Raw genomic sequence first — 54,998 nt, 5'->3', positions numbered from 1 at the left:
GAGGCGCTGGCCAATTTCTCGCCCACGGCCTATGCCACGCAATACGAACCGGTGGTGCTGCAGTCCGGCCCGAACTTCCGTGAGGACAACACGGTCAAGTACACCGGCAAGTTCGGCCCGGTCACGGCGCTGGCGCATTGGTCGTTCGGCACTGGCCTGGCCTTGCCGGCAACCGTAGGCGTGGCAACGCCGATCGGTGGCAACGGCGAAGTCCCGGGCCAGTTCCGCCGCGACACGGCCTATGGCGCCGCGGTGGCATACCAGGGCGGGCCGTTTGGCGTGACCGTTGGCTACGACCAGTGGAACCCGACCATCGGCACCAGCAACGGCACCAACAAGAAGGCCGTGGTGGGTGCGAGCTACAGCATCGGGCCGGCCAAGATCATGGGCGGCTACCGCTGGGGCCAGAACAAGAACGCGGCGGATGTCGTGATCCAGCGCGATGACTTCTACTGGATCGGCGCCAACTACCAGGTCACGCCGGCCATCGGCCTGACGCTGGAATACAACTACGACAACGTCAGAAGCCTGTTCGGCAATACCAACGTCGCCAATCCCTGGCAGGTCGCTTTCGTGGCCAACTATGCGTTCTCCAAGCGCACCGACGTCTACCTGACCACCGCCTATGCGAAGAACGCCGGGCTGATGCTCGAGTCGCTGGCAACGGTCTTCGCCAACAGCCTGTCGCTGGGCAACAGCTACACGCTGGCCAACGGCCAGAGCAATATGTTCGGCGCGGCCGTCGGCATTCGCCACAAGTTCTGACCAGACGCTCCAGTCATCGGATCGACACCGGGCAGCTTGCTCGTTGGCGGCCGCCCGGGGATTTTCCCGAGCGGCCGTTTTTTTTTGGTTTTTCACCGACGGCCCCGGCACAACCCTGGCGCTTCTGCCGAAAAGGTCATATAAACCATACGGAAGGTTACCCGCCTGCCCGCGCGGGTTTCGCACCGCCTTCAAGTTGACTCGCGCACGGACTGGCGCCTGGTTCAGGTATTCGATTATCCAGGCACGAGGGAGGCATGCTATGCGGCAACCCAAGATCGCCATCGTCGGCGCAGGACTGGTTGGCGGGTCGGCGGCCCTGTTTGCAACGGTGGCCATCCCGAGCGCAGAGATCGTCATCATCGATGTGGCGCGAGTGCGGGCCGAAGGTCAGGCGCTGGACCTAGCCCACGCTGCAGCATTCTGGGGACATAACCGCTGTCATGCCGGGGATTACGAGAACGCGCGCGACGCCGACATCATCGTGATCACCGCCGGCGTCGGTGTGAAGCCAGGGCAGACTCGTCTGGACCTGGCCAAAATCAATGCAGGCATCGCGGCGGAAATTGTGGATAGCATTGCTCCCCTGGCCCCGGATGCGATCTACGTCATCGCGGGCAACCCGTGCGATGTGTTGGCCGCCGTCGTTTTTGACCGCTTACGCTGCGCGCGGGAGCGCGTCATCAGCACCGGCACCTCGCTCGACACTGGGCGACTGCGATCGCTGCTCTCCGAGCGGCTGGGCGTCGTGGCGCCGGGGATTCACGCCTACGTCCTTGGCGAACACGGCGAATCCGCGGTGATCGCGTGGTCCGGCGCGACGGTCTCAGGCATGCCCCTCGAAACGTTCCTGACAAGAACCGGCAAGGAGCTGGGGCCTGCCAGCCGCGATCTGATCCTGCGCTCCGTGCACGAGGCTGCCAAGCTCATCAAGGAAGGCAAGGGCGCCACCCACTATGGGATCGCCAGTGCGATTGGGCGAATTTGCCAGGCCATCGTGCACAACACCGACTCCATTCTCACGGTCGGCATTGTGCATGCCGAAGTCGAAGGCGTACCAGAAGTGTGTTTGTCGCTGCCGATGGTGGTCAATGGCGGCGGAGCGCAGCTACTGGCTTATCCGGAACTAGACCCCATCGAGCGCGAGGCCCTGCGGCGCAGTGCGCGCATCGTCAAGGAGGCAACCGACAGCGTGCTCCAGGCCCAATAGGGACTTGCGACGCTCCGGACAAACGAACAACGCCGCCGCCAGGAGGTCAATCATGCCTGTATCACCTGCCAAGGCTCCACCGCCCACAAGCGCATCCGCGACAAAACAGGCGCCACCAGTTGGGCATCTCGGAACCCTCTGGAAATTTCTCGTCCCCGTCGGTATCGGCGTCATCCTTTGGTTCCTGCCCGCGCCGGCCGGCCTCGAGGTAAAGGCCTGGCATATGTTCGCCGTATTTGTCGCCACTATCGCCGGCATCATGACCGCCCCTCTTCCGATGGCGGCGGTGGCCATTATCGGCGCGACCGTGGGCGTGCTCGTTGGCGTCGTGTCTTTTGCCGACGTCACCAAATCTACGGGCACGGACCTTGTTTGGCTGGTGATGCTCGCCTTCTTCATCTCCCGAGGCGTGATCAAGACCGGCCTGGGTCGCCGCATCGCACTCTTGTTCATGCGGCTGCTGGGTAAGCGCACCTTGGGACTGGGTTATGGTCTGGTAATAACCGAACTCATTATTTCGCCCGCCATGCCCAGCATCACGGCCCGCGCCGGCGGGGTGATGCTGCCGATTACCCGAGCAATAGCGGAAGTGCTTGGCAGCCATGCCGACGACCCGGAATCCCGCGGCAAGGTGGGAAGCTATCTGATCCTATGCGCCTTCCACGCTAACATCATCACAGCAGCCATGTTCATCACGGCGATGGCGGGTAATCCCCTGGCGGTCAAGCTGGCCGCAGACCAAGGTGTCTCAATCAGTTGGCTCGACTGGGCGGTGGCAGCGTCTGTCCCCGGTTTGCTGTGTCTGGCCATCATTCCATTCGCCATGCTGTGGATCGCCCCACCGCAGATTCGCGAAACACCTGATGCGACAGCCCTGGCCCAGAGGGAACTCGTTGCCATGGGACCCATCTCCGCCAGGGAAATCATCATGGCGGTAATCTTCATTGGCCTGCTGGTGCTCTGGATTTTCGGTGAGGACCTGGCCATCGGCGCAACGCTGGCGGCGGCCCTCGGCGTTTCGTTGCTGTTCATCACCGGCGTGCTGACCTGGCAGGATGCCCTTGACGAGAAATCCGCCTGGGACACTATGATCTGGATCGGCCTGCTGATCATGCTGGCCTCCAAGCTCAATGATTACGGCATGGTGTCCTGGTTCGGCAAGGAGTTCGGGGCACACTTGGAGGGCTTCCACAGGTTGGCCGTCTATATGATGGTGGCGGCGATCTACTGCTACATCCACTACTTCTTCGCTAGCGCCACGGCACATATCAGTGCTCTCTTCCCCCTCTCCATGGCGCTTATGGTCGCTGCCGGGATCCCGCCATTCACCGCAGCAGTCGCACTCGGCATCCTGAGCAGCGTCAACGGTTGCCTGACCCAATACGGCATCGGCTCCGGACCGGTCATGTTCGGCGCCGGCTACGTCACCCAGGGCGAATGGTGGAAGGCTGGCTTTCTGATGAGCCTCATCTACATGGTTGTCTGGCTGGTCGTCGGCCCGCTTTGGTGGCAGTTCCTTGGGCATGTCTGAGATGGCCTGGCCGAGGTTCGCAGCCAGCCTCGTGCGGCTGAAATGGTCCAGACTTCAGACGTTCACACATTCTCTATGAACAGCCGAGAAGGTCGACAAGAGACCTTCGTTCACCCCGGAAATCGGTGAGGAACCTTCTTTTGCGAGGAGTAAAAGGAAAAAAAGCCGCGGGCTCGCCGCGGCTGAGGAAGGGTCTAGCGGCGCAGGAAGGCGCCGATGACGTGCGCGGCGTTCTCCGCGCCGGTCACGAGGAAGAGATGCCCGTCGTCGAGCACGTGCAGGTCCGAATTGGGAATGCGGGCCGCGAGGATCCTGGCATTGACCAGCGGCACGATGGGATCGTCCGCGCCGTGCATCACCAGCGTGGGTTGCTCCACTGCTCCCAGCCAGGGGAGGCTGCTCCAGCCCCAGGCTGCCAGCAGCTGGTAGAGGTAGCCGCGCCCGCGTGGTGGCTGCATGTGGCGGCCATGTTCGTCGAGCAGCGCAGGATCGTCGCGGAAGGCGCCGCCGTAGAGGTCGGCGCCGACGCATCGCAGGTACTCGGGATCGGTATAGCGGCGCACGCCGATCATCTTCGACAGCACCGACAGCCTGCCCGGCACCATGATCACGCCGGGAGAGGTCGCCGCCAGCACCAGGCGGCGGCAACGCTGCGGATAGAGCCGCGCGAATTCCTGGGCGAGCGCGCCGCCCCACGACACGCCGAGCGTATCGACCTGGCCCACATAGCCGAGGTGCGACAGCAGCCTGTCGGCAAGGACGCAAAGGTTGGAGAAGCGGTAAGGCATCAGCGGCGCGGGGGAACCGCCGGCGCCGGGGACGTCGAAGATGATCACTTCCACGCCCGCCAGCGCAGCGACGAGGGGCTCGAGCAGTTCGAGGTTGGCGCCGATGCCGTTGAAGATAAGCAGCGGCGGACCCGCGTCGCTGCCGGGCCGGATACCGACCCTGAGTTGTTGCCCGTCCAGATCTACCGTCTGGACATGCATGTGGCCGGCCTTGATGCCGGCATCGCTTATTGTCATCAAGTTGTCCTGGAGTCGTTGGCGCGAAGGCACGGCCGGGGGCGGCCGTGCCCCCTGGTGCTTACTGCCGGGGACGCAGGATGCCCTTCACTTCCTCAACGTTTTCCGCAATGCGGCGGCCGACTGCGGCAATGCTGTCAGCCTGCGTCTTGTACACGGTGTCGGTCAGCCCGCGCAGGCCGTTCACGGCCTTGTGCAGCGAGCGCGGCAGCACTTCGGAGACCTTGGCCGCCTGGCCATCCGAATCCTTGCCGCCGCGGGCGAGCGCCTGCAAGTCGGCAGCGGTATCGCACAGGTATTCGCCCTGCTGGCGCACCAGCGACTGCAGGCCGGCCAGCAGCGCGATATTCAGGCCTGCCAGGGCCTCGATGTCCTTGCGGCGCGATTCGAGGATAGCGGCCGGGTCCAGGCGGTTCTGCTTGACGAAGTCAAACAGCTTCTTGTGCGGGGCCGAGGTGTGCGAGGCCGATTGGCCCGTGGTGTTGGTCGATTCCATCTTCATTTCTCCTGACGGGTTGTGTTACAGAAAACGATGGCCCCGCGGGGCCAGGGAACTACGCTTCAGTCACGTAGACGCCGGGGGCTTCGCCGCATGGCGTGTATTGCAGGCTGCCAGGGCTGGCCGGTGCATTGCGCTTCGGCCCGGACCGCTTCTTCAGCCACTGGCTCCAATGCTCCCACCAGGAGTCCTGGGTCGCCGTCGCGCCTTCCAGCCAGGTCTCCGGATCCGCAGCCGCCGCGTCGTTGCGGAAGAACCTGGCCTTGGGGTTGCCGGGCGGGTTGATCAGGCTCTGGACATGCCCGCTGGAACTGAGCACGAACTCCGTGCTTCCGCCAAAGGCGCGCACCGAGCGGTACACCGCCTTCCACGGCGTGATGTGGTCGGTCATGCCGGCCAGCACGTACTTGTCGCACTGGACTTCGGACAGGTCGATGGCGTGGCCCAGCACGCGCAGCGTGCGCGGCGTTGCCAGCTGGTTCAGCGTGAGCATGTCCAGGAACTGGCCATGCAGCCCGGCCGGCAGCCGCGTGGTGTCGTTGTTCCAGTAGAGGACATCGAACGCCGGCGGCGCATTGCCCAGCAGGTAGTTGTTGACCCAGTAGTTCCACACCAGGTCATTCGGACGCAGCCACGCAAAGACCCGCCCCAGCTCCGCGCCGTCGAGCACGCCGCGTGCCTGGCTGCCCTGGCGGGCGGCCGTGATGGCTTCCGGCGTGCTGAACAGCCCAAGCTGCGACTGCGCATCGAGCCCGAACACCGACACCATCAGCGTGGCCGCATGCACCAGCTGCTCGCCGCTCGCGGCGCAGTAGCCCATCAGCGCCGACATCGTCATCGCGCCGGAGCAGGCGCCGTGCAGGTTGACATCAGGGCTGCCGGTGATGTCGCGGATGGCGTGGATGGCCTCGATCAGCGCGCCGACATAGGTATCCATGTCCCAGTCGCGGTGCGCCGCGGTGGGGTTGCGCCAGCTCACGATAAATACCTGCATCTCCTTGCCCAGCAGGTACTCCACCATGCTCTTTCCCTGCGCCAGGTCGAACACGTAGAACTTGTTGACCTGCGGCGGCACGATCAGCTGCGGCCGGGCATGCACCTTCGCGGTGGTCGGGGTGTACTGGATCAGCTCCAGCACGTCGTTGCGGAACACCACCGCGCCGGGCGTGGTGGCCAGGTTCTTGCCAACGCTGAACGCCTCCTTGTCCACCTGGGCAGGCATGCCGCGGTTAGTCAGGGTATCGGTGACCAGGTTGGTCAGCCCGCTGATCAGGTTCATGCCGCAAGACTCCACGGTCTTCTTGAGTGCCGCCGGGTTGCCCAGCAGCGTGTTGGTCGGTGCCAGCGCATCGGCCACCAGCGAAGTGAAGTACTCTGCGCGATGCTTGCTGCGCTCGTCCATCACCGAGCGCTGTACAAAGCCGCTCACTGCCTTGCGCCAGGCCTCATAGCCCTGCAGCGACATGCGGTACAGCGGGTTGTCCTGCCAGGTGGGGTCGCCAAAGCGGCGGTCGCGCGCCGACGGCAACGGTGCCGAGCCGGCCATCACGCTGACCAGGTCCTGCGCCAGTTGTGCCTGCTGCTCCAGCACCAGCACCGGCTCCTGCATGCATTGCGCGCCGATCTGCTGCGCGGTGCTGACCAGGTCTTCCGGGCGCAGCCCCACGAAGGGGTTGGGGCCGGCCATCAGGTCCGGCGCAAGTTCAATGGACTCCACCGCTGTCGCCGCGATCACGGCTGCAGCCTTACCGGCCTTGCCGGCGTGCTCTCTCGCACTGTTGACCCTTGTCATCTCACTTCTCCTGCCTTATTCCTTGCTTCTGTCTTGCTCGTGCTTCAGGCGACCAGCAGCGCCAGGGCTTCCGCCACCAGTGCCGGCTTGGACTCGCCTTCGATCTCGATCGTGTTTTCCGTGCGCAGCAGCACGCGGCCTTCGCCCTTGTTGTCGGCGGCCAGCAGGCTGACGCGATTGCGCACGCGCGAGCCCGCCTTTACCGGCGCCAGGAAGCGCGTCTTTTCCAGTCCGTAGTTGACCGCGGCGCTGGCATCGGCCGGGATCACGCCCATGTCGAGCAACTGGCCTGCCACCAGCGACAGCGTCAGGTAGCCGTGGGCGATGGTGCCGCCGAACGGGCTTTCCTTGCTGGCGCGGTCCACGTCCACGTGGATCCACTGGTTGTCGTTGGTGCATTGCGCGAACGCATCGATGCGCGCCTGGTCCACTTCCACCCACTCGGACACGCCGAGCTCCTTGCCGACGAACGCGCCGAGCGTCGCCATGCGGTAGTTTTCGATTGCCATACCGCCTCCTCCATTGATTGATCTATTTGGCGGCTTCCGCTTCAGAACCGGGATTCGTCCAGGGTCAGGAAGCCGTCCGTGCCCGACGCGCCGGTAATGGCCGCCTCCAACGCCGAAGCGCGCGGCAGAATGTGCTTGGCGAAAAATTCGCAGGTGGCGATCTTGGCGGCGTAGAACGCTTCGTCCTCGCTACGCTTTTGCGTCGCCACGATCAGCGCGCACGCCATCTGCCAGCCCGTCAGCACGATGCCGGCAAGCTTCAGGTACGCCACGCTGGCACCGAACACGGCGTTGGGATCCTTGGCGGTGTTTTCCAGCACGTAATCGACGGCCCGGCCCAGCGCCAAGCGCGCGTAGCCGAGCTGCAGGAACATGGCGCTGCACGCGGCATCCGCGCCGTTGCCGGCGCAGTCTTTGAGCGCATCGATGGTCTTGTCGACTTCGGCCAGGATGGCCCGGGCGGCCAGGCCGCCGTCGCGCACGGTCTTGCGGCCCACCAGGTCGTTGGCCTGGATCGCGGTGGTGCCTTCGTAGATCGGCAGGATGCGTGCGTCGCGGAAGTGCTGCGCGGCACCGGTTTCCTCGATAAAGCCCATGCCGCCGTGCACCTGCACGCCCAGGCTGGTCACGTCCAGCGACATTTCGGTGCTCCAGCCCTTGATCACCGGCACCAGGAATTCATAGGCTGACTTGAACTGCGCACGGGTGTCGGCGTCCGGCGCATGGTGGGCGACGTCCGAGTAGGCGGCTGCCACCAGCGCCAGCGCACGCGCGCCTTCGGTCAGGGCGCGCATTTCAGTCAGCATGCGGCGCACGTCGGGATGATGGATGATCGTCACCGCTTCGCGGGCCGAGCCATCGACCGGGCGGCTTTGCACGCGGTCCTTCGCATAAGCCACGGCCTGCTGGTACGCGCGGTCGGAGATGGCGATACCCTGCACGCCCACGCCAAAGCGTGCGGCGTTCATCATCACGAACATGTATTCCAGGCCGCGGTTCTCCTCGCCGACCAGGTAGCCGATGGCACCGCCATGGTCGCCAAACTGCAGCACCGCGGTCGGGCTCGCCTTGATGCCGAGCTTGTGTTCGATCGACACGCACTGCACGTCGTTGCGCGCACCCAGCGAGCCGTCGTCGTTGACCAGGAACTTCGGCACCACGAACAGCGAGATGCCCTTGATCCCTTCGGGCGCGCCCGGCGTGCGCGCCAGCACCAGGTGGACGATGTTGTCCGCCATGTCGTGCTCGCCGTAGGTGATGAAGATCTTGGTGCCGAACACCTTGTAGCTGCCGTCAGCCTGCGGCTCGGCGCGGGTGCGCAGCAGCGCAAGGTCGGAACCGGCCTGCGGCTCGGTCAGGTTCATGGTGCCGGTCCACTCGCCGGCGATCAGGCGCGGCAGGAAGCGTTGCTTCAGCTCGTCGGAGCCTGCGGTCAGCAGCGCTTCGATCGCGCCGTCGGTCAGCATCGCGCACAGCGCGAACGACAGGTTCGCCGCGTTCATCATTTCCATGCACGGCGCGCCGACCAGCTTGGGCAGCCCCTGGCCGCCAAACTCGACCGGGTGCACGATGCCCTGCCAGCCGCCTTCGCCAAACTGGCGAAAGGCTTCCGGGAAGCCGGCGGTCGTCCTGACTTCACCGTCGTGCCAGCTGCTGGGTTGCTTGTCGCCGGCAACGTTGAGGGGGGCGATCACCTCGCCGTGGAACTTCGCGGCCTCGCCGATCACCGCTTCGACGGTGTCGGGGGTGGCGTCTTCATAGCCTGGCAGGCTGGCAATCTTTGTCAGTCCGGCCAGTTCACGGATGACGAACAGGATGTCTTTGGTAGGTGCGGTGTAGCTCATTTTCGGCCTCTGTGCGATGTTCACAGCGCCGGCATCCGATTCACTAACCGGTGGCACTGCAACGTTATGTGCCGATCCTAGTGGCGGCGGGCACAAAGGCGGATACCCAAACTTGCCCATTCATTGACAAATCCTGCCGCTTTACGCGGCGGCGGCCTGGCGCGCGCGCCGTGCGCCGCAAGAGGCTGGTGTTCTGGCAGGATTTGTCAGTCGGCGGCCAGCTTTGCCAGCCGCGCCGGCGGGCTTACAGCGCGCGGCGGTAGGCGTTGGGCGTGCTGCCGGTCCAGTGGCGGAAGGCGCGATGGAAGGCGGTGGGATTGTCGAAGCCCACGTCGAAGGCAATGGCCGCGATGGGGTCCTCCGAGCGCGTCAGCCGCTGGATGGCGATATCGCGCCGCACGTCGTCCTTGATCGCCTGGAAGGCAGTCCCCTCCGCGGACAGCCGGCGGCACAGCGTGCGCACCGAACAGTGCAACGCATGGGCCACCGCCTCGATGGTGAGCGACACCGGCAGGCAGTCGGCCACGTATTGCCTGACCCGGTGGGAGGTCATCTGCTCGGCGAAGGAAACGAAGATCCAGTCCTCGGGCGCGCGCGACAGGAACTTCTCCAGGTCGGGCTTGCGCTGGCGCACCGGCATGTCCAGGTAAGCCGCATCGAAGCCGATGCGGGTATGGCCGCAACCGAAGTGCGCCGGGCCCGGAAACAGGTAGAGATGGTCGCCCGCCAGCGGCGACCGCGGAAACTGGAACTCCACTGCCTGCAGCGGGATCTTCTGGCGGATCAGCCACGACGCCACGCCATGCACGAGCTTCAGCATCAGTTCCCGCCCCAGCACGCTGACTGCGGGGCCGGCCGGGTTGTCTACCAGCTCCACATAGCCTGACGCACCGTCGCGCCGCGACTCGATGCGGAAGTCATCGAGGATCAGGTGGAAGAACTGGCCGAAGCGATGCAGCGCCACTTCCAGCCTTGGCGCATCCAGCAGGCTCAGGCACAGGTACTTGAGCGTGCCATTGCGCAGCGGCCGGCTGAAGATGCCCGGCATTTCATCGTCGGCCTCCTTGGCGAGCAGGCGGTACAGCGTCGAGAACTGTTCCTGCGTGACGCGCGCCGCCGGCTCGGACAGCAGCTCGCTGGCAATGCCCGAGCACTCGGCCAGCCGTGCGATCGCCATGGGATCGGCGCCGGACAGGAAGCCGTTGACGACAGAGATCGGGACGGTAGCGGACAGGCCGTTCACGCGGGGCGCAGGCAGTACATGCCGGAGGGAAGATGACGGCGCATTCTGTCACAGCGTGTGCGCGATGGAAATGCGGAAGGACGCCTAGAGCAGTCCTTGCGCGGGCTGCGCAGCGTCCGGGACGCGCTCCTGCCCCTGCTGCTGCGTGCGCCACTTCGACACGCTGCAGCCGAACTGCCCGCTGAACCAGCGTGAAAACGCGCTCAGCGAAGAAAACCCCAGCAGCGTCGCCACTTCCGAAAGCGGCCGCTCGAGGTTTTCGATATAGCCGATCACCAGCCCGGCGCGCGCTTCATTGAGGATCTCTGAATACGTGGTGTCCTCCTGCAGCAGGCGCCGGTGCACCGTACGGCGATCGATGCCAAGGTGCTGCGCCACGCGATCGACCGAGCACATGCCGGTTGGCAGCAGCACGTAGACCAGCTTGCGTACCTTGTCCGGCATGGTGGCGTTGGCCTGTGCGAGCAAGGTGCCGAGGTAGCGCTTCACCTGCCCGGCCATCACCGGATCATAGGAAGGCAGCGGCGCATCCAGGTCGGACGCCACGCAGACGATGCCGTCAAAGTCCTGGTTGAACAGCGCCGGCATGCCGAATACGCGCGTAAAGGTGGCCATGCTGGACGGTGCGGCATGTGTGAAGCAGATCCCGCGCGGCCGCCATGTCGACCCGAGAAACAGGCTGAGCATGCGGTACATCACCCCGACGGCCAGGTCGGTGGCCTGGCGCAGCGTGCCGGGCTGCTCGCTCAGGAGCTGCAGGCGGATCATCACCAGGCCTTCGCCCTCTTCCATGCGCATCGCGAGCGCCTCATTCTGCAGGCCCATGTAAAGCACCATGGACTCCAGCGCCCGGCGCAGCGTCGGTTGCTCGCGCACCACGAAGGCCAGCGGCCCGAGGTTGGAGAACTGGCGCAGCTCGGCCATGCGCAGGCCGAAGTCGTCCACCTGCGACGCGTGCGCCGAGGCATCCAGCAAGCGGCCGACAAGCCCCGCAGGAATGCGGATGTCGGGGTCTAGCAGCACATCGCGGCTGATCTTGACCGCACGCAGTTGCTGGTGTGGATCGAGGCCCACCGCGCGGGCGACTTCCACGAAATTGGTAAGGCTGGCGCTGCGAAGGTAGTAGGACATCGCGTTTTCCCTGACTGTCCCGAAATGTAAATCGATCGTCCCGGATCGTCAAATCGCTGCGCGCCGTTACACGATACTTCAGCCACCGAACTTGATACCGCGAACGCGCCTGTCCGGCGCCGCCATACAGGCGGTACCCAGGGCGATTCGCAACAACATACCAGGAGCAAGAACATGCAATTCCTCGACGATTCCCTGCACCCCGAGAACCAGGACAAGGTAGTCATCACCGTGGCGCCCTACGGCCCCGAGTGGATGCCGGCGGACTTCCCGGAAGACATTCCGGTGACGATGGAAGAACAGGTCCAGAAGGCCGTCGATTGCTACAACGCCGGCGCCACCGTGCTGCACCTGCACGTGCGCGAACTGGACGGCAAGGGCTCCAAGCGCCTGTCCAAGTTCAACGAGCTGATCGCGGGCGTGCGCGCCGCGGTGCCCGACATGATCATCCAGGTCGGCGGCTCGATCTCCTTCGCGCCGGAAGACGACGGCCAGGCAGCCAAGTGGCTGTCGGACGACACCCGCCACATGCTGGCTGAGCTCGATCCGAAGCCGGACCAGGTGACCGTGGCGATCAACACCACGCAGATGAACATCATGGAGCTGCTGTACCCCGAATACCTCAAGGGTACGTCGCTCGAGCACCCCGCCTACCAGCAGGCCTACCGCGAAATGACCGTGCCGGCCGGCCCGGGCTGGGTGGAGGAACACCTGCGCCGCCTGCAGGCCTCCGGCATCCAGCCGCACTTCCAGCTGACCGGCATCCACGCCATGGAAACGCTGGAGCGCATGGTGCGCGGCGGCATCTACAAGGGCCCGCTGAACCTGACCTGGATCGGCATCGGCGGCGGCTTCGACGGCCCCAACCCGTTCAACTTCTTCAACTTCGTCCACCGCGCGCCGGACGGTTGCACGCTGACCGCGGAATCGCTGCTGAAGAACGTGCTGCCGTTCAACATGATGGCGATGTCGATGGGCCTGCACCCGCGCTGCGGCATCGAGGACACCATCATCGACCAGCACGGCAACCGCATGACCTCCGTGCAGCAGATCGAGCAGTGCGTGCGCGTGGCCAAGGAACTGGGCCGCGAGATCGCCTCGGGCAAGGAAGCCCGCGAGATCTACCGCATCGGCACCTGGTACGACAGCGCCGAGGAAACGCTGGCCGCGCACGGCATGGCGCCGAACCGCCAGGCCGGCCAGAAGAACCTGCCCCTGCGCGCGGCCTGACGCAACAGATCCGGCCGCGGGCGAGAAAACCTGCGGCCGGGCTGTCACCCCGCCAAGTTTTGTTGAAAGCCATGAACCCATCCCCCTCCGTCGCCAATCCGTGCCTGAACATCTGCCGCATGGACCACGCTGGCAAGTATTGCCAGGGCTGCGGCAGGACGCCGGTCGAGATCGGCTGCTGGGCGCAGATGACCGACGCCGAGCGCGCCGAGGTCATGGCATCGCTGCCGGCGCGCCAGTCGTGGCGCAGCCGCGCGGCGCCGGCGCCCACCCTCTGATCCTCCACAGCCTGCTGCGGCCTGCGCCGGGCTCGCCGGCTGGCGTCTTGAAGCTGCTCCCATGAATCATCCGTCCACGCTCTCGGTCGAGGCTTATTTCGACCTGATCTGTCCCTGGTGCCTGATCGGCAAGAAGCACCTGGAAACCGCCATTGCCTTGCTGGCGCGGGAGCGCCCGGACGTTGCCGTGCAGGTGGAATGGCGCTCGTATCCGCTGATCCCCACCACGCCTCCCGCCGGCCTGCCCTACCGGGATTTCTACGTGGCGCGTCTAGGCAGCCCCCAGGCGGTGGCGGTACGCCAGGCGCAGGTCTGTGGCGCGGCGCGGGAAGCCGGCCTGACGCTTGCACTGGATCGCATCGAAACCTTCCCGAACACCCTGCTGGCACATCGCCTGGTACGCCTTGCGCGACAGCAGGCAGGCGCCGATACCGCTGCTGCGCTGATCGACGACCTGTTCACGCGCTACTTCCTGCGCGGCGAGAACATCGGTGATCCGCTCGTGCTGCGGCAGGCCGCGACGGCATGCGGCATCGCGATCCCGGATCAGGGCGATGCTGTCGGGGACCGTGACCTGGACTGGCTGCCGTCACTTGGCGGCCCGGACGAAGCGCCCTTGCGGACCGGCCTCGGCGTGCCGCATTTTGTCTTCAACGGCACGCTCAGCGTGTCCGGCTCGCGGCCTCCGGCTGCGCTGCTGGAAGCCATGCTGCGCGCGCTGGCGCGCGCGAAACAGCGCGCCACGCGGGCTGCCGCCTGAACGAACACCCTGGCGACGGCGGCATTGCGCCGACGCCTCGATTTTTCTGCAGTATCCCGTGTACCGCCCCCGACAAGAAGGCTGGCATGGGCCCTACATACCCTAGACTTTCAACGGAGACACAGATGCCTCAACGCCCTGCCCTCTTTCGCGTTCGCCACGCCGCCTTAGCCGCCGTAACCGCCGTCATGGCCCTGTCCATGCCGGCCGCGATGGCGTGGACCAACAAGCCCGTGCGCATGCTGGTGCCCGCCCCCGCCGGCGGCACCATGGACGTGATCGCCCGCCTGCTGGCCGACCAGCTTTCGCAAGACCTGGGCCAGCCCGTCGTGGTCGACAACAAACCGGGTGCCGGCGGCGGCATCGCCATCAGCGCCATGCTGGCCGCGCCGCCCGACGGCCAGACCATCATGGTGACGGCCACCAATGTGCTGACCGAAGTGCCGCACGTGCTCAAGACACCGTACAACACGATGAAGGACATCCGGCCCGTGGCCGCGGTGGCACGCTCGCGCCTGCTGCTGGTCGGCGCGCCGACCCTGCCGGCCAAGGACCTCAAGAGCCTGGTCAGCTACGTGCATGCCAACCCCGGCAAGCTGAGCTTTGCCTCCTACAGCGCCGGCACCGCATCGCACTATGCCGGCGTGATCATGAACCAGAAGGCCGGCCTAGACCTGGCGCACGTCCCCTTTGCCGGCTCCGCACCGGCGCTGACCCAGGTGATGGGCGGCCAGATCGCGGTGATGTACGACGGCATGGTGACCTCGCTGCCGATGATCAAGGCCGGCAAGCTGCAGGCTTATGCAGTGGCCTCGAAGAACCGCTCGCCGCTGCTGCCGCAGGTGCCGACCTTCGCGGAACTGGGTTATCCAGAAGTGGAGTTCAGCAACTGGGTGGGCGTGATTGCCTCGTCCCGCGTGCCGGCAGAGCTGGCGCAGAAGATCCAGGTTGCCACCTACAAGGCGGCGGCCACGCCCAAGGTGCAGGAACGCATGCAGACGCTGAGCTATGAGCCGATGCGTGAACAAACGCTGACGGAACTCAGCCAGTCGTTGAATGCGGAGTTCGAGCGCAACGCGGGCATCGTCAAGACCTTCAATATCCAGCCCTGATCCCGGCTTCGCGCCGGCAGCCTGTGCGCCTCCTTCGGGAGGCGTTTTGCTTATTTCATGCCGCGCTGACAAGAAAAATGCTTCACCCGATTTCCGGGGAAGCAGTCTCTCCGCCACCCGTTTGGCATAAGTGGTTATTGCAGCGACTCCAGCTTCAGAATGAAGGGCGATTCACTGTGCTCGTCGGGGTCGAACTGGGAGCGCTGGGTGAAATTAACGTGCTTCCCATACACGTGAAGTGACAGCGTGACCTGATCGGATTCATTCCGTACGCTGTGGATCGTGCCGGCAGGCATCGCGAGCACGTCGCCGGGACGGAATACCTTTTCCCCACTCTGGCGCAGCTCCGCGTAGCCTGGACTCGAGCGGTCGTCCGTCCGCTGCCAGAACACATTCTTCTCCGGTCCGTCCACGCCCACAACGATCGCCCAGGTGCCATGATCGTGCGGCGGTATGCCACGCCCGGGAAGCCAGCTCACGGTGAACACCGCGAGCGTATGGTCCGGCTCCTCGTGAAGCAGGTGCACGCCGTAACCCTGGCCGCTATCCGCCTGGTAGTGGCGCGGATCGCGCCAGGAGCCGGAAAGCGCAAACCGTTGCGCGAGCGGCCGCAGCGTCGCAAGAATCCCATGCTCATCACGCCCTTCATGCGCGGTGCGCCGCAGGTCAGTGACGAACTGGTCAAGAGAGTACGCATTCTCTTTCATCATTCCTCCTTCGCCTCGCGGAGGTTGTGGCTGCCGATCCTGGCATGACCGATGTCAACACTAAAGGCCTGCTAAACTATTCTTCGGCACCGCAGAACGTAACCGCATTTCAGCCCCGACCGCCATTTACCCACCTTTTGCGGGCATCCCCAACCGACTGACAGCTTCAGTCTGTGCCCGGAGCGGGCGAACTACAAATGAATTCCGTGCGAAGAAATATTAGCCACACTTAACTTTCGTGCGCACCCTTGACCTGGAGCTTCTCCGTACCTTTGTCGCGGTCGCCGACGGCGGGAGCTTTGCCTTTGCGGCCGAGCAAGTGCACCGCACACAATCCGCCGTCACGCAGCAGATGGCCCGCCTCGAAGCGCAACTCGGCGTGGCGCTGTTCCAGAAGGTCGGCCGCTCGAAGCGGCTGACCGAGCCCGGCGTGCGACTCCTGGACTATGCGCGCCAACTGCTCGCGTTGAACGAAGAAGCGCTGGAATCTCTGGCGGCCCCGGACCTGCGCGGGCCACTGCGCATCGGAAGTCCTTACGACGCCGCAGAGTTCTTGCTGCCGCCCTTGCTCGCGCGCTTTTCGGCGCTCTATCCACATGTGCAGATCGAGGTGCATCCCGCCCGCGCGGCCCACCTGCTGCAGGCGCTGAAGCGGGGGGAAATCGAGATCAGCCTCATTGCAATGCCGGAAGGCATGGTGGATTCCGCGCACCCCCACGTGCGCTTGCGAACCTCGCCGATGGTATGGATGGCCGCCGCCGAATACGTGCACGATCCGTCGCAGCCCGTGCCCCTGGTCTTGCCCAACGAGCCTAGCAACTACCGCGCGACGGCGCTTGCCGCGCTGGATGCGCACCATATCCCCTGGCGCATTCGACACGTATCCACTTCGCTCGCGTTCGGCGGCTTGCGTGCTGCCCTGCGCGCGGGTCTGGGGGTGACAGTAAGGGCGATCGAAATGCTTGCCCCCGAACTACGGGTCCTGGGGGAAGCCGAAGGGCTGCCACGCCTTCCCGACCTTTGTTTTGATCTCTATCTGCGTGACTGGCGAGTAAGTCCGCCCGCAAAGCAGTTGTTTGAGGCGGTGGGTGGCAGCGGAGTCCGGCAGACTATCCAGTCGCGACGGACCCGTGCCAGGTGGCATGTCACTTAGGGGCCAACCGCCCCTTATTCCCCACTGGTCCACTCGACCTGCACGCCGAGGCTGCGCAGGTTCTCGACGAAGCGCGGGTGCGCGCGGCGGATCGGCGCGGCGTTGCGGATCTCGGAGCGGCCATCGATGCTGGCCGCGACCATGAACAGCGCGATCGCGACCCGGATGATGTACGGGCTCTCGACCACCGCCGGCGTCAGCGGATTGCCGCCGAAGGTGATCAGCCGGTGCGGGTCCGACGAGAACACGTGCGCGCCGAACTTCGACAGCTCGCCGGTCCAGCCGAGCGCGCCGTCGTAGACCTTGTTCCAGAACATCGCATTGCCCTGCGCGCGCACGCCCAGCGCGATGAAGATCGGCAGCAGGTCGACCGGGAAGTACGGCCACGGCGCCGCCTCGACCTTGGTCAGCACATTGCTGGTGAAGGGCGTCTGCACCTTGAGCGGACCCGGCCGTAGCGCGCGCGACCAGCCGTCCTCGTGCACCACCTGTACGCCGAACTTGGCGAATGTGCGGTCGATCAGCGGAAAGTTGCCGGGCGTGCTGTTGCGCACCACCACGTCACCGCCGGTAATTGCGCCGAGCGCGAGGAAGGTGGTGATCTCGTGGAAGTCCTCCTCGAAGGTGAACTCGCCGCCGCGCAGCCGGGCCCCGCCGCGCACCGTCAGCCGCGAGGTGCCGATGCCGTCGATGTCGGCGCCCATCATCGCCATGAAGCGGCAGAACTCCTGCACATGCGGCTCCGAGGCGGCGTTGGTCAGCGTCGATTCGCCTTCCGCAGCGGCCGCGCACAGCACGAAATTTTCGGTAGTGGTCACCGACGCATAGTCGAGCCAGTGGTGGGTCGGCTTCAGCGGGCCGCCGCTGCGCACCAGCAGCGAGCCGCTGGCGCGCTCCACCTCGCCGCCGAACGAGCGGAAGATGTCGACGTGCGGATCGATCTCGCGCACGCCCAGCGTGCAGCCCTTGACGTTGTCTTCGAGCCGCGCCACGCCGAAGCGGGCGAGCAGTGGCGGCACCAGCATGATCGACGAGCGCATTTCCTCGGGCAGCCGGTGCGTGGCGGCGTCGAATGTGGTGTCGCGATGGTGCAGGTCCAGCGTGCCGGTCGCGTCATCCAGGTGAACTACACTGCCCAGCGTGCGGAAAATATCGAGGATCTTGCGGACATCCGTGATGTCCGGAACGCCATGCAGCCGCAGAGGCTGGTCGGTCAGAAGCGTAGCGCACAGCACCGGCAGCACCGCGTTCTTGTTGGCCGAGGGAATGATGCGGCCGCGCAGGGGCGTGCCACCGTGGACGATGAGGTTGGACATGGGTGAGGCGGGCAAGTGACGGGAACGGCAAATCGGGGAAACGCGTCCGGCATTGTACTGTTCTCGCGCAACGGCCCCCCCGATCTGTCGTGAGCCATCCTGAGCAAAAAAAAAAGCGCCAGTCCCCGAGGACTGGCGCAAATTCCCTTTCCTACCCTTCAGGCCGCTTCTTCGCGCAGCTGCTTCTTGTTGATCTTGCCCACGCTGGTCTTGGGAATCGCTTCGACGAAGGCGATGCGCTCAGCCTCAGGCACCGCGTACTTGCTGATTCGGCGTGAATCCACATGCGCCATCAGCTGATCGCGGATCTGCTCGGGCTTGACCTCGGCACCCGCCTTGCGCACCACAAAGGCCATCGGCCGCTCCCCCCACTTCGCATCCGGCACGCCGATCACCGCGCATTCCTGCACGCCGGGCACTTCCGTGATCAGGTTCTCCACCTCGATCGAAGACACCCACTCGCCGCCGGTCTTGATGACGTCCTTGATACGGTCCACGATCTGCACGAAGCCGTCCTCGCCCATCACCGCAACGTCCTGGGTATGCAGGAAGCCGCCCGACCACAGGTCTTCCGACGCTTGCGGCTTGCCAAAGTAGCCCTTGGTCAGGAACGGCGCGCGCAGCACGATCTCGCCGCGGCTCTTGCCGTCGCGCGGCAGGTCGCGCATGTCTTCGCTGACAATGCGGTAATCCACCATCGTCACCGGACGGCCGGTCGAGCAGCGCATGCGGACTTCCTCGGCGCGGTCCTTGGGCGTACAACCCGGCGGAATCTGGGCCAGCGACACGATCGGGCCGGTCTCCGACATGCCGTAGCCGGCGAAGATATCGATGCCGCGCGCCAGCGCCGCCTCGCACAGTGCGGGCGGCAGCGCCGAGCCACCGATGATGATCTTCCAGCCCGACAGGTCCGTGGCGCCGTCCTGCGCCGACTGTAGCAGCATTTGAAGAATGGTCGGCACGCAGTGCGAGAACGTGACCTTCTCGGTCTCGCGCAGCCTGAGCAGCGCGTCCGGCGCGTAGCGACCCGGCAGCACGGTACGCAGGCCCAGCATCATGGCGATGTACGGGATGCCCCATGCCAGCACATGGAACATTGGTGTGATCGGCATATAGACATCTTCACGGTGCATGCGCTGGCCCTCGCGGGGCGAGCACAGGCTCGTGGCCGATGCCAGCGTGTGCAGCACGATGTCGCGGTGGCTGTAGCAGACGCCCTTGGGGTCGCCGGTGGTGCCGGTGGTGTAGAAGGTGGCGGCCTTGGTGTTCTCGTCGAAGTCCGTGAAGACGAAATCGGGCGAGGCGGCTTCCACTAGCGCCTCATACTCGCCCGCCAGCGGCAGCGTCAGCGCCGGTGCGTCCTGGCCGTCAGCCATCAGCACGAAGCGCGGGTTGCAGGTCAGCTCGCCGCGGATCTGCTCGAGCACCGGCGCGAAATCCGGATGGAACAGCACGATGTCCGCGCCGGCGTCGTTCAGCGTGTACAGGATCTGCTGGGGCGACAGACGCACGTTCACCGTGAACAGCGTCGCGCCCATCATGGGGACGCCGAAGTAGCATTCCAGGTAGCGATGGCTGTCCCAGTCCATCACCGCCACGGTGGTGCCGTGCCCGGCGCCGAGCGAAGTGAGCGCCGAAGCCAGCTTGCCGATGCGGCCGCGGAAATCGCGGAAGGTGTAGCGCATCTGGCCGCGGTAGCTGATTTCCTGGTCGCCGTAGAGGCTGACGGAGTTGATCAGGAGCTGCTTGACCAGCAGCGGGTAAGCGTAGGCCGACTGTGCGGCCGTAATCAGGTTGTCTTGCATTGCTGTGTTGTCTTGCGTTGCCGTGGCCGGGGAATCAGTACGTCTTGCTGCCGATAATGCCCGCGCGCTCCATCTTGCGGTGGCATGGCGGATAGTCCATCACGGCGTAGTGCTGGGTAGCGGTGTTGTCCCAGATCGCCACGCAGTTGGGTTCCCAGCGCCAGCGCACCTGATACTCGGGGATATACGCCTGGCTGACCAGGTAGCGCAGCAGGTCGCCCGCGCCCGGATTGGCGTCCTGGCCGGAACGCACGCGGTCAGGCGTGTGGTAGTTGGTGAAATGCGTGGTGAAGGCGTTCACATAAAGAACCTTCTCGCCGGTATCGGGGTGCGTGCGCACGACAGGGTGTTCCGCATCCGGATACTGGGCCTTCAGCGCCAGGCGCTTCTCGATCGGCATCGCCGCGCCGAAGGAGGCCTCGATGCTGTGGCGCGCGCGCAGGTCGGCAATCTGCTCCTTGATGTGCGCAGGCAGCCGTTCATAGGCAAGCGCCATGTTTGCCCACATGGTGTCGCCGCCTACCGGCGGGCATTCCACGCAGCGCAGCACGGCGCCGAACTGCGGGGCTTCGCGCCACGTGGTATCGGAGTGCCAGGCGTTCTCGTAGCGGTCGTTGGGCTGGTCGGGGGTCTTGTAGATGCGGACCAGGCCCGGGTGCTCGGGATCGCTGCCGGCGACGGGATGGTCTTCCAGTTCGCCAAAGCGCTGCGCAAAGGCGACATGCTCGGCACGGCTGAACTGCTGGTTGCGCAGGAACAGCACGCGGTGCTTCAGCAGCAAGGCTCGGATCTCGGCAAACAGGCCGTCGTCGCGGATCGCATCGGCCAGCTCGACGCCGGTCAGCTCGGCGCCAAGCGCGCAGGTGATTTGTTGGACTTGCATGGCGTTGCCTCAGATAACGAAAATCGACGAGCCCGTGGTCTTGCGCGACTCCAGGTCCTGGTGTGCCTGCACCGCATCCTGCAGGGCATAGCGCTGGTTGATCTCGATGCGGATACGGCCCGCGCCCACGTGATCAAACAGTTCCCCGGCCAGATCGGCCTTCTCTGCGGGATCGGCGATGTAGTCGGCCAGGGCCGGCCGGGTCAGGAACAGGGAGCCTTTCATGGCCAGCAGCACTGGATCGAACGGGGGAATCGGGCCCGAGGCGGTGCCTACGCACACCATCGTGCCGCGCCGCTTGAGCGAATCCAGCGACGCCATGAAGGTCGACTTGCCCACGCTGTCGAACACCACCGACACGCCGACACCATCGGTCAGCGCGCGCACCCGCTCGGCCACGTCTTCATGGCTGTAGTTGATGATATGGTCGCAGCCGTGCGCGCGCGCCACCTCGCCCTTGGCTTCGGAGGAAACCGTGCCGATCACGGTGAGGCCCAGCAGCTTGGCCCACTGCGAAACGATCAGGCCCACGCCGCCGGCAGCGGCATGCAGCAGGATGCTGTCGCCTTCCTTGAAGGCATGGATGCGGCGCATCAGGTAAGCCGAGGTCAGCCCGCGCATGGTCATCGCGGCCGCCGTCTCGAAGCTGATCGTTTCCGGCAGGCGGATCAGCGGTGCAGCGGGCACCAGGCGGGCGGTACTGTACGCGCCAAGCGTATTGAGGAACCCGGTGTAGGTCACGCGATCGCCGACGGCAACATTGGTGACGTCCGGGCCGATCGCCTGCACCACGCCAGCCGCTTCCACGCCCATGCCCGAGGGCAGCGGCACGCGGTAAGTCCCGTTGCGGAAATACGTATCGGCATAGTTCAGGCCGACCGCCACGTGGCGGATGCGTACCTGGCCGGGGCCGGGGTCGCCTACTTCAGTGCCTTCATAGCGCAGTACTTCCGGCCCGCCGATCTCGTACATCCGGACAATTTTTTCCACAGCGTTGGTCTCCTTGGTCAGGCGCGGCACAAGGTGCGCCGCGTATGGAAGCCAATGTAGAACCGGGAGCGAAGCGGTGCTTTGCAATAGCTTCCATCCACTTTGCATTTCATGCCAGGCGGGCCTATCATCCGCTGCGAGACAACGCTGGCGCACCTTTGCGGGCAGCCGGGACAAGAACAAGGAGACAGGTTTGGAGACGCTGGTGCGTGCGGCTGCACTGACCAACTTCTTTGAAGTGGCTGCAGAAATCGGCCTCGACCCACAGCCGCTGCTGCGCGCGGCCAAACTGAGCCGCGCCCTGCTGGCCGACCCGGACCAGCGCATTCCGGTCAATGCCTGTGCCAAGCTGCTGGAAGCCGCCTCCGAGGCGACCGCCTGCCCGACCTTCGGGCTGCGCATGGCCGAATCGCGGCAGCTCTCCGACTTTGGCGTGATGAGCCTGCTGATCAGCCAGCAAGCCACGCTGCGCGACGCGCTGGCCACCATCATCCGCTACCGGCACCTGGTCAACGAATCGGTCGCCATCCTGCTGGAAGAGGCCGGAAAGGCCGTCACCATCCGGCAGGAAGTCGTGCTGGATGCACCCTCGCGGCAGGGCACCGAGCTCGCCATCGGGGTAGTGTTCCGGCTCTGCCGGGCACTGCTGGGCCCCCAGTGGCAGCCGCTCAGCGTCAACTTCACGCACTCGGCGCCCGCCGACCTGCGCGTCCACCGCAGGCTGTTCGGCTGCCCGCTGGCGTTCGACAGCGAGTTCAACGGCATCGTCTGCCTGGCGGCGGACCTGGACGCGCCGAATCCGACCGGGGATCCGGCCATGGCACGCTATGCGCAGCGCTTTGTCGACACCTTGCCGCGCGTGAACGAGCCGTCCATTGGCCGTGACGTGCGCAATGCGGTCTACCTGATGCTGCCGATGGGCCGCGCCACCTCTGAAGCCGTGGCCCAGGGACTTGGCCTGAGCCTGCGTACCATGCAGCGCCAGCTCGATGAAGCCGGCGAGACCTTCACGGACATCCTCAATGAAGTCCGCCGCGAGCTGGCGCGGCGCTATGTGGAGAACCCGCAATACTCATTGCTGAACGTGTCCGAGTTGCTGGGCTATGGCTCGGCAAGTTCCTTCACGCGATGGTTCTCCGCCCAGTTCGGTGCGTCGCCGGTGGCGTGGCGGCGCAAGCATGTGGCGAATGTGCCGGCGTCCAGGCAGGGTGAAGGTTGAGGCGACCTAACGCGCCTCCGCCGCCGCGAGTTTGCCGTCCAGCGCCGTCAGGATCTGGTACGCGGCCTTGATACGGGCGGCCACCGGGAAGTTCTTGTTCGCCAGCATGACGATGCCGATTCTCTGCGCGGGAACAAAGACCACATAGGCCCCAAACCCGTTGGTCGACCCGGTCTTGTTGACCAGCACATCGGCCTTCGCCGTCCGCGGCGGATCCAGCCTGTTCACCTTGTTCGCCGCGAAAACGACCTGCGTGGAACTCCCGGCAAGCAGGCTATCGACCCTCGTCGGATAGTCATACATCTCCCATCCCAGCCCCTGCATCATGTCGCCAACCTTGAAATACCCGGTATGCGTGCCGGCGATCGCACGTTGCAGGGTGTCGTCCAGCCCTGCGCCGTTCATATTGGCCTCGACAAAGCGGATCATGTCGGCCGCGGTGGTCTTTACGCCGTAGGCTTCTGAATCCAGTACGCCGGGCGAAACCCGGGTCGGCTTGTCGTCCTTGGTGTAGCCAGTGGCGTAGTCGGCCATCCTGGCCTGCGGCACCCTGATATAGGTGTGCTTCAGGCCCAGCCCCGGAAACAGGGTTTTCTCCATCAGGTCATCGAACGGCTGGCCCATGCTTTGGGCAGCCAGGTAACCAAACAGGCCGATGCTGGGATTCGAATAACGCCGATGGGTACCGGGGGCGTAGCTCGGGCGCCAGTCCTTGAAATAGGCGACCATTTTCGCCTGGTCGGTGACGGCCTCCGGGAATTGCAGCGGCAAGCCGCCGGCCGCATACGTGCCCAGGTCGAGCAGGCTGATCGCGTCGAAGCTGCTGCCGGCAAGCGCAGGCAGGTATTTGCTGGCCTTGTCGGACAGCGACAGGCTGCCGCGCACTTGTGCGTAGGAGGCCAGCGTCGCCGTAAACGTCTTGCTGATCGAGCCGATCTCGAAAATCGTGTTCTCGGTGACTTTCTTGCCGCCGGACTTGGAGGCGACGCCATAGCTGTAGAAATAGTGCTTGCCGCCGACCGTGACGGCGACCGCCATGCCGGGAACGTTGTTGGCCTGCATGACGGGGCGGATGGTGGCGTTCACGGTGCGCCCGATCTGGCTTTGCGCGCTGCTGTCGGCAGCGTGGGCGCTGGCCTCGCAAAGAGTGGTGGCGAGGACGGCAATGCTTGCGGTGAGAATTTTTTTCATATCAGGCACTTGGACCTTGGGTTCAGGCTGGTCCCGGCGGGGGCCGGCGGCGACTGGGAAACGACGAACGGGGGCGAGCAAATATAACGAGGACTGTACATCTTCCGCAAACAACAAAATCTTGCGCAAGCTCTCAGACGAAGAATTTGGGAATTGGCAGGGACCGCGCCGGCCATCCGCGCCGCCTGTCCCCCGCCGCGAGGCATCCCGGTACCGCGGGCTCCCGATGCCGGATCGTCGCCTCAGCCCAGCTTCACAAGGTTCAACCCGGGCAGCGGCCCGCCAGGAAACTGGACGAGCCGCCCTCCCACCTCCAGCTTGCCAAGGTCGATGCCGAAGAACCCGAGCCGCTCGACCAGTGCCGCCACCTCGGCCTTGGCGCCGTCGTCGTCGCCGGAATAGAACAGCACTCGCTGCCCGCCATCCTCGCGCGGATCGCCCGTCAGGAATTCGGGCCGCAAGTGGTTGAACGCCTTCACCACGCGCGCACCCGGCACCAGCCCGGCAACGATCTCGCTGGACAGCCGCCCGTGCAGTTCAGCGGGACGGAACAGCGGCGCTTCGATCGGGTTGTTGGCATCAATGACGATGCGTCCGCCAAAGTCTGGCAGCCCCGCCAGCGCCTGCGGCAGCCGCGACCAGTTCACCGCGACCAGCACGATGTCCTGCGCCGCGGCTTGCTCGCGCGTGCCGGCGCGCACGGACGGGCCGATCTCCTGTACCAGGTCCTGCAGTGTTTCAGGGCCGCGGCTGTTGGCAATCACCGCCTTGATGCTGTGGCGCGCCAGTGTACGCGCGAAAGCCGTGCCGATGGCGCCGGCGCCGATGATGCCGATGGTCTTGTCGCTCATGATGATTCTCCGGTGCAGGTCTGGGAGCCGTTCAGGCCGTGAAGCCGCCGTCGGCGACGATGTCCGCGCCGGTCACGAAGGACGCCTCCGGGCCGGCCAGGAAGGCGACCACATTGGCGATCTCGTCCGGCTGGCCATAGCGGCCGATGGCGATGCCGGGGCCGACGATCTTGCTGACCGGGCCGCCATCGGGGTTCATCTCCGTATCGGTCGGGCCGGGATGGACGGTATTGACGGTGATGCCGCGGGGTCCGAGGTCGCGCACCAGGCTGCGGTTGAAGCCGGTGATCGCGCCCTTGGTCAGTGTGTACAGCGACGCCGTCGGAAAGGCCGCGTAGCGCGTCATCGACGAGCCGATGTGGATCACGCGCCCGCCCGCCTTCATACGGCGCACGGCCTCCTGCGTGGCCACGAAGACGCCGGTCACGTTGACGGCGATCATGCGTTCATAGGTGTCGAAGGCGATGTCCTCGATGGCGCCACCGAGGCCCAGCCCGGCGTTGTTGACCAGGATGTCGAGGCCGCCAAAGGCCTCTGCCGTGGCGGCCACGGCGGCGCGCACTGCCGCGGGGTTGCCGGCATCGGCTTCGATCGCGATGGCGCGGCCGCCCGCTGCCTCGATCTCGCGGACCACGGCGCTGGCCTTGTCGGCCGAGGCGCTGTAGGTCACAGCCACGGCGGCACCGTCGGCGGCCAGCCGGCGGGCGATGGCGGCGCCGATCGAGCGCGAGCCGCCGGTAACGAGGGCGGTCTTTCCGGCCAGCGGGAGGTTGTGGTTTGCAGTCATTGTTCGAACTCCGTTGTGTGAAGGGGTGAACGGAGTATGGGCGGCGGATTGCGGCTTGATTAGTGAGGAATGGCTGGAATGATTTTCAAGTGATGGTGTAATCTGGTTGGCATGGAAACCCTGGCCAACCTTGAATCCTTCGTTCGCAGCGCGGAAACCGGCAGCTTCTCCGCGGCCGGCCGGCGGCTGGCGCTGACGCCCGCAGCGGTCAGCCGCAATGTGGCCATGCTGGAGCGCAACCTGGGCGTGCGCCTGTTCCAGCGCTCGACGCGCAAGCTGACGCTGACGGAGGCCGGCGAGCGCTTCCTCGCGGCGATCGGCGGCAATCTTGATGCGCTGCAAGCGGCAATCGCGGGCGCCTCCGGTGACCAGGGCGAACCCGCCGGCGTGCTCAAGGTCAGCCTGGCCCCGACCTTCGGCGTGACTCACGTGATGCCGCTGCTGCCGGCGTTCCTGGCCCGCTATCCTGCCATCCGGCCCGAATGGCATTTCGAGAACCGCGCCGCCGACCTGATCGCCGAGGGCTATGACGCCGCCATCGGCGGCGGCTTCGAGCTTGCGCCCGGGCTGGTCTCGCGCACGCTGGCGCCCGCGCATATCGTCGCCGTGGCTTCTCCCAACTACCTGCGCGGGCGCACCTTGCCGACCAACCCCGCCGGCCTCGCGCAATTCGACGGCATCGTGATGCGCTCCACGCGCACCGGACGCGCGCGGCACTGGGCCATGCGCGATGCGGCCGGAACGGAAGCCGCCACGGCACTGCCCGAGCGGATCGTCGTCAACGACCCGGCCGCCATGCGTGAAGCCGCGCTGCTAGGCCTTGGCGTAACACTGCTCGCCGTGCCTGACGCACTGCCATGGCTGGAGCGTGGCGAGCTGGTGCGCCTGCTGCCGCACTGGTATGCCGATGCAGGCGCGATCTCGCTCTACTACCCGACGCGCACGCTGCTGCCGGCCAAGACGCGCGTCTTTATCGACTACGTGGTCGAGGCCTTCCGCCGCGAACGGCTGGCCGAGCGCTTTGCCGGCAGCCTGGGCTAGAACATTTTTGTCTGACGCCAGCGTCATCGTTCTGTCATCCATCCCGGCCAGAATGCGCAGGTCATTCAAGCCAGGGAGTCGACATGACGCACGCAATCGAAGTCCTCGGGCTTTCCAAATCGTTCCGCGCGGACCGCAAGGCGCTTGACGATGTCACGTTGCACATCGCGCCAGGCGAGATGGTCGCCCTGCTGGGTGCATCGGGATCGGGCAAGTCCACACTGTTGCGCCACGTAGCCGGCTTTGTCGCAGGCGGCGCTGGCGAGATCCTCGTCAACGGCCGCCACGTGCAGCGCAATGGCCGGCTGGCCGGCAATGTGCGCAAGGTACGCGGCGAGATCGGCTTTGTGTTCCAGCAGTTCAACCTGGTGGGCCGCCTTCCGGTCATCACCAACGTGCTGGTCGGCATGCTGACCCGTATCCCCAAATGGCGCAGCCTGCTGCGCATCTTCAGGGCCGATGAAATGCAGGCCGGACTCGATGCCCTTGCGCAAGTTGGTATAGACGACTATGCGTTTCAGCGTGCCTCGACGCTCTCCGGCGGCCAGCAGCAACGCGCGGCTATCGCCCGCACGCTGGTGCAGAACGCTCGCGTGATCCTGGCCGACGAGCCGATCGCTTCGCTCGATCCGGAATCGTCGCGCCGCGTGATGTCGCTGCTGACGCAGATCAATCGCACCCGCAAGGTGGCGGTGCTGGTGTCGCTGCACCAGGTGGATGTGGCGATGCGCTACTGCCCCCGCGTGGTGGCACTGCGCCACGGCAAGGTGGTCTACGACGGCCCCTCCGCGGCGCTGACGCCGGCCATGCTGCGCGATCTCTATGGCACCGAGGCCGACGAACTGCTGCACGATTCCGTGCCCGAAGCGAATGAAGCCGCCGCGGCCATGCCGGCGCCGGCGATGGTCACGATGAACCTGGCGGCGGCGTGAGCAGCCACTGAGCGGCCACTGAGCACCCACCCGACCGCAGCCTTACCCCCAAGCCTTTCCCAACCGGAGTTGTCCATGCTTCGCAGAACCTTTATCGCCGTCGTGGCATCGGGCGTGGTCGCCCTGCCCGCCTTTGCGCAAGACGCCAAGAGCCTGAGCATCGGCTTTATCTCGACGGAATCGTCGTCGAACCTGAAGAGCGCCTGGCAGCCGCTGATCGACGATCTCAGCAAGACGCTGGGCGTGCCGGTCAAGCCGTTCTTCGCGTCCGACTACGCCGGCATCATCGAGGGCATGCGCTTTAACAAGGTGCAGATCGCCTGGTTCGGCAACAAGTCGGCGATGGAAGCGGTGGACCGCGCCAACGGCGAGGTCTTTGCCTCGGTGATCGACAAGGACGGCAACCCGGGCTACTGGTCGCTGCTGATCGTCAACAAGGATAGCGACCTGAAGAGCGTCGAAGACGTGATCAAGCGCGGCAAGGACCTGAGCTACGGCGCCGGCGATCCCAACTCCACCTCGGGCACCGCCGTGCCGGGCTACTACCTGTGGACGGCAAACAAGGTCGAGCCCAAGACGCTGTTCAAGGCCGTGCGCATCGGCAACCACGAAACCAACCTGCTGTCGGTGCTGAACAAGCAGGTCGACGTGGCGGTGAACAACACCGAGAACCTGGAGCGCTACCGCATCAACACGGGCAAGAATGCCTATGACCAGGTGCGCGTGCTGTGGAAGTCGCCACTGATCCCGGCCGATCCGATGGTCTATCGCAAGGACCTGTCGCCCGAGCTGAAGAAGAAGATCCAGACCTTCTTCGTCAACTACGGCAAGGGCGTCGACGCCGCGCGTGAAAAGCAGGTGCTGGCCACGCTGACCTACCAGGGCTTCCGCGCCTCGGGCGACGCGCAACTGGTGCCGATCCGCCAGATCGAACTGGCCCGCGAGAAGGCCAAGATCGAAACGGACACCACCCTGGCCGCCCCCGACAAGGAAAAGCGCCTGGCCGATGTCAGCCGCCGCCTGGCCGAGCTGGACAAGGCCGCCGCCACCAGCGCGCAATAAGCCTCACCCCGCAGGGGCCCGGCGCGTTGCCGGCCCCGCGTCGTCTTTTTATGTTGCCTGATTCGGATTGCCCATGACTGTCACCGCCACGCCCGGCCTCCCGCCCTCGCCGCAAAGCAACGTCCGGCCGCCGCGCACGTCCCTTGCCGTGTTGCTGACCTGGGCGGTCGTGCTGGCCTTGCTCGCCATGTCCTGGCAAGGCGCCGACATGCGCCCGCTGGACCTGCTGCGCGATTCCAACAACATGGCGAAATTTGCCGCCGATTTCTTCCCGCCAGACTTCCGCGACTGGCGGCACTACCTGGACGAAATGCTGGTCACCGTCCAGATCGCGCTGTGGGGCACGGCCATGGCCGTGGCGATGGCGGTACCGCTGGGCCTGCTGTGCTCCGCCAATATCGTTCCCGCGTGGGTCTACCAGCCGGCGCGCCGCGTCATGGACGCCTGCCGCGCCATCAATGAGATGGTCTTTGCGATGCTGTTTATCGTGGCCGTCGGACTGGGCCCGTTCGCGGGCGTGCTGGCGATCTGGATCCACACCACCGGCGTGCTGGCCAAGCTGTTTGCCGAAGCCGTGGAAGCCATCGATCCGCGCCCGGTCGAAGGCGTGCGCGCCACCGGCGCCGGCCCGATCGAGGAGATCGTCTACGGCGTGATTCCGCAGGTGCTGCCGCTGTGGCTGTCCTTTGCGCTGTACCGCTTCGAGTCGAACGTGCGTTCGGCCTCGGTGGTCGGCATTGTCGGCGCCGGCGGCATCGGCACCGTGCTGTGGGAGATCATCCGCAGCTTCCAGTACGGGCAGACCTGTGCCGTGATGATCATCATCATCCTGTTTGTCTCGGCCATCGACATCCTCTCCGCGCAGATCCGCAAGGTACTCGTCTGACCCCATGCTCACGCTCTCCCGCATCGAAACCCTGTTCGCCAGCCACGGCACCGCCTGGTACGGCGGCGAGGCCATCAGCCAGACGGTCCACGCGCTGCAGTGCGCGCAGTTGGCCGAGCAGGCGCGCGAGCCCGAGCCGCTGATCGTCGCGGCGCTGCTCCACGACGTCGGCCACCTGCTGCTGGCGGAAAGCACCGACACCGACATGCGCCACCAGGAGGTCGCCGCCGACGCGCTGGCGGAGCTCTTCGGCGACGAAGTCACCGAGCCCATACGCCTGCACGTGGCGGCCAAGCGCTTCCTGTGCGCGGTCGATCCCGACTACTTCGGCACGCTGTCGCCGGCCTCGGTGCAGAGCCTGGCGCTGCAGGGCGGTCCATACAACGAGGGGCAGGCGAATGCCTTCGCAGCCAACCCCCATGCCGATGCCGCGGTGCGCCTGCGCCGTTACGACGACCTGGCCAAGGTGGTCGACCTTGCCACGCCGCCACTGGCGCACTACCTTGAAATGGCTGCGCGTTGCGCGCGCCTTGCCGTGTAAGTGGCGTAAACGGCATGAACGGATTGCACGAAATGACCGAAGCCGTCCTGGCCCTGCGCGAGGTGCGCGGCTCCGATGCGGAGCTGCGGCACCTGTCGGCGCTGCTCGCCGCGATGGATGACGAGCCGCCGTTGCCGCTGGCCACGATGCGCGAGCGCTACGCAACGATGCGCCGCTACCCGGACTATCGCTGCTACCTGATGGTGGACGAGAACGGGGTGCCGCTCGGCACCTTCAGCCTGCTGGTATTTCCCGTGCTGGTCCACGACGGCCGCCCGGAGGCGATTGTCGAGGCCGTGGTGGTGGCGCCGTCGGCGCGCGGCATGGGCGTCGGCAAGGCCATGATGCGCGAGGCGATGCGCCTGGCGCGGGAAGCCGGCGCGGCCAAGCTGGCGTTGTCGTCGAACGCACGCCGGTTGCAGGCGCACCAGTTCTATCGCCGGCTCGGGTTCACCGAGCACGGCATCAGCTTCAGTATCGAGCTCTGAGAGTCAGGCCAGCGCGGAGGTGGCGCCCACCAGTTGTGCAAAGGCGTCGGCGGATGCCTGCAGCGCGCCGCTGTTGTCGATCTCGACCAGCCTGCACCCTGCCGGCACGTCGAAAGCCTGCCCCGCGCGGGCCAGCCGCCTGGCAATCGCCTCTTCCGACTCGCGGCCACGCTGGCGCAGGCGCGCGGCCAGCACTTCCGGTTTCACCCGCACGTGTACGGCGCACAGCTTCGGGTAGCGTGCCACGGCTTGCGGCAGGTATTCGCGCGAACCGTTGACGATCACCGTCAGGCCCTTTGCGAGCCACTGCTCGATCTCGACGCCGATGCCGTAGTGCAGGCCGTGGCTATGCCAGTTCAGCGCCAGGCAGCCGAGGGCCTTGCGGCGCTGGAACTCATCGGGGGTAAGGGCGACCGAGGCCTCGTTGGCGTCGGCGTCGCGCGTGATATAGCGATGCGCGACCACGATGGGGTCGTCCGGGCCCAGGCGCTCGCGCAGCGCGCGCAGCAGCGAATCCTTGCCGCTGCCCGAAGGCCCCATGACGTAGAACAGGCCGCGCCCGTCAGTGGCGGTGCGGGCGCTCATGCTTCGAGGTACGCCACGCCGGCGCCATCCGTGGTGCTGCCATTGAAGCCGTAGTGGCGCGCGGCAATGAAGTCATCGCCTGGCCGCGGCTGCACGAACACACTGATTCCGTCCACATGGAGCGGCGTTTCCAGCAGCTTGCCGCTGGCGGCGGACAGGCGCGCCAGCGCGGCGGCTTCGCCGGCGGCGTCGAGCATGCCGGTCAGCGTGATGTGGAAGATGAAAGTCTCGAATACGTACGGGTAGCCCCATGCATCCAGCATGCGGCGCTCGTCGGGCGTGAGCCGATCCGGCTTGCGTTTGGCGAGTTCCTCAGCACTGGCCGGTGCGCGGAAGCGCTCGAACGCCATCACGCAGGCATCGGCGAGCGCATGCATAGCGCGCGAGCCACCATCGTCCAGGCACCAGGCGATAAAGCCTCGCAGCGCGCGCAGCGCCAGCGCCGCGTCGAACGCCTCGCGCCCATGCGCAAAGCCGCGGGCGGCGGCGTCGAGCATCGAACCATCGGTGCCGTCCGCGAGCCGGAACGGCGGCTTCAGCGTGGCATGCAGGCCGTAGTGCGCCGGGGCCTTGACCCACTCGTCGGGCGGCGGCGCCATGCCTTGCGGCATGGGCAGCGCCGCCCCTGTATCGGCATCGCGGCTCAGCCACTGGCTGCCGAAGGATCGGAACGGTTCGGCCGGAGAAAGATAAATGGCGTAGCGGTGTGCTTGCATGCTCATGCGGCCAGGGTCCCGGCTTCGGCGAGATCGACCTGCGGCAGGAACGCCGCCGCATGCTTCAGTTCGCCATTGACGATGGTGGCGCAGACGCGCGGCAGGCCGGGCTGGCGGTCATCGACCAGGATGGCATCGGCGCGCAGGCCCGGGGCCAGTGTGCCGCGGTCGCGCAGGCCGGCGGCACGGGCCGGGTTGCGCGAGACCAGTTGCCAGGCGCCGGGCAGGTCCAGCACGCCCAGTTGTGCCAGCCGGAATGCGGCCTGCAGCGGCGCGGGATAGTTGTAGTCGGACGCCAGCACCGTGCACAGGCCGGCGGCCACCATCTCGGTCGCGTTGGGCGCGCCGGTATGGCTGGTGCCGCGCACCACGTTGGGCGCGCCGAACACGATAGCGTCGCCCAGCTGCCGGGCCAGCGTCGCGGCTTCGATGGTCAGCGGGAACTCGGCGATGCGGCAGCCCCGGCGGTGGTAGTGCTGGCGCGTGGCCACGTCCGGGTCGTCATGCGACGCCACCGGCAGCCCCGCGTCGCGTGCGGCGGCGATCAGGCGTGCCATCGCCGCCGGCACCTCCTGCGCATTGCCGCTGGCCGCGCGCAGGCGGCTGCGGAAGGTCTCGACGTCGCACTCGGCGCGCTCGGCGTATTGCTGCATCTTGCGCTCGTCGCCCATGCGGCGCGCCATCGTCGGCAGGTGGTCGTTGATGGCCAGCAGGTCTACGCGTCCAGCGGCCATCCATGACAGCGCGGTCTCAACACCGGCCAGGTGGTAGGCCTCGAAGCGCAGGTGCACCTTGTGCGCGGCGCCAAGCACGGGGCCGAGCTGCGCGATGGCTTCGAACATGCGCAGCGCATAGGCCTCGCCGCGCAGCCCGCCTTCCCAGGACAGCGTCACGCCGTGGAATTCGGTGGTGATCCCGTTCGCCAGCAACTGGCGATCCACGTCGAGCAGCGCGCCCGCGTACGGGAAGCTGACGCCGGGGCGCGGCATCACCGCGCGCTCGAAGGCGTCGCCGTGGATGTCGACAATGCCCGGCAGCACCAGCAGGTCGCCCGCATCGAGGCACGGGCCGGACGCCAGCGCTTGCTGCGCCACGTGGCCGTCGCGAAAGCCCAGCGTCGCCGGGCCGATGCCCGCGGCGCCCAGCACGCGGCGGCCCGTGATACCGGCCAGCGGCGGCGATTGAGTTAGGTTGGTCATGTGCATGGGCAAGACGTTAGCGCCGGTAGATGACAGACAGATGTCTAGACCAATGCGCCCGGCAACAACATTCCTCAGTCGCTGTCGGACACCGTGAGTTGCACCCAGTCGCCGGCAAACCGCGTCACGCTGTACTGCACCGGTGCGCCGTCGATATCGACGTTGAGTGCCTCGACCTGCAATACCGGCCGCGTCTTCGGCTGGTTCAGCAGGCGCGCGACCGGCGCGCTGGGCATGGCTGCGGTAATGCGCGACCACTTGCGCGTGTAGTCGGCAATGCCGAAGTGCGCCAGCGCGCGCGACACCGACTGCATGTCGCGCAGCACCGCGTCGATGCCGGGAAAGCGCTTGAGGTCGAAGTAATGCTCGGCCACGTCGATGGTGCGCTCCTCGGCCTTGCCGATCATCTGCACGTGCAGGATCTCGGCCGTGCGCGGCAGCCCCAGGTGCTTCGCCACCTCGGGCGCGCGCACCACCTGGCTGTCGAGGATCTCGGTGTGCCCGCGCATGCCCTGCGCGGCCAGGTTCTGCGAGAAGCGCGTGCGGCGCCCGATCGCGTAGTCGATCGCATGCTCCTGCACGAAGGTGCCGCGGCCCTGCTCGATCCGCACCAGTCCGCTCAGCTCCAGCTCGCCCATGGCGCGCCGGATGGTGTGGCGGTTCACGGCAAAGCGCGTGGCCAGCTCCGGCTCCGGCGGCAACTGCTCGCCGGGCAGGTACAGCTTCCTGCGGATGTCGTCCGCCAGCGCCTCGCCGATCTGGCGCCATACCGCCACGCCGGAACCCCGTTCTACTTCCCGATCAGACATGCTTGCCCTGCCCTCTTGTCATCAAGCGTTCACCAATGCCGTGCGATTGTGCCTCAGTTGCGCTCCCCTGTCGGGGTGCCTGACCACACTCCCGAGCCGTCATCAAACGTTCATCTGCCTGTGGTCTAGTAGCGGCGTGTTCAGGCAATAACATCTAAACGTATAGACGTATAGGGGTGATGATGCAAAGCGAAACCGCCGGCCCGGCCGGCATCGAAGCCAACGCGGCCCGCGCCGCCTGGCTGCGGGTGCTGGCAACAGCGCCAACGGAGGCGCTCGATGCCGCCTACACGCGGCTTGGCCAGGCCGCGGCCCTGCCCGCCTGGCGCCTGCTGCGCAAGCCGGAATCCGGCATGGCGATGGTGCGGGCCCGTGCCGGCGGCACCGGCGCCCAGTTCAACCTGGGAGAAATCACGGTCACGCGCTGCGCGGTCGTGCTGGAAGACGGCGATGCCGCAGGTACCGCGGGCGTGGCCTATATCCAGGGCCGCAGCGCGCGCCACGCGGAGCAGGCGGCCGTACTGGACGCGCTGCTGCAGCGCCCCGCCTGGCACCAGCGCGTGCAGGAGGTCGTGCTGGCGCCGCTGGCCAGCGCCCATGCCGCACGCGCCGCGCACGCAGCGGCCACCGCTGCCCAGACGCGCGTCGAATTCTTCACCATGGTCCGGGGAGAGGACTGATGACATCCGCCCAATCGATCCTCTCGGCCCCGGCCACTTCGCTGCTGCCGGGCTTCGACAATCCCGTCGACGATGCCCAGCAGGTGTTCCGCGCCACGCTGCATGCGTTTGCCCATCCGGGCCAGCTGCAAGCGATACCCGTGACCAGCGGCGTGCCCGAGGGCCTGTCGCCGGCGCTGGCAGCGCTGCTGCTGACGTTGGCCGATCCCGATACCCCGGTCTGGCTGCCGGCCGGCGTGCCCGCCGCGGCGCGTGCGTTCCTGCGCTTTCACTGCGGATGCCCGCTGACCGACGACCTCGGTGCCGCCACCTTTGTCTGCGTGCCAGCGGGGTACGCCATGCCCGCGCTGGCTGACTGTGCGCAGGGGCAGCCGGCCTTTCCGGACCGCTCGGCCACGCTGATGGTGGAAGTCTCCTCGCTCGCCGATGGCGACATGCTGACGCTGCGCGGCCCCGGCATCGAAACCACGCAGACGCTGCACGTGGCCGGGCTGCCGGCGGACTTCCGTGCCAGCTGGCGCGCCAACATCACCGGCTTCCCGCTCGGCGTGGACCTGCTGCTGGCCAGCGGCGACCGATTTTGCGCGCTGACGCGCACCACACACGTGGAGGACTGACATGTACGTAGCCGTCAAAGGGGGCGAACGCGCCATCCTGAACTCCTACCAGATGCTCGATACGTACCGCCGCGGCGACACCGCGGTGCCGGAACTCACGCTGGCCCAGATCCGCGAACAGATGCCGCTGGCAGTGTCGCGCGTAATGGCCGAGGGTTCGCTGTACGACCCGCACCTGGCCGCGCTGGCGCTGAAGCAGGCCGCCGGCGACCAGATCGAGGCGATCTTCCTGCTGCGCGCATACCGCACCACGCTCGCGCGGTTCGGCTATACCCAGCCGCTCGATACCGGCGCGATGCGCCTGCAACGCCGGATCTCGTCCACCTTCAAGGACGTGCCGGGCGGCCAGGTGCTCGGGCCGACCTATGACTACACGCAGCGCCTGCTGGACTTCTCGCTCGAAGCGGGCCGCGAGCCCGCCCCGCTGCCGCCCGCCGCCGAGCCCCTCGCCGCCAGCATGCCGCGCGTAACGGGCCTGCTCGAAGCCGAAGAACTGGTCGAAGCCGACGAGATCCCTCTCGGCGACCCGACCCCGCCGGACCTGACCCGCGAACCGCTGACCTTCCCCGCCAGCCGCGCCGCGCGCCTGCAGAACCTGGCGCGCGCCGATGAAGGCTTTTTGCTGTCGATGGGCTATTCGACGCAGCGCGGCTACGGCAACTCGCACCCGTTCGCGGCCGAGATCCGCTACGGCACGGCCGAAGTCGAACTGTTCGTCGAGGAACTCGGCTTTGCGGTGACGATCGGCGAGATCGAGCTGACCGAATGCCAGATGGTCAGCCAGTACGCCGGCAGCGCCGACGAGGCGCCCCGCTTCACGCGCGGCTACGGCCTGGTGTTCGGCTACAACGAGCGCAAGGCGATGTCGATGGCGCTGGTGGATCGCGCGATGCGTGCGAAAGAGCTTGGCGAAGCCGCCGACGCCCCCGCCAACGATATCGAATTCATGCTGTACCACAGCGACAACGTCGAGGCCTCCGGCTTCGTGCAGCACCTGAAGCTGCCCCACTACGTGGACTTCCAGGCCAACCTGGAACTGCTGCGCCGCCTGCGCGCGGAGCAGGAAGCCGCCAGCCCCCCTGCCGTGCCGCCGCAAGGTGCACCGCAGCCACAGCCGCAAGAGGAGACGCTGGCATGACCGCCGCGAACGCATCCCCCACCGCGGGCCTTGCCCGCGACGACCACTACAACTTCGGCTATCTCGACGAATCCACCAAGCGCATGCTGCGCCGCGCGCTGCTGAAGGCCGTGGCGATTCCCGGCTACCAGGTCCCATTCGGCAGCCGCGAAATGCCGCTGCCCTATGGCTGGGGCACGGGCGGCATCCAGGTCACCGCCGCCATCATCGGCAAGCCGGACATGCTCAAGGTGATCGACCAGGGTTCGGACGACACCACCAACGCCATCAATATCCGCCGCTTCTTCGGCCGCGTGACTGGCGTGCAGACCACCGAGCGCACCGCCGAAGCCAGCATCATCCAGACCCGCCACCGCATTCCGGAAACGCCGCTGCGCGCGGGCCAGACCATGGTGTTCCAGGTGCCCATCCCCGAGCCGCTGCGCTGGCTGGAACCGAGCGAGAGCGAGACCCGCACCATGCACGCGCTGTCCGAATACGGCGCAATGCACGTCAAGCTCTATGAAGACATTGCCCATCACGGGCATATCGCCACCACCTACGACTATCCCGTGATCGTCAACCAGCGCTACATGATGCGGCCGTCGCCGATCCCCAAGTTCGACAACCCCAAGCTCGACCGCAGCCCCGCGCTGATGCTGTTCGGCGCCGGGCGCGAGAAGCGCGTCTATGCCGTGCCGCCGTACACCTCGGTCAGGAGCCTGGACTTTGCCGACCACCCGTTCACGGTGGAGAAATGGTCCAGCTGCTGCGCCCAGTGCGGCGCCACCGACAGCTACCTCGATGAAATCATCACCGACGACGCCGGCACGCGCATGTTCGTGTGCTCGGACACCGAGTACTGCGCCGACCGCCAGGCCGAGCAAGCCGTGAAGACTGCCGCGGGAGGTGCCCGATGAGCACGACCCCGCTACTGTCAGTGCGCAACCTGACGCGCACCTGGGACGGCGTGCATGGCTGCCATGACGTCAGTTTCGATCTCTACCCCGGCGAAGTGCTGTGCGTGGTGGGCGAATCGGGCTCCGGCAAGAGCACGTTGCTGCAGGCCCTGTCGATGCAGGCGCCGCCGCAGCGCGGCAGCGTCAGCTACGACATGCGCGAATCCGGCCTGACCGACCTGGCCACGCTGTCCAGCGCACGCATGCGCCTGCTGGCCCGCACCGACTGGGGCTTCGTGCGCCAGCACGCGCGCGACGGCCTGCGCATGCAGGTCAGCGCCGGCGCCAATATCGCCGAGCGGCTGATGGCCGTGGGCGAGCGCCACTACGGCAACCTGCGCGAAGTCGCCGGCGCCTGGCTCGAAAAAATGGAAATCGACCTGGCCCGCCTCGACGACGTGCCCGGCACCTTCTCGGGCGGCATGCAGCAGCGCCTGCAGATCGCGCGCAACCTGGTCACGCATCCACGCCTGGTGTTCATGGACGAACCGACGGCCTCGCTCGACGTCTCGGTGCAGGCACGCCTGCTGGACCTGTTGCGCCGCCTGGTGTCCGACCTGGGCCTCGCCGCCATCCTGGTCACGCACGACCTGGCCGTGGCGCGCCTGCTGGCGCACCGCACGCTGGTCATGCAGGGTGGCCGCGTGGTCGAGCAAGGCCTGACCGACCAGATCCTCGATGACCCGCAGCACCCCTATACGCAGTTGCTGGTCTCCTCCATCCTGCAAGGCTGATGACGATGCAAGCAGAGAATGCACAGAAGCTGGTCGAGGTCCGCGGCCTCGGCAAGATGTTTACGCTGCACAACCAGGGCGGCATCCGCCTGCCGGTGCTGCGCGCGATCGATTTCGATGCGGCCCGGGGCGAATGCCTGGTGCTGTCGGGCCCGTCGGGCACCGGCAAGAGCACGTTGCTGCGCTGCCTGTACGGCAACTACCTGGCCACCGAAGGCAGCATCCGCCTGCGCGACACCAGCACCGCAGGCGAACCGTGGGTCGAGCTGACCAACGCGCCCGAGCAACGCGTGCTGAAGCTGCGCCGCGACGTGATTGGCTACGTCAGCCAGTTCCTGCGGGCGATTCCGCGCGTGTCGGCACTGGACGTGGTGGCCGATCCGCTGCAACAGCGCGGCGGCAGCCATGAAGAAGCCCGCGCCCGCGCCGAGGTGCTGCTGGCGCGCCTGAACCTGCCGCGCCGCCTGTGGGACTTGCCGCCGGCCACCTTCTCCGGCGGCGAGCAGCAGCGCGTGAATATCGCGCGCGGCCTGATCGGCGGCCACCCGATCCTGCTGCTTGACGAGCCGACCGCATCGCTCGATGCCGACAACCGCGCGGTCGTGATCGAGTTGATCCGCGAGGCACTCGCCGAAGGCCGCGCGCTGGTCGGCATCTTCCACGACGACGCCGTGCGCGATGCCGTGGCCACGCGCCTGCTGCCGCTGCAACCCGCCACCGCCCTCGCCTGACAGGAATCCGCCCATGCCTGCTACCTACCTGACCCACGCCACCCTGGTGCTGCCCGACCGCGTGCTGCACGACAGCGCGCTGCTGATCGAGGATGGCCACATCGCCGCCATCGAACCGGTCGCGGTCCCGGCCCACGCCACCGAGATCGACCTGCACGGCCACACCGTGATGCCGGGGCTGGTCGACGTGCATTGCGACGCCATCGAGAAAGAAGTCGAGCCGCGTGCCAACGTGCTGTTTCCGCTGGATTTCGCCGTGGCGCAGGTGGACCGCCGCAACGCCGCGGCCGGCATCACCACGCCGTACCACGCGCTGTCTTTCGCGGGCGATCACTTTGGCGTGCGCAACGTCGATACGGCGGCCACGCTGGTGCGCACCGTGGCCGCGTATCGCCGCCACAGCCTGGTCGACAACCGCATCCACTGCCGCTATGAAGTGACCGACGCAGGCGCGGTGCCGGTGCTTGAGATGCTGATGGCCGAGGGCGTGGTCGACCTGCTGTCCGTGATGGACCACTCGCCGGGCCAGGGCCAGTTCAAGACGCTGGATGCCTACCTGGCCTACATGATGGGCAACCACGGCATGAGCCGCGAAGAAGCCGCCGAAGCCGCCGGCAAGAAAGCAGCGGCGCTGGAAGGCGCGCACGAGCGCGTCGACCGGCTGGTGGCCATGGCCCATGAACTCGGCATCCCCACGGCCAGCCATGACGACGATTCGCCGCAACGCATCGCCGCCATGCAGGCGCTGGGCGTGCGCATGAGCGAGTTCCCGATCAACCTGGAAACCGCGCAGGCCGCCTGCGCGCAAGCGCTGCCGACCATCCTCGGCGCCCCCAATGTGCTGCGGGGCAAGAGCCAGAGCGGTTCCATGCGCGCGATCGACGCGATCCACGCGGGCGTGGGCACGATCCTTTGCTCGGACTACCAGCCTTCCACGCTGATCGCCGCCGCGTATGCCGCGGCGCGGCAGGCCGACCTGCCGCTGAACGAGGCGCTGGCCCTGGTCACCGCCAACCCCGCCGATGCCTGCCTGCTGAACGACCGCGGCCGCCTGGCGCCCGGACTGCGCGCCGACTTGATTGCCGTGTCCAGCGTGGCGGGCCAGCCGATGGTGACGCACACCTGGTCGGGCGGGCGGCTGGTGTTTGCCGCGGGCTATCCTTCGACGCGGCATGTGGCTGACGGCGAATCGCTGCTGCGCGAGGCCGCGGTGCGCGAAGTGGCCTAGGCGCCCGGCGCCGCGAACCCCAGCGCCGTGCTGACCGCGCGCGCCTCGCGCCGCACGGCGCTGCCGATGGGCCCGTCGATGGCCGGGTCGAATCCACCGGTGGCGCCCAGCGCAGTCAGCACCGCGCAGACACGGCCGGTGTAGTCGCGCACCGGCGCGGCCACCGCGCTGATACCGGTCAGGTTGATGTCGCGCACCCAGGCGCAGTCGTCGGCCTGCACGATGCGGCGCAGCGCGCCGATGGGATCCTTGCGATCGAGCAGCGCCAGTCGCGCCGGGCTGGCTTCGGCAAGCTCTTCCTCGGCCTGGGCCTGCACGCGATTCTCGTCGAGCAGCCCCAGGAACACGCGGCCGGTGGCCGACCACAGCAGCGACATCACCGACCCGGCGCGCACGTTCACCGTCACCGGCAAGCCCGGTTCCTCGAAGCGCATGATGGTCGGCCCCTTGTTGCCCATCACTGCGACAAAGCACGTGACTTCCAGCGTTTCACGCAGCCGCACCAGCGCGGATTCGGCCAGCCGGATCGGGTCGGCCTGGCGCATCGCGGCCATGCCGATCTGCAGCGCTTCGAAGCCCAGGTGGTACTGCTGGGTGCCGGCCTCCTGCGCGACGAAGCCCTCTTCCACCAGGCTGACCAGGTAGCGGTGGACCTTGGCCGGGCTTTCGTCGATCTGCGCGGCCAGCGCGGTCAGGCTGGCGCGGCCGCCCAGTCTTGCCAGCCCCTTGAGCACCGCCATGCCGGTGACCGCCGACTGCACGCGCTGGCGGCGTTCGCGCGGGCGTGGGGCGGCGGCGGCTTTGGTGTTGGCGTCGGCGGATTTGGGGCGGGACGGGGCCATGACGGGAAGAAGGAGTGACAGCGCTGGTTCAAGGTTAACCCGCATTCAATCATTACGCAATGCGTATATGATTTACGCAAACTAGAAAACGAGTGCCGCACACCGGCTCGACAACAAGGAGACAAGCCCATGCCCCGCCCCCTGCGCAAGCGCCTCACCCTCGGCGCACTGGCCCTGCCCATGCTGGCAGCCATTCCCGCTTACGCCGCCGACACCTACCCCGCCAAGCCCATCCGCTGGATCGTTCCCTACGCCGCCGGCGGCGGCTCGGACTTCCTGGCGCGCACCATCAGCCAGGGACTGTCGACCAAGGTCGGCCAGCCGGTGGTAGTGGACAACAAGCCGGGCGGCAATACCGCCATCGGCGCGGCGGAGACGGCGCGCTCGGCGGCAGACGGCTATACCGTGCTGTCGGCGGACAACGGCACGCTGGTGTTCAACCCGGTGCTGTACAAGACGCTCTCCTACAACCCGGCCAAGGACCTGGCGCCAGTCACGCTGCTGGGCCGCTTCCCGATGATCCTGGTGGTGGGCGCAACCAGCCCGGTCAAGAACGCGAAGGAATTCATCGCCCAGGCGAAGACCACGCAAGGCGGCATCAACTACGGCTCGGCCGGCGCGGGCAGCCCCCACCACCTGGCGATGGAGCTGCTCAAGGTGGAAGCCGGCCTGCCGATGACGCACGCCCCCTACCGCGGCGCAGCGCCCGCGCTCTCCGACGTGGCCGCCGGCCAGGTGGCGGCGATGATGGTGGACTACGCCGCCGGCGCCGGCTTCATCAAGGGTGGCAAGGTGCGCCCGCTGGCCGTGGCCAACGCCACGCGCCTGCCGCAGTTGCCCGACGTGCCGACCTTTGCCGAACTGGGCTTCCCGCGCGTGGAAGCCGCCGCGCTGGTGGGCATGGTGGTGCCGGCCAGCACGCCGCCGGAGGTGGTCAATACGCTGAACAAGGACGTGGTCGCGGCGATTCGCGAGCCGGCCGTCAACAAGCGGCTGGTGGACTTCGGCGTGGAGCCGGTGGGCAACACGCCGGCGCAGTTCAGCGAGCTGTTGCGCACCGAGTCTGTCCGCTGGAGCAAGCTGATCCGCGACCTGAAGATCACGCTGGACAACTGAGGCCGGCAACCGTGTGACCCAAAGCCCGTCCGGCACCGACCGGACGGCAGTGCTTTAGCCAGGAGTACGCAGTATGGCCAATCCCTCCCCCGGTACCGCGCGCGGCGGCTGCCCCGTCGACCATTCCGCCTTCAAGGCGGCGCCCAACGGCTGCCCCGTCAGCCATAACGCGGCGGAATTCGATCCCTTCGGCGACGGCTACCAGCAGGATCCGCCCGAATACGTGCGCTGGTCGCGCGAGCAGGAGCCGGTGTTCTACAGCCCGAAACTGGGCTACTGGGTGGTCACGCGCTACGACGACATCAAGGCGATCTTCCGCGACAACCTCACCTTCAGCCCGTCGATCGCGCTGGAGAAAATCACACCCACCGGCGACGAGGCCAATGCCGTGCTGGCCTCCTACGGCTACGCGATGAACCGAACGCTGGTCAACGAGGACGAGCCCGCGCACATGCCACGCCGGCGCGCGCTGATGGACCCGTTCACGCCCGCGGAACTGGCCCATCACGAGCCGATGGTGCGCCGCCTGACGCGCGAGTACGTCGACCGCTTTATCGACGACGGCCGCGCCGACCTGGTCGACCAGATGCTGTGGGAAGTGCCGCTGACCGTGGCGCTGCACTTCCTGGGCGTGCCGGAAGAGGACATGGACCTGCTGCGCCAGTACTCCATCGCGCATACGGTCAACACCTGGGGCCGGCCCAGGCCCGAGGAACAGGTCGCCGTGGCGCACGCCGTCGGCAACTTCTGGCAGCTGGCCGGCCGCATCCTCGACAAGATGCGCGAGGACCCTGCAGGCCCGGGCTGGATGCAATACGGCCTGCGCAAGCAGAAGGAACTGCCCGAGGTCGTCACGGACTCGTACCTGCATTCGATGATGATGGCCGGCATCGTGGCTGCCCACGAAACCACGGCCAATGCCTCGGCCAACGCGATCAAGCTGCTGCTGCAGCATCCGGATGCCTGGCGCGAGCTCTGCGAGGATCCGTCGCTGATCCCCAACGCCGTGGAGGAATGCCTGCGCCACAACGGCTCGGTGGCGGCGTGGCGCAGGCTGGTGACGCGCGATGCGGAAGTGGGCGGCATCCAACTGCCGGCGGGCAGCAAGCTGTTGATCGTGACCTCGTCGGCCAACCATGACGAGCGGCATTTCGCCGATGCCGACCTGTTCGACATCCGCCGCGACAACGCCAGTGAACAGCTGACCTTCGGCTACGGCTCGCACCAGTGCATGGGCAAGAACCTGGCGCGCATGGAGATGCAGGTCTTCCTGGAAGAACTGACGCGCCGGTTGCCGCATATGCGGCTGGCCGCGCAGACCTTTACCTACGTGCCCAACACCTCGTTCCGCGGTCCGGAGCATCTGCTGGTGGAGTGGGACCCGGCGCAGAACCCTGAGCGCGGCAACCCGGCACTGCTCGACGTGCGCCAGCCGGTGCGCATCGGCGAGCCGTCCACCCACACCATTACCCGCACGGTGGTGGTCGAGCGCGTCACGCCCGCCGCCGAGGGCGTGGTCCAGCTGCGGCTGGCGGCGCCCGACGGCAAGCCGCTGCCGCGCTGGGCGCCGGGCTCGCATATCGACGTGGAGTGTGGCGATACGGGGCTGTCGCGCCAGTATTCGCTGTGCGGCGATCCTGAGGACGCCGGTGCGCTGGAGATCGCCGTGCTGCGCGATCCCGACAGCCGCGGCGGCTCGGCCTGGGTGCACGGCAGCGTCAGCGTGGGCGACCGCCTGCGCATCCGCGGGCCGCGCAACCACTTCCGCTTCGACGAGGGCTGCCAGCGTGCGATCTTTATCGCCGGCGGCATCGGCATCACGCCGGTCAGTGCGATGGCGCGGCGCGCCCGCGCGCTTGGCATCGACTACGAATTCCACTACTGCGGCCGCTCGCGGCGCGCGATGGCGATGCTGGAGGCACTGCAGGCATTGCACGGCGACAGGCTGCATGTGTACGCCGGCGACGAAGGCCGGCGCGCCGACTTCGGCAGCCTGCTGGCGCAGCCGGATCACCGCACGCATGTCTACGCCTGCGGCCCGCAGCGCATGCTCGACGCGCTGGCCGCTTGCTGCGAAGCGTGGCCCGAAGACGCGCTGCGCGTGGAGCACTTCGTGTCGAAGCTCGGCACGCTGGATGCGTCGAAGGAACAGCCTTTTACCGTCGAGTTGAAGGATTCCGGCCTGGTGATGGAAGTGCCGGCCGACCAGACGCTGCTCACCGCGCTGCGCGGCGCCAATATCGACGTGCAGAGCGATTGCGAGGAAGGCCTGTGCGGCTCCTGCGAGGTGCGCGTGCTGGCGGGACAGGTCGACCATCGCGACGTGGTGCTGACGCGCAGCGAGCGCGAGGCCAATCGCCGCATGATGGCGTGCTGCTCGCGCGCCTGCGGCGGAGGTCGGCTGGTGCTGGAGCTCTGAACGCGCCTGAGGCGACGACGAGCCCTCAGATCTCCCCGCCCGCCCCGGCCAGTTCGCGCCGCAGCCGCAGCGTGGCGCCGACCTTGCGCAGCGGATCGGGGGGTATCCACGTCGGCTGGCTGTTGGCAAGGATGAACCCCAGCTCGGCACTGTGCAGGCCGCTCATGTATTCGGCCATGTAGTGGCCCAGGTAGGTGCCCTTGGCCACGCCGACGCCATTGCAGCCCGCCACCGCGTACAAATTGTCGCCTTCGTGGCGAAACACCGAATGGTGGTTCAGGGTCATGCCGATCAGTCCACCCCAGGTATAGGCAAAGGCTTTGCCTGCCAGCGCCGGGAAGCGTGCCTCGAACGAGCGGCGGTGCTGGTCGCGCGCCTCGTGCAGGTGCGCCTCGCGCGTGCGCAACGCTGGCTGGTAGTGGAAGGTATTCCTGACGAAGAGGCGGCGATCGGGGGTGAAGCGGACGGTCGTGCCCGCCGGATGCGCCGATGTGGTTCCCCACGGCCGCACCTCCGGGAAATGTTCGGCGGCCTCGGCCTGCGTCAGCGGCTCGGTCAGGCTGGCGTAGGTGAACAGCGTGGCGACCCGGTTGCGCGCCTGGCCGAAGGCTTCGCTGAAGCTGCCGACAGTCAGCGCCAGTCGCTCCGCGCGCAGGCTGCCGTGCGCGAAGCGCAGGGTATGGTGCGCGCCGTGCTCGCAACCCAGCACCGGGCTGGACGAAAACAGCGTGACCGATTCCGGCAGCGATGCCGCCAGGCCACGCACCAGCGCTGCCGGGTTGACCAGCACATTGCCCGGCGTATACACCGCGGCGCGGTAGTAGCCGGTGCCCAGCCTGCGCGCCAGCCCCTGCCCTTCAATGAATTCCGAGGGAAAGCCGGCCGCGTTCAACGCGGCCGCAAAGCGTTCCAGGGCGCCGACATGCCGCGCTTCATGTGCTGACATGTATTTGCCGGCATCGTGCCAGGCGCAATCGATCCCGTACTGGTCCCTGAGGCGGCGCAGCCGTTCGATGGCGGTGGTATTGAGCGCATAGAGCTGGCGGTCGTGCTCGGCGCCGGCATCGCCGCCGTCCACGTTGTGCGGCACGTCGATAATGAAGCCGGCATTGCGGCCCGATGTGCCCTGCCCGACCTCGAGCGCTTCCACCAGCGCAATGCTGGCCTGCGGATGCAGCTCGGCCAGCCTGCGCGCCAGCGCCACGCCCGTGAAGCCGGCGCCGACGATGGCGAAGTCAAAGTGCGTGTCGCCGGTCAGCCGTTTGCCAAGTGGCGTATGGCGCGATGGCGAGGTCTCGAACCAGCCGGGATTACCGTCGATGGCCGGGAGTCTGCGAATCGGGTGCATCGGGCGAGTTCAGGCGGTGGCGTTGAACGCGTCGTGATAGCGCACCGTGCCGCTCGGATAGCCACCATTGAACGCCAGCGCCTGGAAATATTCGGGCGGCACGCCTTCCAGCACCAGCCCGGGCCGGGCCGCAAAGCCGAAGCGCCCGTAGTACCCCGGATCGCCCAGCACCACGCAGCCGGCCGCACGCAGTCGCCGCAACTCGGCCAGCGCGGCCTGCATCAGTTGCGTGCCGATGCCCTGCCCTTGCCGGTCAGGCGCCACCGAGATCGGGCCCAGCCCGAACCAGCCCGCCGCGCCGGACGAGACCCATACCGGCGAAACCGCGACGTGCCCCACCAGCACTTCGCCATCCTGTGCCACCAGCGATACCGTCAACTGGCCTGCGCAGCGCAGCGCGTTGACGATAAACGCCTCGGTCTGGCTGGCGTGCGGTGCCGCGCGGAAGGCGGCAGTGGTCAGTTGCGCGATGCGGTCGGCGTCAGACGGTACTTCAGGACGGATATGCAGGGACATGGGGCAAGGTCTTGGCTGGCCGGATTCGGGCAAGGGAGCGATTCTAGCGTGCCGCGGCCGGACAGCCGTCGCGTGCGCCCTGTTGCAGGCGCGCTGCGGCACGCCATACCGTCCGTGCGCCCGCGCACGCAAGCCCGCCACAAGGCGTATCCCGGAGAGCAATAATGGCCCGAATCGCATGGCCGCCCCGGCGCCCATGCCGGCCCCCAATTGCCCGCCGCGGGAGGCTCCGAAACATGCCGCTGATCAACGCCCTGCGCGTATTTTCTGTCGTCATCGCCGGCGCGGGCGGATTCGCGCAGGAAATCTTCGAGTACGTCGAAGGTGAGGCCCGCCGGGGCGGCGCGCGTGTCGCCGGCTACATCGACGACGATCCGGGCAAGGTACTCGACGGCATCGCGCTGCCGCACCTCGGCACGACCTGGGACTTCCGGCCGCAAGACGGGCAAGCCGTGATCGTGGCCATCGGCTCGGTCGACGCGCGCCGCGAGATCATCGGCCGGCTCACCGGCAGGGGCGTGCCGGTGCCGACCTACCTGCACGGCGCGGCCATCGTTTCGGACGCGGCCGCGATCGGGCCCGGCAGCATCGTCTGCCCGCTGGCGATCATCAACCGCGGCGCCACCCTGGGGGCGGGCGTGCTGGCCAATGTCCACTGCAGTGTCGGCCATGGCGCCGGCGTGGGGGAGTATTCCGTGCTGTCGCCGGGCGCCATCCTGAACGGCGACGCCGCCGTGGGCGCGCGCTGCTTCCTCGGCACGCGCGCGACCATCTATCCCGGCGTGCGCATCGGCGACGACTGCGTGGTCGACTCGCACACCGGCGTGTCGACCGGCACCGGCGATCGCAAGTTCATTACGTCGGGGTCGCAGCAGATCACCGTGAGAAGGATCGCCGGCTGACTTGCGAAACGCCGCGTGCGGCGGGCCGGATCCACCGGCCTGCCGCACGCACCGTCAACGGCGTCAGATATTGCCCAACGCTGCCCTGACGCTCTTCGGCCACCGCTGCAACTCGAGGCCATGCTGCCGCAGCAACGCCAACGTCAGCCGGTCGATGCCGAATGCCGCACAGCCGGTGTGGGCCTTCTCGCCATCCGCAGTGCGCAACGTCCACACGGTGGAGAAATGATCGACGTGGTAGTTGAAGCTCATGCACGCGGTGGGCGGCGCGCCGTCGTTCACCGGGATCAGCAGCTCGAACTTGAGCTTGAGTTCGCGCTGGTTGTCGGCCACCAGCTTGCCGCCGCGGCCGAAGAAGGGATCGTTGGCCACGTCCAGCGTGTGCGGCAGTTCCAGCTGGTCAGCCAGTGCCTTGCCGCGCTCGATCCACATCTGGCGGAAGGCCAGGATCTGCTCCGCGCTGCCAAGCCGCACGTATTCGCGCATGCGGAACATCTGCATGCGGGTCGGCTCCAGCGAGGGCTCGTGCCGGAAGCAGTACGAGAACACATCGACCACGCGGCCTTCGGGCGGCAGCGGCCCCTGCCGCGCGATCACCGGGTAGATCGGGTAGCACGCGGCCGGGGTCAGCACCACGCGCGTGGCCCGCTGCTGGTCGGTCCAGTCCTCGCCGTCCTCCAGCCGCGCCAGCAGGCGGAAGTGGTCGCGCTCGTTGCCGCAGAAACTGTGTACGGTGCCGGCCAGCTGCGGGAAGCTCTTCAGGTATTCGCTGTCCTCGAAATCCTTGCGCGGCGTGGTGGGCGGAAAGCGCATCACCTCGGCCTGCTGGTCGGCGCCGGCCTGGGTGACCAGGGCGTTCATGCCCTCGGCAATGGCTTCGTACAGGCCGCTGCGACCATAGATGCCGTCCACGCCGGTGGGGATCAGGATACCTGCGTCGATCAGCGACTGCAGGAAAGTCGGCGTCGCGTAGCCGGTGCCGGCCACGGAGGGTTCTGCCGGGTCTGGGTCCGGCAGCCCGCTGACATTGTCGAGGCTGGCTTCCATGCTTTCTCCTCAGGAGGAACGTTCCGCCAGCAACAGGTTGGCGGTATTGGTCAGGATGCGGTCGTTGTTGATCATCAGCGGCGCGGACCACAGGTCGCGCAGGTGGCGGCCGAGGCTGTAGGGCGTGCCCTGCTTGTAGCCGGCCATGCCGCATACCAGCAGCGCGGTCTGCACGGCCTCGATGGCCAGTGTCGACACGCTGGTCTTGACGCTGTTCATTTCCGCCGCCAGCGCGAACGCCGCCGACATGCCGCCGCCCTGGCGGTGCCGGCGATAGTGGATCAGCGCCAGCTCGACGCGGCTCTCCATCAGCTGGATGGTGGCGACCGCCTCGGCCACGCGTGTGGCGGACGGAGGCAGCACGCCCGGACGCGCGCGCGCCTGGCCGCGGAACAGGGTCTTGGCGCGCTGCACCGCGTCGGCGGCCACGCCGGTCCACAGCGCGGCCCAGACGATATGCGAGAACGGCGTCATGGTGGCTTCGGCAATCTCCCCGAATGGCACCGGCAGCACCTGTTCGACGCTGCCGCGCGCCTCCAGCCGGAAGCCGTTGCTGCAGGTGCCGCGCATGCCCATCGTGTCCCAGCCGGACAGACACTCCAGCGTGTAGTCGGGCTTGAGCACGCAGACCAGCACCTGGTCCGACGGCGCCGCATCGGGATGGCGGCGCGCGGTGACCAGGATGCCGTCGGCATGCGCGCCGTAGGAGATCGTGGGCGCCATCTTGAGCAGGTGCAGTGCGCCGTTGTCGGCATTGACCGCGCAGCCGCTGGTGCGCAGCGCGCCGCCGATGCTTTCTTCAGAGGTGGCGGAAGCCAGCAGCAGCTGCTCGCCGGCCAGGCGGCGCAGCAGGTCTTCATGCCAGGCGCTGCCGATGCCGTGGTCGACCACGCACGCCACCTGGATCTGGTGCATCGCGTAGATCATGCCGGTGGCCGCGCAGCCGCCGCCCAGTATCCGGCAGATGGCGGCGATGGTTTCCGGCGAGGCACCGCAGCCGCCGTACTCGGGCGGCACCAGCGCGCCAAGCAGCCGCTGCTCGCGCAGCGCGGCCATGGCCTGTTCGGGGAAGACCGCGTCGCGGTCGACCTGGTCGGCATGGCGGGCCGCAAGCTCCGCCACCGTACGTGCCGCGGCCAGCAGCGCGGCGGGATCGGCGGCCCCGGCCTCGGCCGGGCTGCCCTCCACGCTGGCCAGTACCGGCCTCATGCTGCCTCCCGCGGCGAGGTGCTCAGTTGTGCGGCGGCGGCCGCCAGCGAGTCGATGCTGCGGAACAGCTCGCGGTTGAGCATGGTGTCGGGAATCTCGAAGCTAAAGGCATTTTCCAGGGCGAGCATCAGGTGGACGCTCGCCACCGAGGTCAGGCCCGCCTCGTACAGGTCGGCGTCGTCGGCCAGCGATTCGACCGGCACGTCCAGCCTGGCCACCTGGGCCAGGATGCCGCGAATGATGTTTTTCATGCATGCGCCTCCGGAGATCACCCCTTCAGGGGATGGACCCATTGCGCCATATGCGCCGCATCCGCTTCGGTACGTTGACGCACCAAGCCGCGTATCCGCAAGGCAACACGCAGTGGCCAATTGCGCCACACTGGGTGCCGCGGCAGGCTCTGGCCGCTTTGCAAGCCCCCGTTGCGCTGTAGGACAGCGCCTGACAACGGCGGCAAGGGGCCGAGGCTACAGTAGCAGCGCGACCCCCAGGCACGTGTTTCCGTATCGCCATGCCCCCAGATCCTGCCGCCCCTACCCGACTTTCGTTCCCCGATGCCGCCGCGCGTCTGTGCCTGACCTGTCTTGCCGCCACGCTGGCGGTTCCGGCCGCCCTGGCGGCAACGCCTGCCGAACCCTCGCAGCTGTCAGGGCTGGCCACCCTGCTGCTGGGCACGGTGCGCGGCAAGCCCACCGGCATGACCGGCGTCACGCGCCTGACCGCCGGCGATGCCGAGCGGCAGTTACGCATGGCTTGCCAGGAGCTGAAGCGGGCCGGCCCGGTCGACCTGGACGACTCCACCCGCTTCGACGGCTGCGTGACCAGGCCGGGCAAGATCGTTGAGTTCCAGCTGAAGGTGTCGGGCGTGGATGCCTCGCGCGAGGACACGCGCGAGTTCATGGCCTCGGCCAAGCCGATCCTGGAGCGCGGCATCTGCCGCAACCCGGATGTGCCGGTGCTCGGCAAGCTCGGCGTGACCTTGCACTATCACTATGTGGCGGGAAGGCAGTCGCTGGTGTTGCTGGATATTCCGCCGGACCACTGCGTGCGCAAGTGAGCGGCGCGCGCGGCCGGCAGGTACCGCATCGCTGCACTTGCCTCGGGAACGTGCACAGCCCGGAGCCTAGCCCTCGCCCAGCATCTCCTCGCAAACCGCCAGCCAGGCCCGCGCCGCGTGCGACAGGTAACGTCCTGGCGACCAGATATGCGCCATCGTCCAGTCCACCGCCGGCTCGGTCAGGCGTGCCATCGCCAGCGTGTCCTGGCCCTGCAGTCGCTCGGCCAGCGGTTGCGGCAGGAAGGTAGTGCCCAGCCCCGCCGCCGCCATCGAGGCGAGGAAATCCCAGTGACCGCTGCGCGCCACCACGCGCGGTTCGATGCGCGCCTCCAGGAAGGCCTGCCGCAGCTTGCGCGTCAGCGAGAAATCGTCGGTCAGCATGACCAGCGGCTCGTCGCGCAGCGCGCCCAGCGAGACCGTGCGACCGCGCGCCCAGCTGGCCTTGCGCGGGCCCACGGCCCAGATCGGGTAGCGCCCGAACTGGCGCGTCTCCAGCGCCAGGCCGCTGTCGCCGGGCAGCACGGTGGCGCCGACTTCCAGTTCGCCACTGGCCACCAGCTGCTCCACCACCTGCCCGCCGTGCTCGTCCAGCGTCAGCAACAGGTTGGGATAGCGTTGTCGGAACGCGCTGACCGCGGGCGAGAAAAACAGGTTGACCATCGGCGGGATCCCCACCGTCAGCTGCCCGCGGCCGAGCGAGGACAAGTCGGCCACTTCCAGCGTCAGCCGGTGGACCACGCCCAGCGCCTCCTGCCCGCGCTCGTAGACCACGCGGCCGACGTCGGTCAGGCGCACGCTCTTGCCTTCGCGGATCAGCAGCGGCTGGCCGACCTCGTCCTCCAGCTGTTTCACCATCTTGCTGATGGTCGACTGGGTCACGAAGAGCGAGGTGGCGGCCTGGGTGAAGCTGCGCAGGCGCGCGGTCTCGACGAAATAGCGCAGGGCGCGGATATCGATGGGCATCGTGGCGATGGTATGCGGAAGCCCGGTTGCACAGGCGCTCGCATCCATGAACAAATGGAATGGAGAGGCCAATATTAAATCATGAATGGAATGCGGAAGGTTTGGCTACACTTCGCTTCCACGCATTGCCCCTGCCCGACCGCGCCCCCTATGAAGCCCGGAGCGGCAGGTGGCGATGCGCGCCCCCAACCCTCGTCACCTATACCCCCGCCCCATGGCTAGCTGGCCGAATGCACGACAGTGGCAGTTCTCGCTGAAGGCATTCGCCGCCGCGATGCTGGCGCTCTATCTCGCGCTGGCGCTCGGCCTGCCGCGGCCGTACTGGGCGATGGCGACGGTCTACTTCGTCTCGCACCCGCTCACCGGCGCCACGCGCTCCAAGGCGGCATATCGCGTGGCCGGCACGGTGCTGGGCGCGGCCGCCGCGGTGGCGACCGTGCCGCAGCTGGTCAATATGCCGATCGTGCTGATGGCCGCGATTGCGCTGTGGATCACCGCGCTGGTCTACCTGTCGCTGCTGCAGCGCACGCCGCGCAGCTATGTGTTCCTGCTGGCCGCCTACACACTGCCGATCATCGCGCTGCCGGCGGTCAGCCAGCCGGCGCAGATCTTCGATATCGCCGTGGCGCGGATCGAGGAGATCGTGATCGGCATCGTCTGCGCCGGGCTGGTGGGCTCGGTGGTCTTTCCGGCCAAGGTGGCGCCGGCGCTGCGCGCACGCGCGGCCACGTGGCTGGCCGATGCGGCGGCATGGGCCACCGACATCCTGACCGGCAGCCCGCGCGCGGATGACGGCCGGCACCGGCTGGCCGCCGATATCCTCGCACTCGACCAGCTCGCCAGCCAGCTGACCTACGACACCGGAGGCAGCCACCCGCTGCGCCACGCCCGCGCGCTGCGCCAGCGCATGACCATGCTGATGCCGCTGCTGTCGTCGCTGGAGACCGTGCTGCAGGCGCTGCGCAGTCATCCGCAAGGCATGCCCGCCGAACTTGACGCGGCGCTGTCGGCGACGGCGGCGTGGCTCGGCGATGGGGCGGCCGGGCCCGCGCCGTCGATCGCGGGCGGCTGGCCTGCTGACCATGACGGGCACCCGATCGACTGGCATGCAGGGCTGGCGGCAACCGCCGCCGACCAGCTGCAACGCCTGTGCACCGTGTACGCGGAATGCCACGCGCTGCAGCAAGGCATCGGCGACCGCAGCGCGCGCCCGCCGCAAGTGCGTGAGGATGCCGCCCCGGACGCGGCGGCGCTGCACCATGACCACGGCATGCTGCTGTTCGGCGCCGTCTCCAGTGGGCTAGCGGTGTTCTGCGCGGGGCTGCTGTGGATCTTCTCCGGCTGGGAGGATGGTGCGGGCGCGGTGGCGGTGGCGTCGATCGCATGCTGCTTTTTCGCGGCCATCGACGAGCCGCGCCGCATGGCCGGGGCCTTCCTGCGCTGGAGTGGGGTCTGCCTGCTGGTGTCGTCCGGCTACCTGTTCCTGGTGGTGCCGCATGCACGCACCTTCGAGGCGCTGGTGGCGATGCTGGCGCTGCCCTACCTGGGCATCGGACTGCTGATCGCGCGGCCGGGCTTCCAGTTGATCGCAATGCTGCTGTCGGTCAACACGGCTTCGTTCGCCAATGTGCAATCGGTGTTCGACGCGGATTTCCTCGGCACCTTCAATACCTGCCTGGCCAGCGCCGCGGCGATGCTGTTCGCGCCGCTGTGGTCGATGGCGGTGCGTCCGTTCGGCGCGCGCGCGGCGGCACAGCGGCTGGTGCGCGCCAGCTGGCAAGACCTGGCGCAGGCCGCCACGCTGCGTACCGATGGCGATGCGCGGCTTGGTGCGCGCATGCTCGACCGGCTCGGGCAGTTGGTGCCGCGGCTGGGCGCCGCTGGCGATCCGTTGTCGTCCGAGGGGTTCCATGCCCTGCAAGTCGGCTACTGCGCGCTGGCGCTGCAAAAGGCGCTGCCGGCATTGCAGCCCGCGACGCGCAAGCCGGTGCGGCGGGTGCTGGCTGCCGTGGCGCGGCATTTCCGCGCGCGGCTGCGCACGGGCCATGCGGTCCCAGTGCCGGCCGGGCTGGCGGCATCGGTGGCCGAAGCCATCGCCGGCGTGGCCGCGCTGCCGGGGCGCAGGCATGGCGGCACGCTCGGCGCACTGGTGGTACTGCAGGTCACGCTGCAGCCCGGTGCGCCGGCCCGCTGACTTCCAACGCCTCTGCTGCACCCATGCTCAGTGAAATCGATCTCTACGGCGTCTTCGTGCCCGGTGTGCTGGTACTGATGGTGCTCGCCTTCGCCGTCACCACCGCGATCCGCATGGTGCTGGCGGCGCTGGGCTGCTACCGGCATATCTGGCACCGCTCGCTGTTCAACCTTTCCCTCTATGTGATCGTCCTGGGTGCTGTGGCCGCGGTCTTTGTCGCGGTGCCGGCACTGCCATCATGAATTTCCGACTCCGCAACTTCCTTCCCTTGCTGCCCACGCTGCTGGCCGCGCTCGCCGCGCTGCTGGTGCTGCGCCACCTGTGGGACTACTACACGGCCGCGCCGTGGACCCGCGACGGCCATGTGCGCGCCGACATTGTCCAGGTCGCGCCCGATGTCTCGGGCCTGGTCATCAGCGTGCGGGTGCGCGACAACCAGTACGTGCGCCGCGGCGAGGTGCTGTTCGAGATCGACCGCGACCGCTACGCGCTGGCGCTGCAGCAGGGGCAGGCCACCGCCGCCACGCAGCGCGCCGCGCTGGCGCAGGCGCGGCGCGAGGCCGCACGCAATCGCACGCTGGATGGCCTGGTTGCCGGCGAGGTCGCCGAACAGGGCCGCGCTCGCGTGGAGCAAGGCCAGGCCGCGCTGGCGCAGGCCGAGGCCGCGGTGCGGCTGGCGCAGCTGAACCTCGAACGGACCAGCGTGCGCAGCCCGGTGGAGGGCTACCTCAACGACCGGCTGCCGCGGCTGGGCGACTATGTCTCCACCGGCCGCCCGGTGCTGTCGGTGGTCGACGCCGCCTCGTTCCATGTGGAGGGCTATTTCGAGGAGACCAAGCTGCACCGCATCCGCATCGGCAGCCCCGTCGACGTGCATATCATGGGCGAGCCGCGGCACCTGCGCGGCCATGTGCAGAGCATTGCCGCCGGCATCGAGGACCGCGACCGCAGCGCCGGCGCCAACCTGCTGCCCAACGTCAACCCGACCTTCAACTGGGTGCGGCTGGCGCAGCGCGTGCCGGTGCGCATCGTGCTGGAAGACGTGCCCGCCGATGTGCGGCTGGTGTCGGGCCGCACGGCCACCGTGGCGGTGCTGGAGCAGCGCGGCAATGACGCCCCGCGCCGCGTGGGGCCGCGTTCGTGATGCGGCGCCGTCGATGGCTGGCCTGTGTGGCCGCAACCCTGTGCGCCTGCACGACCGTGGGCCCGGACTACCGCGTGCCTGGCGA

At 67.2% G+C, this 54,998-nt stretch carries 56 protein-coding genes (2 of these 56 running past the window's edge); 30 read left to right on the top strand and 26 right to left on the bottom strand.

The features are described 5' to 3' along the window. The 3 genes from ABNX08_RS25945 to ABNX08_RS25935 all read left to right on the top strand — a co-directional run. Positions 1-765: the 3' portion of a porin gene (locus tag ABNX08_RS25945; protein WP_022538562.1), read on the top strand. 399 nt of this gene lie to the left of the window's left edge; 765 of the gene's 1,164 nt are visible here — the last part of the coding sequence; the start codon falls outside the window, past its left edge; it ends in the stop codon at positions 763-765. A gap of 262 nt (positions 766-1,027) precedes the next feature. Continuing rightward, on the top strand, positions 1,028-1,975 hold the full coding sequence (locus tag ABNX08_RS25940) for a lactate dehydrogenase (protein ID WP_022538561.1): 948 nt from the start codon (positions 1,028-1,030) through the stop codon (positions 1,973-1,975). 52 nt (positions 1,976-2,027) lie between these two features. After that, on the top strand, positions 2,028-3,506 hold the full coding sequence (locus ABNX08_RS25935; protein WP_022538560.1) for an anion permease: 1,479 nt from the start codon (positions 2,028-2,030) through the stop codon (positions 3,504-3,506). 194 nt (positions 3,507-3,700) lie between these two features. Here the strand turns inward: ABNX08_RS25935 and phaZ are convergent, their stop codons facing one another. The 7 genes from phaZ to ABNX08_RS25900 form a co-directional block, all read right to left on the bottom strand. Beyond that, positions 3,701-4,531: a poly(3-hydroxyalkanoate) depolymerase gene (gene phaZ / locus ABNX08_RS25930; RefSeq protein WP_022538559.1), complete on the bottom strand. Its 831-nt coding sequence runs from the start codon at positions 4,529-4,531 to the stop codon at positions 3,701-3,703. A 61-nt stretch (positions 4,532-4,592) separates the two neighbouring features. Beyond that, complete coding sequence (locus ABNX08_RS25925) at positions 4,593-5,027, bottom strand: phasin family protein (protein WP_022538558.1); 435 nt, start codon at positions 5,025-5,027, stop codon at positions 4,593-4,595. Between the two features lie 58 nt (positions 5,028-5,085). Then, positions 5,086-6,822 carry an alpha/beta fold hydrolase gene (locus tag ABNX08_RS25920; RefSeq protein WP_022538557.1) on the bottom strand — a complete coding sequence of 579 codons (1,737 nt, stop codon included), beginning with the start codon at positions 6,820-6,822 and terminating at the stop codon, positions 5,086-5,088. 44 nt (positions 6,823-6,866) lie between these two features. Beyond that, positions 6,867-7,331, bottom strand: a complete 465-nt coding sequence (locus ABNX08_RS25915; protein ID WP_022538556.1) for a MaoC family dehydratase — start codon at positions 7,329-7,331, stop codon at positions 6,867-6,869. 41 nt (positions 7,332-7,372) lie between these two features. Further along, positions 7,373-9,175, bottom strand: coding sequence for an acyl-CoA dehydrogenase (locus tag ABNX08_RS25910; protein WP_041681775.1), 1,803 nt, complete (start codon positions 9,173-9,175; stop codon positions 7,373-7,375). Positions 9,176-9,419: 244 nt separating this feature from the next. Further along, positions 9,420-10,418: an AraC family transcriptional regulator gene (locus ABNX08_RS25905; protein WP_022538554.1), complete on the bottom strand. Its 999-nt coding sequence runs from the start codon at positions 10,416-10,418 to the stop codon at positions 9,420-9,422. Between the two features lie 84 nt (positions 10,419-10,502). Further along, the gene (locus tag ABNX08_RS25900) at positions 10,503-11,549 is read right to left on the bottom strand and encodes an AraC family transcriptional regulator (protein WP_022538553.1); all 1,047 of its coding nucleotides are present in this window, start codon (positions 11,547-11,549) and stop codon (positions 10,503-10,505) included. A 174-nt stretch (positions 11,550-11,723) separates the two neighbouring features. Between ABNX08_RS25900 and ABNX08_RS25895 the strand changes: the two genes are divergently transcribed. From ABNX08_RS25895 to ABNX08_RS25880, 4 genes are all read left to right on the top strand, one after another. Beyond that, positions 11,724-12,779 carry a 3-keto-5-aminohexanoate cleavage protein gene (locus tag ABNX08_RS25895; RefSeq protein ID WP_022538552.1) on the top strand — a complete coding sequence of 352 codons (1,056 nt, stop codon included), beginning with the start codon at positions 11,724-11,726 and terminating at the stop codon, positions 12,777-12,779. 71 nt (positions 12,780-12,850) lie between these two features. Beyond that, positions 12,851-13,057, top strand: coding sequence for a DUF1289 domain-containing protein (locus tag ABNX08_RS25890; protein ID WP_022538551.1), 207 nt, complete (start codon positions 12,851-12,853; stop codon positions 13,055-13,057). A gap of 61 nt (positions 13,058-13,118) precedes the next feature. Beyond that, a complete protein-coding gene (locus tag ABNX08_RS25885) occupies positions 13,119-13,817 on the top strand; it encodes a DsbA family oxidoreductase (protein ID WP_022538550.1) in 699 nt (232 codons plus the stop codon). 125 nt (positions 13,818-13,942) lie between these two features. Beyond that, the gene (locus ABNX08_RS25880; protein ID WP_022538549.1) at positions 13,943-14,929 is read left to right on the top strand and encodes a tripartite tricarboxylate transporter substrate binding protein; all 987 of its coding nucleotides are present in this window, start codon (positions 13,943-13,945) and stop codon (positions 14,927-14,929) included. A gap of 134 nt (positions 14,930-15,063) precedes the next feature. Here the strand turns inward: ABNX08_RS25880 and ABNX08_RS25875 are convergent, their stop codons facing one another. Beyond that, positions 15,064-15,639, bottom strand: coding sequence for a cysteine dioxygenase family protein (locus tag ABNX08_RS25875; RefSeq protein WP_349605947.1), 576 nt, complete (start codon positions 15,637-15,639; stop codon positions 15,064-15,066). A 235-nt stretch (positions 15,640-15,874) separates the two neighbouring features. Here ABNX08_RS25875 and ABNX08_RS25870 point away from each other — a divergent pair, with 235 nt between their 5' ends. Beyond that, complete coding sequence (locus tag ABNX08_RS25870; protein WP_022538547.1) at positions 15,875-16,789, top strand: LysR substrate-binding domain-containing protein; 915 nt, start codon at positions 15,875-15,877, stop codon at positions 16,787-16,789. A gap of 14 nt (positions 16,790-16,803) precedes the next feature. Here ABNX08_RS25870 and ABNX08_RS25865 read toward each other — a convergent pair whose 3' ends face one another. The 4 genes from ABNX08_RS25865 to ABNX08_RS25850 all read right to left on the bottom strand — a co-directional run bounded on the left by ABNX08_RS25865 (position 16,804) and on the right by ABNX08_RS25850 (position 21,783). Then, positions 16,804-18,105, bottom strand: coding sequence for a UDP-N-acetylglucosamine 1-carboxyvinyltransferase (locus ABNX08_RS25865; RefSeq protein WP_041681774.1), 1,302 nt, complete (start codon positions 18,103-18,105; stop codon positions 16,804-16,806). A 158-nt stretch (positions 18,106-18,263) separates the two neighbouring features. Beyond that, positions 18,264-19,910 carry a fatty acid--CoA ligase gene (locus ABNX08_RS25860; RefSeq protein ID WP_022538545.1) on the bottom strand — a complete coding sequence of 549 codons (1,647 nt, stop codon included), beginning with the start codon at positions 19,908-19,910 and terminating at the stop codon, positions 18,264-18,266. 34 nt (positions 19,911-19,944) lie between these two features. Further along, positions 19,945-20,793: a TauD/TfdA family dioxygenase gene (locus ABNX08_RS25855; RefSeq protein ID WP_022538544.1), complete on the bottom strand. Its 849-nt coding sequence runs from the start codon at positions 20,791-20,793 to the stop codon at positions 19,945-19,947. A 9-nt stretch (positions 20,794-20,802) separates the two neighbouring features. Next, positions 20,803-21,783 carry a quinone oxidoreductase gene (locus tag ABNX08_RS25850; RefSeq protein WP_022538543.1) on the bottom strand — a complete coding sequence of 327 codons (981 nt, stop codon included), beginning with the start codon at positions 21,781-21,783 and terminating at the stop codon, positions 20,803-20,805. 193 nt (positions 21,784-21,976) lie between these two features. Here ABNX08_RS25850 and ABNX08_RS25845 point away from each other — a divergent pair, with 193 nt between their 5' ends. Then, complete coding sequence (locus ABNX08_RS25845) at positions 21,977-23,002, top strand: AraC family transcriptional regulator (RefSeq protein ID WP_022538542.1); 1,026 nt, start codon at positions 21,977-21,979, stop codon at positions 23,000-23,002. 6 nt (positions 23,003-23,008) lie between these two features. On the opposite strand, the gene ampC is transcribed toward ABNX08_RS25845, so the two are convergent. The 3 genes from ampC to ABNX08_RS25830 all read right to left on the bottom strand — a co-directional run bounded on the left by ampC (position 23,009) and on the right by ABNX08_RS25830 (position 25,831). Then, positions 23,009-24,193 carry a class C beta-lactamase gene (gene ampC / locus ABNX08_RS25840; RefSeq protein WP_022538541.1) on the bottom strand — a complete coding sequence of 395 codons (1,185 nt, stop codon included), beginning with the start codon at positions 24,191-24,193 and terminating at the stop codon, positions 23,009-23,011. Between the two features lie 242 nt (positions 24,194-24,435). Beyond that, positions 24,436-25,044, bottom strand: coding sequence for an NADPH-dependent F420 reductase (locus ABNX08_RS25835; protein WP_022538540.1), 609 nt, complete (start codon positions 25,042-25,044; stop codon positions 24,436-24,438). Positions 25,045-25,075: 31 nt separating this feature from the next. Beyond that, on the bottom strand, positions 25,076-25,831 hold the full coding sequence (locus ABNX08_RS25830; RefSeq protein WP_022538539.1) for an SDR family oxidoreductase: 756 nt from the start codon (positions 25,829-25,831) through the stop codon (positions 25,076-25,078). A 111-nt stretch (positions 25,832-25,942) separates the two neighbouring features. Between ABNX08_RS25830 and ABNX08_RS25825 the strand changes: the two genes are divergently transcribed. The 6 genes from ABNX08_RS25825 (at position 25,943) to ABNX08_RS25800 (ending at position 30,781) form a co-directional block, all read left to right on the top strand. Then, entirely contained in the window at positions 25,943-26,872 is a 930-nt protein-coding gene (locus ABNX08_RS25825; protein WP_022538538.1) for a LysR family transcriptional regulator, read from the top strand. 83 nt (positions 26,873-26,955) lie between these two features. Further along, on the top strand, positions 26,956-27,804 hold the full coding sequence (phnC, locus tag ABNX08_RS25820) for a phosphonate ABC transporter ATP-binding protein (RefSeq protein ID WP_022538537.1): 849 nt from the start codon (positions 26,956-26,958) through the stop codon (positions 27,802-27,804). 75 nt (positions 27,805-27,879) lie between these two features. Continuing rightward, the gene (phnD, locus tag ABNX08_RS25815) at positions 27,880-28,866 is read left to right on the top strand and encodes a phosphonate ABC transporter substrate-binding protein (protein WP_022538536.1); all 987 of its coding nucleotides are present in this window, start codon (positions 27,880-27,882) and stop codon (positions 28,864-28,866) included. A 73-nt stretch (positions 28,867-28,939) separates the two neighbouring features. Further along, positions 28,940-29,752 carry a phosphonate ABC transporter, permease protein PhnE gene (gene phnE / locus ABNX08_RS25810; protein WP_022538535.1) on the top strand — a complete coding sequence of 271 codons (813 nt, stop codon included), beginning with the start codon at positions 28,940-28,942 and terminating at the stop codon, positions 29,750-29,752. Between the two features lie 4 nt (positions 29,753-29,756). Beyond that, on the top strand, positions 29,757-30,293 hold the full coding sequence (locus ABNX08_RS25805) for a phosphonate degradation HD-domain oxygenase (protein WP_349605951.1): 537 nt from the start codon (positions 29,757-29,759) through the stop codon (positions 30,291-30,293). Between the two features lie 32 nt (positions 30,294-30,325). Further along, the gene (locus ABNX08_RS25800; protein WP_041682059.1) at positions 30,326-30,781 is read left to right on the top strand and encodes a GNAT family N-acetyltransferase; all 456 of its coding nucleotides are present in this window, start codon (positions 30,326-30,328) and stop codon (positions 30,779-30,781) included. Positions 30,782-30,784: 3 nt separating this feature from the next. Here the strand turns inward: ABNX08_RS25800 and phnN are convergent, their stop codons facing one another. From phnN to phnF, 4 genes are all read right to left on the bottom strand, one after another. After that, positions 30,785-31,366, bottom strand: a complete 582-nt coding sequence (phnN, locus tag ABNX08_RS25795; protein ID WP_022538532.1) for a phosphonate metabolism protein/1,5-bisphosphokinase (PRPP-forming) PhnN — start codon at positions 31,364-31,366, stop codon at positions 30,785-30,787. After that, positions 31,363-32,088: a DUF1045 domain-containing protein gene (locus ABNX08_RS25790; RefSeq protein ID WP_022538531.1), complete on the bottom strand. Its 726-nt coding sequence runs from the start codon at positions 32,086-32,088 to the stop codon at positions 31,363-31,365. The genes phnN and ABNX08_RS25790 overlap by 4 nt, the downstream gene beginning before the upstream one ends. Continuing rightward, positions 32,085-33,287, bottom strand: coding sequence for an alpha-D-ribose 1-methylphosphonate 5-triphosphate diphosphatase (locus ABNX08_RS25785; RefSeq protein ID WP_022538530.1), 1,203 nt, complete (start codon positions 33,285-33,287; stop codon positions 32,085-32,087). The genes ABNX08_RS25790 and ABNX08_RS25785 overlap by 4 nt, the downstream gene beginning before the upstream one ends. Before the next feature lie 68 nt (positions 33,288-33,355). Continuing rightward, a complete protein-coding gene (phnF, locus tag ABNX08_RS25780) occupies positions 33,356-34,090 on the bottom strand; it encodes a phosphonate metabolism transcriptional regulator PhnF (protein ID WP_022538529.1) in 735 nt (244 codons plus the stop codon). Positions 34,091-34,269: 179 nt separating this feature from the next. Here phnF and phnG point away from each other — a divergent pair, with 179 nt between their 5' ends. The 7 genes from phnG to ABNX08_RS25745 are packed head-to-tail and all read left to right on the top strand — an operon-like array spanning position 34,270 to position 40,156. Next, entirely contained in the window at positions 34,270-34,770 is a 501-nt protein-coding gene (phnG, locus tag ABNX08_RS25775) for a phosphonate C-P lyase system protein PhnG (protein WP_041681773.1), read from the top strand. Next, entirely contained in the window at positions 34,770-35,387 is a 618-nt protein-coding gene (gene phnH, locus ABNX08_RS25770) for a phosphonate C-P lyase system protein PhnH (protein WP_022538527.1), read from the top strand. Before phnG ends, phnH begins: the two co-directional genes overlap by 1 nt. 1 nt (position 35,388) lies before the next feature. Continuing rightward, complete coding sequence (locus ABNX08_RS25765) at positions 35,389-36,525, top strand: carbon-phosphorus lyase complex subunit PhnI (RefSeq protein ID WP_022538526.1); 1,137 nt, start codon at positions 35,389-35,391, stop codon at positions 36,523-36,525. Next, complete coding sequence (locus tag ABNX08_RS25760; protein WP_022538525.1) at positions 36,522-37,424, top strand: alpha-D-ribose 1-methylphosphonate 5-phosphate C-P-lyase PhnJ; 903 nt, start codon at positions 36,522-36,524, stop codon at positions 37,422-37,424. The genes ABNX08_RS25765 and ABNX08_RS25760 overlap by 4 nt, the downstream gene beginning before the upstream one ends. Then, on the top strand, positions 37,421-38,197 hold the full coding sequence (gene phnK, locus ABNX08_RS25755) for a phosphonate C-P lyase system protein PhnK (RefSeq protein ID WP_022538524.1): 777 nt from the start codon (positions 37,421-37,423) through the stop codon (positions 38,195-38,197). Before ABNX08_RS25760 ends, phnK begins: the two co-directional genes overlap by 4 nt. A 5-nt stretch (positions 38,198-38,202) precedes the next feature. Further along, entirely contained in the window at positions 38,203-38,928 is a 726-nt protein-coding gene (phnL, locus tag ABNX08_RS25750) for a phosphonate C-P lyase system protein PhnL (protein WP_041682058.1), read from the top strand. Positions 38,929-38,941: 13 nt separating this feature from the next. Beyond that, a complete protein-coding gene (locus ABNX08_RS25745) occupies positions 38,942-40,156 on the top strand; it encodes an alpha-D-ribose 1-methylphosphonate 5-triphosphate diphosphatase (RefSeq protein ID WP_022538522.1) in 1,215 nt (404 codons plus the stop codon). Here the strand turns inward: ABNX08_RS25745 and ABNX08_RS25740 are convergent. Beyond that, the gene (locus ABNX08_RS25740) at positions 40,153-40,998 is read right to left on the bottom strand and encodes an IclR family transcriptional regulator (RefSeq protein WP_041681772.1); all 846 of its coding nucleotides are present in this window, start codon (positions 40,996-40,998) and stop codon (positions 40,153-40,155) included. The genes ABNX08_RS25745 and ABNX08_RS25740 overlap by 4 nt on opposite strands. A 129-nt stretch (positions 40,999-41,127) precedes the next feature. On the opposite strand from ABNX08_RS25740, the gene ABNX08_RS25735 reads away from it, so the two are divergent. Together ABNX08_RS25735 and ABNX08_RS25730 are read left to right on the top strand one after the other, a co-directional pair. Continuing rightward, positions 41,128-42,114 (top strand): tripartite tricarboxylate transporter substrate binding protein, encoded by a 987-nt coding sequence (locus ABNX08_RS25735; RefSeq protein WP_022538520.1) that lies wholly within the window; start codon positions 41,128-41,130, stop codon positions 42,112-42,114. A 73-nt stretch (positions 42,115-42,187) separates the two neighbouring features. After that, on the top strand, positions 42,188-44,533 hold the full coding sequence (locus ABNX08_RS25730; RefSeq protein ID WP_022538519.1) for a cytochrome P450/oxidoreductase: 2,346 nt from the start codon (positions 42,188-42,190) through the stop codon (positions 44,531-44,533). 25 nt (positions 44,534-44,558) lie between these two features. Here the strand turns inward: ABNX08_RS25730 and ABNX08_RS25725 are convergent, their stop codons facing one another. Beyond that, on the bottom strand, positions 44,559-45,881 hold the full coding sequence (locus tag ABNX08_RS25725) for an FAD-binding oxidoreductase (RefSeq protein ID WP_022538518.1): 1,323 nt from the start codon (positions 45,879-45,881) through the stop codon (positions 44,559-44,561). 9 nt (positions 45,882-45,890) lie between these two features. Continuing rightward, a complete protein-coding gene (locus ABNX08_RS25720) occupies positions 45,891-46,397 on the bottom strand; it encodes a GNAT family N-acetyltransferase (protein ID WP_022538517.1) in 507 nt (168 codons plus the stop codon). A gap of 236 nt (positions 46,398-46,633) precedes the next feature. Between ABNX08_RS25720 and ABNX08_RS25715 the strand changes: the two genes are divergently transcribed. Further along, positions 46,634-47,299 carry an acetyltransferase gene (locus ABNX08_RS25715; protein ID WP_041681771.1) on the top strand — a complete coding sequence of 222 codons (666 nt, stop codon included), beginning with the start codon at positions 46,634-46,636 and terminating at the stop codon, positions 47,297-47,299. Positions 47,300-47,362: 63 nt separating this feature from the next. Here ABNX08_RS25715 and ABNX08_RS25710 read toward each other — a convergent pair whose 3' ends face one another. From ABNX08_RS25710 to ABNX08_RS25700, 3 genes are read right to left on the bottom strand one after another with little or no spacing between them, the layout of a single operon-like run. Beyond that, positions 47,363-48,346 carry an amino acid--[acyl-carrier-protein] ligase gene (locus ABNX08_RS25710; RefSeq protein WP_022538515.1) on the bottom strand — a complete coding sequence of 328 codons (984 nt, stop codon included), beginning with the start codon at positions 48,344-48,346 and terminating at the stop codon, positions 47,363-47,365. A gap of 9 nt (positions 48,347-48,355) precedes the next feature. After that, a complete protein-coding gene (locus ABNX08_RS25705) occupies positions 48,356-49,555 on the bottom strand; it encodes an acyl-CoA dehydrogenase family protein (protein WP_022538514.1) in 1,200 nt (399 codons plus the stop codon). Next, on the bottom strand, positions 49,552-49,806 hold the full coding sequence (locus ABNX08_RS25700) for an acyl carrier protein (protein WP_022538513.1): 255 nt from the start codon (positions 49,804-49,806) through the stop codon (positions 49,552-49,554). Before ABNX08_RS25700 ends, ABNX08_RS25705 begins: the two co-directional genes overlap by 4 nt. A gap of 260 nt (positions 49,807-50,066) precedes the next feature. On the opposite strand from ABNX08_RS25700, the gene ABNX08_RS25695 reads away from it, so the two are divergent. Further along, positions 50,067-50,612, top strand: a complete 546-nt coding sequence (locus ABNX08_RS25695) for a hypothetical protein (protein WP_022538511.1) — start codon at positions 50,067-50,069, stop codon at positions 50,610-50,612. A gap of 66 nt (positions 50,613-50,678) precedes the next feature. Here the strand turns inward: ABNX08_RS25695 and ABNX08_RS25690 are convergent, their stop codons facing one another. Next, the gene (locus tag ABNX08_RS25690) at positions 50,679-51,575 is read right to left on the bottom strand and encodes a LysR family transcriptional regulator (protein WP_022538510.1); all 897 of its coding nucleotides are present in this window, start codon (positions 51,573-51,575) and stop codon (positions 50,679-50,681) included. A 214-nt stretch (positions 51,576-51,789) separates the two neighbouring features. Between ABNX08_RS25690 and ABNX08_RS25685 the strand changes: the two genes are divergently transcribed. The 4 genes in view from ABNX08_RS25685 to ABNX08_RS25670 are tightly spaced (at most 23 nt apart) and all read left to right on the top strand, a layout consistent with a single transcriptional unit that may run on beyond the window. Continuing rightward, on the top strand, positions 51,790-53,769 hold the full coding sequence (locus ABNX08_RS25685) for an FUSC family protein (protein ID WP_041681770.1): 1,980 nt from the start codon (positions 51,790-51,792) through the stop codon (positions 53,767-53,769). Positions 53,770-53,792: 23 nt separating this feature from the next. Continuing rightward, the gene (locus tag ABNX08_RS25680; protein ID WP_022538508.1) at positions 53,793-54,011 is read left to right on the top strand and encodes a DUF1656 domain-containing protein; all 219 of its coding nucleotides are present in this window, start codon (positions 53,793-53,795) and stop codon (positions 54,009-54,011) included. After that, a complete protein-coding gene (locus tag ABNX08_RS25675) occupies positions 54,008-54,913 on the top strand; it encodes an HlyD family secretion protein (RefSeq protein WP_022538507.1) in 906 nt (301 codons plus the stop codon). Before ABNX08_RS25680 ends, ABNX08_RS25675 begins: the two co-directional genes overlap by 4 nt. Next, positions 54,913-54,998: the beginning of an efflux transporter outer membrane subunit gene (locus tag ABNX08_RS25670; RefSeq protein WP_022538506.1), read on the top strand. The gene runs 1,375 nt beyond the window's last position; 86 of the gene's 1,461 nt are visible here — the first part of the coding sequence; it begins with the start codon at positions 54,913-54,915; its stop codon lies beyond the right edge, outside the window. The genes ABNX08_RS25675 and ABNX08_RS25670 overlap by 1 nt, the downstream gene beginning before the upstream one ends.

It is taken from the genome of Cupriavidus sp. DF5525, from assembly GCF_040149425.2.
GTDB lineage: Bacteria > Pseudomonadota > Gammaproteobacteria > Burkholderiales > Burkholderiaceae > Cupriavidus > Cupriavidus pickettii_A.
The sequence above is the reverse complement of the archived record's forward strand: the minus strand, read 5'-3'. Positions and strand labels throughout refer to the sequence as shown.

Coding starts and splice junctions, on each gene's coding strand:
- ABNX08_RS25725 (WP_022538518.1), bottom strand. CDS start 45,881: ATGCACCCGATTCGCAGACTCCCGGCCATCGACGGTAATCCCGGCTGG.
- ABNX08_RS25895 (WP_022538552.1), top strand. CDS start 11,724: ATGCAATTCCTCGACGATTCCCTGCACCCCGAGAACCAGGACAAGGTA.
- ABNX08_RS25715 (WP_041681771.1), top strand. CDS start 46,634: ATGCCGCTGATCAACGCCCTGCGCGTATTTTCTGTCGTCATCGCCGGC.
- phnF (WP_022538529.1), bottom strand. CDS start 34,090: ATGTCTGATCGGGAAGTAGAACGGGGTTCCGGCGTGGCGGTATGGCGC.
- phnH (WP_022538527.1), top strand. CDS start 34,770: ATGACATCCGCCCAATCGATCCTCTCGGCCCCGGCCACTTCGCTGCTG.
- ABNX08_RS25855 (WP_022538544.1), bottom strand. CDS start 20,793: ATGCAAGTCCAACAAATCACCTGCGCGCTTGGCGCCGAGCTGACCGGC.
- ABNX08_RS25800 (WP_041682059.1), top strand. CDS start 30,326: ATGACCGAAGCCGTCCTGGCCCTGCGCGAGGTGCGCGGCTCCGATGCG.
- ampC (WP_022538541.1), bottom strand. CDS start 24,193: ATGAAAAAAATTCTCACCGCAAGCATTGCCGTCCTCGCCACCACTCTT.
- ABNX08_RS25935 (WP_022538560.1), top strand. CDS start 2,028: ATGCCTGTATCACCTGCCAAGGCTCCACCGCCCACAAGCGCATCCGCG.
- ABNX08_RS25830 (WP_022538539.1), bottom strand. CDS start 25,831: ATGACTGCAAACCACAACCTCCCGCTGGCCGGAAAGACCGCCCTCGTT.
- phnK (WP_022538524.1), top strand. CDS start 37,421: ATGAGCACGACCCCGCTACTGTCAGTGCGCAACCTGACGCGCACCTGG.
- ABNX08_RS25745 (WP_022538522.1), top strand. CDS start 38,942: ATGCCTGCTACCTACCTGACCCACGCCACCCTGGTGCTGCCCGACCGC.
- ABNX08_RS25940 (WP_022538561.1), top strand. CDS start 1,028: ATGCGGCAACCCAAGATCGCCATCGTCGGCGCAGGACTGGTTGGCGGG.
- ABNX08_RS25740 (WP_041681772.1), bottom strand. CDS start 40,998: ATGGCCCCGTCCCGCCCCAAATCCGCCGACGCCAACACCAAAGCCGCC.
- ABNX08_RS25735 (WP_022538520.1), top strand. CDS start 41,128: ATGCCCCGCCCCCTGCGCAAGCGCCTCACCCTCGGCGCACTGGCCCTG.
- ABNX08_RS25890 (WP_022538551.1), top strand. CDS start 12,851: ATGAACCCATCCCCCTCCGTCGCCAATCCGTGCCTGAACATCTGCCGC.
- phaZ (WP_022538559.1), bottom strand. CDS start 4,531: ATGACAATAAGCGATGCCGGCATCAAGGCCGGCCACATGCATGTCCAG.
- ABNX08_RS25825 (WP_022538538.1), top strand. CDS start 25,943: ATGGAAACCCTGGCCAACCTTGAATCCTTCGTTCGCAGCGCGGAAACC.
- ABNX08_RS25700 (WP_022538513.1), bottom strand. CDS start 49,806: ATGAAAAACATCATTCGCGGCATCCTGGCCCAGGTGGCCAGGCTGGAC.
- ABNX08_RS25805 (WP_349605951.1), top strand. CDS start 29,757: ATGCTCACGCTCTCCCGCATCGAAACCCTGTTCGCCAGCCACGGCACC.
- ABNX08_RS25675 (WP_022538507.1), top strand. CDS start 54,008: ATGAATTTCCGACTCCGCAACTTCCTTCCCTTGCTGCCCACGCTGCTG.
- ABNX08_RS25685 (WP_041681770.1), top strand. CDS start 51,790: ATGGCTAGCTGGCCGAATGCACGACAGTGGCAGTTCTCGCTGAAGGCA.
- ABNX08_RS25835 (WP_022538540.1), bottom strand. CDS start 25,044: ATGAGCGACAAGACCATCGGCATCATCGGCGCCGGCGCCATCGGCACG.
- ABNX08_RS25865 (WP_041681774.1), bottom strand. CDS start 18,105: ATGTCCAACCTCATCGTCCACGGTGGCACGCCCCTGCGCGGCCGCATC.
- ABNX08_RS25860 (WP_022538545.1), bottom strand. CDS start 19,910: ATGCAAGACAACCTGATTACGGCCGCACAGTCGGCCTACGCTTACCCG.
- phnG (WP_041681773.1), top strand. CDS start 34,270: ATGATGCAAAGCGAAACCGCCGGCCCGGCCGGCATCGAAGCCAACGCG.
- ABNX08_RS25880 (WP_022538549.1), top strand. CDS start 13,943: ATGCCTCAACGCCCTGCCCTCTTTCGCGTTCGCCACGCCGCCTTAGCC.
- ABNX08_RS25785 (WP_022538530.1), bottom strand. CDS start 33,287: ATGCACATGACCAACCTAACTCAATCGCCGCCGCTGGCCGGTATCACG.
- ABNX08_RS25690 (WP_022538510.1), bottom strand. CDS start 51,575: ATGCCCATCGATATCCGCGCCCTGCGCTATTTCGTCGAGACCGCGCGC.
- ABNX08_RS25915 (WP_022538556.1), bottom strand. CDS start 7,331: ATGGCAATCGAAAACTACCGCATGGCGACGCTCGGCGCGTTCGTCGGC.
- phnD (WP_022538536.1), top strand. CDS start 27,880: ATGCTTCGCAGAACCTTTATCGCCGTCGTGGCATCGGGCGTGGTCGCC.
- ABNX08_RS25920 (WP_022538557.1), bottom strand. CDS start 6,822: ATGACAAGGGTCAACAGTGCGAGAGAGCACGCCGGCAAGGCCGGTAAG.
- ABNX08_RS25765 (WP_022538526.1), top strand. CDS start 35,389: ATGTACGTAGCCGTCAAAGGGGGCGAACGCGCCATCCTGAACTCCTAC.
- ABNX08_RS25900 (WP_022538553.1), bottom strand. CDS start 11,549: ATGTCCTACTACCTTCGCAGCGCCAGCCTTACCAATTTCGTGGAAGTC.
- ABNX08_RS25710 (WP_022538515.1), bottom strand. CDS start 48,346: ATGGAAGCCAGCCTCGACAATGTCAGCGGGCTGCCGGACCCAGACCCG.
- ABNX08_RS25875 (WP_349605947.1), bottom strand. CDS start 15,639: ATGATGAAAGAGAATGCGTACTCTCTTGACCAGTTCGTCACTGACCTG.
- ABNX08_RS25925 (WP_022538558.1), bottom strand. CDS start 5,027: ATGGAATCGACCAACACCACGGGCCAATCGGCCTCGCACACCTCGGCC.
- ABNX08_RS25705 (WP_022538514.1), bottom strand. CDS start 49,555: ATGAGGCCGGTACTGGCCAGCGTGGAGGGCAGCCCGGCCGAGGCCGGG.
- phnL (WP_041682058.1), top strand. CDS start 38,203: ATGCAAGCAGAGAATGCACAGAAGCTGGTCGAGGTCCGCGGCCTCGGC.
- ABNX08_RS25695 (WP_022538511.1), top strand. CDS start 50,067: ATGCCCCCAGATCCTGCCGCCCCTACCCGACTTTCGTTCCCCGATGCC.
- ABNX08_RS25760 (WP_022538525.1), top strand. CDS start 36,522: ATGACCGCCGCGAACGCATCCCCCACCGCGGGCCTTGCCCGCGACGAC.
- ABNX08_RS25720 (WP_022538517.1), bottom strand. CDS start 46,397: ATGTCCCTGCATATCCGTCCTGAAGTACCGTCTGACGCCGACCGCATC.
- phnE (WP_022538535.1), top strand. CDS start 28,940: ATGACTGTCACCGCCACGCCCGGCCTCCCGCCCTCGCCGCAAAGCAAC.
- phnC (WP_022538537.1), top strand. CDS start 26,956: ATGACGCACGCAATCGAAGTCCTCGGGCTTTCCAAATCGTTCCGCGCG.
- ABNX08_RS25680 (WP_022538508.1), top strand. CDS start 53,793: ATGCTCAGTGAAATCGATCTCTACGGCGTCTTCGTGCCCGGTGTGCTG.
- phnN (WP_022538532.1), bottom strand. CDS start 31,366: ATGAGCGCCCGCACCGCCACTGACGGGCGCGGCCTGTTCTACGTCATG.
- ABNX08_RS25790 (WP_022538531.1), bottom strand. CDS start 32,088: ATGAGCATGCAAGCACACCGCTACGCCATTTATCTTTCTCCGGCCGAA.
- ABNX08_RS25885 (WP_022538550.1), top strand. CDS start 13,119: ATGAATCATCCGTCCACGCTCTCGGTCGAGGCTTATTTCGACCTGATC.
- ABNX08_RS25730 (WP_022538519.1), top strand. CDS start 42,188: ATGGCCAATCCCTCCCCCGGTACCGCGCGCGGCGGCTGCCCCGTCGAC.
- ABNX08_RS25910 (WP_041681775.1), bottom strand. CDS start 9,175: ATGAGCTACACCGCACCTACCAAAGACATCCTGTTCGTCATCCGTGAA.